At 63.4% G+C, this 57,049-nt stretch carries 56 protein-coding genes (1 of these 56 running past the window's edge); 17 read left to right on the top strand and 39 right to left on the bottom strand.

The window, feature by feature from the left end:
* Nucleotides 1-275: 275 nt before the first annotated feature.
* The 20 genes from IPF49_00990 to IPF49_00895 all read right to left on the bottom strand — a co-directional run bounded on the left by IPF49_00990 (nt 276) and on the right by IPF49_00895 (nt 19,088).
* Entirely contained in the window at nt 276-710 is a 435-nt protein-coding gene (locus IPF49_00990; protein MBK6286219.1) for a hypothetical protein, read from the bottom strand.
* Between the two features lie 184 nt (nt 711-894).
* A complete protein-coding gene (locus IPF49_00985; GenBank protein MBK6286218.1) occupies nt 895-3,201 on the bottom strand; it encodes a TonB-dependent receptor in 2,307 nt (768 codons plus the stop codon).
* A 413-nt stretch (nt 3,202-3,614) separates the two neighbouring features.
* Nucleotides 3,615-4,820: a hypothetical protein gene (locus IPF49_00980; protein MBK6286217.1), complete on the bottom strand. Its 1,206-nt coding sequence runs from the start codon at nt 4,818-4,820 to the stop codon at nt 3,615-3,617.
* Between the two features lie 102 nt (nt 4,821-4,922).
* Nucleotides 4,923-5,822: a 5'-nucleotidase gene (locus IPF49_00975; GenBank protein MBK6286216.1), complete on the bottom strand. Its 900-nt coding sequence runs from the start codon at nt 5,820-5,822 to the stop codon at nt 4,923-4,925.
* Between the two features lie 57 nt (nt 5,823-5,879).
* The gene (locus IPF49_00970; GenBank protein ID MBK6286215.1) at nt 5,880-6,926 is read right to left on the bottom strand and encodes a D-cysteine desulfhydrase family protein; all 1,047 of its coding nucleotides are present in this window, start codon (nt 6,924-6,926) and stop codon (nt 5,880-5,882) included.
* Between the two features lie 30 nt (nt 6,927-6,956).
* Entirely contained in the window at nt 6,957-7,325 is a 369-nt protein-coding gene (locus tag IPF49_00965; protein ID MBK6286214.1) for an EthD domain-containing protein, read from the bottom strand.
* A 25-nt stretch (nt 7,326-7,350) separates the two neighbouring features.
* Entirely contained in the window at nt 7,351-7,701 is a 351-nt protein-coding gene (yajC, locus tag IPF49_00960; protein ID MBK6286213.1) for a preprotein translocase subunit YajC, read from the bottom strand.
* A 107-nt stretch (nt 7,702-7,808) separates the two neighbouring features.
* A complete protein-coding gene (xth, locus tag IPF49_00955) occupies nt 7,809-8,582 on the bottom strand; it encodes an exodeoxyribonuclease III (protein ID MBK6286212.1) in 774 nt (257 codons plus the stop codon).
* Nucleotides 8,579-9,034, bottom strand: a complete 456-nt coding sequence (locus tag IPF49_00950; protein MBK6286211.1) for a PaaI family thioesterase — start codon at nt 9,032-9,034, stop codon at nt 8,579-8,581. The genes xth and IPF49_00950 overlap by 4 nt, the downstream gene beginning before the upstream one ends.
* A complete protein-coding gene (gene tdh, locus IPF49_00945; GenBank protein ID MBK6286210.1) occupies nt 9,034-10,065 on the bottom strand; it encodes an L-threonine 3-dehydrogenase in 1,032 nt (343 codons plus the stop codon). Before tdh ends, IPF49_00950 begins: the two co-directional genes overlap by 1 nt.
* A gap of 76 nt (nt 10,066-10,141) precedes the next feature.
* Nucleotides 10,142-11,011: a TIGR03619 family F420-dependent LLM class oxidoreductase gene (locus tag IPF49_00940; protein MBK6286209.1), complete on the bottom strand. Its 870-nt coding sequence runs from the start codon at nt 11,009-11,011 to the stop codon at nt 10,142-10,144.
* A gap of 56 nt (nt 11,012-11,067) precedes the next feature.
* Nucleotides 11,068-12,261, bottom strand: a complete 1,194-nt coding sequence (locus tag IPF49_00935) for a glycine C-acetyltransferase (protein MBK6286208.1) — start codon at nt 12,259-12,261, stop codon at nt 11,068-11,070.
* Entirely contained in the window at nt 12,258-13,517 is a 1,260-nt protein-coding gene (locus IPF49_00930; GenBank protein ID MBK6286207.1) for a valine--pyruvate transaminase, read from the bottom strand. Before IPF49_00930 ends, IPF49_00935 begins: the two co-directional genes overlap by 4 nt.
* Before the next feature lie 122 nt (nt 13,518-13,639).
* Complete coding sequence (locus IPF49_00925) at nt 13,640-14,536, bottom strand: alpha/beta hydrolase (GenBank protein MBK6286206.1); 897 nt, start codon at nt 14,534-14,536, stop codon at nt 13,640-13,642.
* On the bottom strand, nt 14,533-15,525 hold the full coding sequence (locus IPF49_00920; GenBank protein MBK6286205.1) for a TIGR03617 family F420-dependent LLM class oxidoreductase: 993 nt from the start codon (nt 15,523-15,525) through the stop codon (nt 14,533-14,535). Before IPF49_00920 ends, IPF49_00925 begins: the two co-directional genes overlap by 4 nt.
* A 38-nt stretch (nt 15,526-15,563) precedes the next feature.
* Entirely contained in the window at nt 15,564-17,105 is a 1,542-nt protein-coding gene (locus IPF49_00915) for an AMP-binding protein (protein MBK6286204.1), read from the bottom strand.
* A gap of 1 nt (nt 17,106) precedes the next feature.
* Complete coding sequence (locus tag IPF49_00910; GenBank protein ID MBK6286203.1) at nt 17,107-17,496, bottom strand: DUF1232 domain-containing protein; 390 nt, start codon at nt 17,494-17,496, stop codon at nt 17,107-17,109.
* Nucleotides 17,496-17,750: an SDR family oxidoreductase gene (locus IPF49_00905; GenBank protein MBK6286202.1), complete on the bottom strand. Its 255-nt coding sequence runs from the start codon at nt 17,748-17,750 to the stop codon at nt 17,496-17,498. The genes IPF49_00910 and IPF49_00905 overlap by 1 nt, the downstream gene beginning before the upstream one ends.
* Complete coding sequence (locus tag IPF49_00900) at nt 17,747-18,622, bottom strand: LLM class flavin-dependent oxidoreductase (GenBank protein ID MBK6286201.1); 876 nt, start codon at nt 18,620-18,622, stop codon at nt 17,747-17,749. The genes IPF49_00905 and IPF49_00900 overlap by 4 nt, the downstream gene beginning before the upstream one ends.
* Nucleotides 18,623-18,632: 10 nt before the next feature.
* Nucleotides 18,633-19,088, bottom strand: a complete 456-nt coding sequence (locus tag IPF49_00895) for a nuclear transport factor 2 family protein (protein ID MBK6286200.1) — start codon at nt 19,086-19,088, stop codon at nt 18,633-18,635.
* Nucleotides 19,089-19,244: 156 nt separating this feature from the next.
* Here IPF49_00895 and IPF49_00890 point away from each other — a divergent pair, with 156 nt between their 5' ends.
* On the top strand, nt 19,245-20,957 hold the full coding sequence (locus IPF49_00890; GenBank protein MBK6286199.1) for an acyl--CoA ligase: 1,713 nt from the start codon (nt 19,245-19,247) through the stop codon (nt 20,955-20,957).
* Between the two features lie 78 nt (nt 20,958-21,035).
* The gene (locus IPF49_00885; GenBank protein MBK6286198.1) at nt 21,036-22,490 is read left to right on the top strand and encodes an acetyl-CoA carboxylase carboxyltransferase subunit; all 1,455 of its coding nucleotides are present in this window, start codon (nt 21,036-21,038) and stop codon (nt 22,488-22,490) included.
* 25 nt (nt 22,491-22,515) lie between these two features.
* On the opposite strand, the gene IPF49_00880 is transcribed toward IPF49_00885, so the two are convergent.
* Nucleotides 22,516-23,037 (bottom strand): GNAT family N-acetyltransferase, encoded by a 522-nt coding sequence (locus IPF49_00880; GenBank protein MBK6286197.1) that lies wholly within the window; start codon nt 23,035-23,037, stop codon nt 22,516-22,518.
* 88 nt (nt 23,038-23,125) lie between these two features.
* On the opposite strand from IPF49_00880, the gene IPF49_00875 reads away from it, so the two are divergent.
* Nucleotides 23,126-23,533 (top strand): MAPEG family protein, encoded by a 408-nt coding sequence (locus IPF49_00875; protein ID MBK6286196.1) that lies wholly within the window; start codon nt 23,126-23,128, stop codon nt 23,531-23,533.
* A gap of 26 nt (nt 23,534-23,559) precedes the next feature.
* Here the strand turns inward: IPF49_00875 and IPF49_00870 are convergent, their stop codons facing one another.
* The 4 genes from IPF49_00870 to IPF49_00855 all read right to left on the bottom strand — a co-directional run bounded on the left by IPF49_00870 (nt 23,560) and on the right by IPF49_00855 (nt 26,991).
* On the bottom strand, nt 23,560-24,333 hold the full coding sequence (locus IPF49_00870; protein MBK6286195.1) for a hypothetical protein: 774 nt from the start codon (nt 24,331-24,333) through the stop codon (nt 23,560-23,562).
* A gap of 87 nt (nt 24,334-24,420) precedes the next feature.
* Nucleotides 24,421-25,275: an SDR family oxidoreductase gene (locus tag IPF49_00865; GenBank protein MBK6286194.1), complete on the bottom strand. Its 855-nt coding sequence runs from the start codon at nt 25,273-25,275 to the stop codon at nt 24,421-24,423.
* 35 nt (nt 25,276-25,310) lie between these two features.
* A complete protein-coding gene (locus tag IPF49_00860; GenBank protein ID MBK6286193.1) occupies nt 25,311-26,270 on the bottom strand; it encodes a DUF808 domain-containing protein in 960 nt (319 codons plus the stop codon).
* 82 nt (nt 26,271-26,352) lie between these two features.
* Nucleotides 26,353-26,991 carry a hypothetical protein gene (locus tag IPF49_00855; GenBank protein ID MBK6286192.1) on the bottom strand — a complete coding sequence of 213 codons (639 nt, stop codon included), beginning with the start codon at nt 26,989-26,991 and terminating at the stop codon, nt 26,353-26,355.
* Nucleotides 26,992-27,209: 218 nt separating this feature from the next.
* Between IPF49_00855 and IPF49_00850 the strand changes: the two genes are divergently transcribed.
* A complete protein-coding gene (locus IPF49_00850) occupies nt 27,210-30,269 on the top strand; it encodes an error-prone DNA polymerase (protein MBK6286191.1) in 3,060 nt (1,019 codons plus the stop codon).
* On the opposite strand, the gene IPF49_00845 is transcribed toward IPF49_00850, so the two are convergent.
* Complete coding sequence (locus IPF49_00845) at nt 30,263-30,985, bottom strand: glutathione S-transferase N-terminal domain-containing protein (GenBank protein ID MBK6286190.1); 723 nt, start codon at nt 30,983-30,985, stop codon at nt 30,263-30,265. The genes IPF49_00850 and IPF49_00845 overlap by 7 nt on opposite strands.
* Before the next feature lie 74 nt (nt 30,986-31,059).
* Complete coding sequence (locus IPF49_00840; protein MBK6286189.1) at nt 31,060-31,815, bottom strand: endonuclease/exonuclease/phosphatase family protein; 756 nt, start codon at nt 31,813-31,815, stop codon at nt 31,060-31,062.
* A gap of 333 nt (nt 31,816-32,148) precedes the next feature.
* Here IPF49_00840 and IPF49_00835 point away from each other — a divergent pair, with 333 nt between their 5' ends.
* Both IPF49_00835 and IPF49_00830 read left to right on the top strand, forming a co-directional pair.
* The gene (locus tag IPF49_00835) at nt 32,149-34,308 is read left to right on the top strand and encodes an adenosylcobalamin-dependent ribonucleoside-diphosphate reductase (protein ID MBK6286188.1); all 2,160 of its coding nucleotides are present in this window, start codon (nt 32,149-32,151) and stop codon (nt 34,306-34,308) included.
* A 12-nt stretch (nt 34,309-34,320) separates the two neighbouring features.
* Nucleotides 34,321-35,010: an NrdJb gene (locus IPF49_00830; protein MBK6286187.1), complete on the top strand. Its 690-nt coding sequence runs from the start codon at nt 34,321-34,323 to the stop codon at nt 35,008-35,010.
* A gap of 37 nt (nt 35,011-35,047) precedes the next feature.
* Here IPF49_00830 and IPF49_00825 read toward each other — a convergent pair whose 3' ends face one another.
* A complete protein-coding gene (locus IPF49_00825; GenBank protein ID MBK6286186.1) occupies nt 35,048-35,203 on the bottom strand; it encodes a hypothetical protein in 156 nt (51 codons plus the stop codon).
* A gap of 91 nt (nt 35,204-35,294) precedes the next feature.
* Here IPF49_00825 and IPF49_00820 point away from each other — a divergent pair, with 91 nt between their 5' ends.
* From IPF49_00820 to IPF49_00810, 3 genes are all read left to right on the top strand, one after another.
* Nucleotides 35,295-36,701 carry a succinylglutamate desuccinylase/aspartoacylase family protein gene (locus tag IPF49_00820; protein ID MBK6286185.1) on the top strand — a complete coding sequence of 469 codons (1,407 nt, stop codon included), beginning with the start codon at nt 35,295-35,297 and terminating at the stop codon, nt 36,699-36,701.
* Between the two features lie 17 nt (nt 36,702-36,718).
* A complete protein-coding gene (gene tal / locus IPF49_00815; protein ID MBK6286184.1) occupies nt 36,719-37,681 on the top strand; it encodes a transaldolase in 963 nt (320 codons plus the stop codon).
* A 233-nt stretch (nt 37,682-37,914) separates the two neighbouring features.
* Nucleotides 37,915-38,583, top strand: a complete 669-nt coding sequence (locus IPF49_00810) for a response regulator transcription factor (protein ID MBK6286183.1) — start codon at nt 37,915-37,917, stop codon at nt 38,581-38,583.
* On the opposite strand, the gene IPF49_00805 is transcribed toward IPF49_00810, so the two are convergent.
* From IPF49_00805 to IPF49_00765, 9 genes are all read right to left on the bottom strand, one after another.
* Nucleotides 38,565-39,725: a sulfotransferase gene (locus IPF49_00805; protein ID MBK6286182.1), complete on the bottom strand. Its 1,161-nt coding sequence runs from the start codon at nt 39,723-39,725 to the stop codon at nt 38,565-38,567. The two genes, IPF49_00810 and IPF49_00805, sit on opposite strands and share 19 nt — an antisense overlap.
* Nucleotides 39,726-39,855: 130 nt before the next feature.
* Entirely contained in the window at nt 39,856-40,161 is a 306-nt protein-coding gene (locus tag IPF49_00800; protein MBK6286181.1) for a hypothetical protein, read from the bottom strand.
* Nucleotides 40,162-40,184: 23 nt separating this feature from the next.
* Nucleotides 40,185-40,607 carry a type IV pilin protein gene (locus tag IPF49_00795; GenBank protein ID MBK6286180.1) on the bottom strand — a complete coding sequence of 141 codons (423 nt, stop codon included), beginning with the start codon at nt 40,605-40,607 and terminating at the stop codon, nt 40,185-40,187.
* Nucleotides 40,608-40,653: 46 nt separating this feature from the next.
* Entirely contained in the window at nt 40,654-41,667 is a 1,014-nt protein-coding gene (locus IPF49_00790) for a hypothetical protein (protein MBK6286179.1), read from the bottom strand.
* Nucleotides 41,586-44,159 carry a hypothetical protein gene (locus tag IPF49_00785; GenBank protein ID MBK6286178.1) on the bottom strand — a complete coding sequence of 858 codons (2,574 nt, stop codon included), beginning with the start codon at nt 44,157-44,159 and terminating at the stop codon, nt 41,586-41,588. The genes IPF49_00790 and IPF49_00785 overlap by 82 nt, the downstream gene beginning before the upstream one ends.
* Nucleotides 44,160-44,175: 16 nt before the next feature.
* The gene (locus tag IPF49_00780; protein MBK6286177.1) at nt 44,176-44,658 is read right to left on the bottom strand and encodes a hypothetical protein; all 483 of its coding nucleotides are present in this window, start codon (nt 44,656-44,658) and stop codon (nt 44,176-44,178) included.
* Nucleotides 44,655-45,656 (bottom strand): PilW family protein, encoded by a 1,002-nt coding sequence (locus tag IPF49_00775; protein ID MBK6286176.1) that lies wholly within the window; start codon nt 45,654-45,656, stop codon nt 44,655-44,657. The genes IPF49_00780 and IPF49_00775 overlap by 4 nt, the downstream gene beginning before the upstream one ends.
* A complete protein-coding gene (gene pilV, locus IPF49_00770) occupies nt 45,653-46,270 on the bottom strand; it encodes a type IV pilus modification protein PilV (GenBank protein MBK6286175.1) in 618 nt (205 codons plus the stop codon). The genes IPF49_00775 and pilV overlap by 4 nt, the downstream gene beginning before the upstream one ends.
* A gap of 13 nt (nt 46,271-46,283) precedes the next feature.
* Entirely contained in the window at nt 46,284-46,877 is a 594-nt protein-coding gene (locus tag IPF49_00765; protein ID MBK6286174.1) for a GspH/FimT family pseudopilin, read from the bottom strand.
* A 112-nt stretch (nt 46,878-46,989) separates the two neighbouring features.
* On the opposite strand from IPF49_00765, the gene IPF49_00760 reads away from it, so the two are divergent.
* Nucleotides 46,990-47,709: a retention module-containing protein gene (locus IPF49_00760; protein MBK6286173.1), complete on the top strand. Its 720-nt coding sequence runs from the start codon at nt 46,990-46,992 to the stop codon at nt 47,707-47,709.
* On the opposite strand, the gene IPF49_00755 is transcribed toward IPF49_00760, so the two are convergent.
* A complete protein-coding gene (locus IPF49_00755; protein MBK6286172.1) occupies nt 47,706-48,689 on the bottom strand; it encodes an NAD(P)H-quinone oxidoreductase in 984 nt (327 codons plus the stop codon). The genes IPF49_00760 and IPF49_00755 overlap by 4 nt on opposite strands.
* 8 nt (nt 48,690-48,697) lie before the next feature.
* The gene (locus IPF49_00750) at nt 48,698-49,525 is read right to left on the bottom strand and encodes an SDR family oxidoreductase (protein ID MBK6286171.1); all 828 of its coding nucleotides are present in this window, start codon (nt 49,523-49,525) and stop codon (nt 48,698-48,700) included.
* A gap of 104 nt (nt 49,526-49,629) precedes the next feature.
* On the opposite strand from IPF49_00750, the gene IPF49_00745 reads away from it, so the two are divergent.
* The 7 genes from IPF49_00745 to IPF49_00715 all read left to right on the top strand — a co-directional run.
* Nucleotides 49,630-50,766, top strand: a complete 1,137-nt coding sequence (locus tag IPF49_00745; GenBank protein MBK6286170.1) for an efflux RND transporter periplasmic adaptor subunit — start codon at nt 49,630-49,632, stop codon at nt 50,764-50,766.
* The gene (locus IPF49_00740; GenBank protein MBK6286169.1) at nt 50,759-51,454 is read left to right on the top strand and encodes an ABC transporter ATP-binding protein; all 696 of its coding nucleotides are present in this window, start codon (nt 50,759-50,761) and stop codon (nt 51,452-51,454) included. The genes IPF49_00745 and IPF49_00740 overlap by 8 nt, the downstream gene beginning before the upstream one ends.
* Entirely contained in the window at nt 51,423-52,649 is a 1,227-nt protein-coding gene (locus IPF49_00735) for an ABC transporter permease (GenBank protein ID MBK6286168.1), read from the top strand. Before IPF49_00740 ends, IPF49_00735 begins: the two co-directional genes overlap by 32 nt.
* A 6-nt stretch (nt 52,650-52,655) precedes the next feature.
* Nucleotides 52,656-53,852: an ABC transporter permease gene (locus tag IPF49_00730; protein ID MBK6286167.1), complete on the top strand. Its 1,197-nt coding sequence runs from the start codon at nt 52,656-52,658 to the stop codon at nt 53,850-53,852.
* Between the two features lie 74 nt (nt 53,853-53,926).
* On the top strand, nt 53,927-54,307 hold the full coding sequence (locus tag IPF49_00725; GenBank protein MBK6286166.1) for a hypothetical protein: 381 nt from the start codon (nt 53,927-53,929) through the stop codon (nt 54,305-54,307).
* Nucleotides 54,304-56,013, top strand: a complete 1,710-nt coding sequence (locus IPF49_00720) for an NAD-binding protein (GenBank protein MBK6286165.1) — start codon at nt 54,304-54,306, stop codon at nt 56,011-56,013. Before IPF49_00725 ends, IPF49_00720 begins: the two co-directional genes overlap by 4 nt.
* Nucleotides 56,014-56,076: 63 nt before the next feature.
* Nucleotides 56,077-57,049, top strand: partial view of a diguanylate cyclase gene (locus IPF49_00715; protein ID MBK6286164.1) — the 5' portion only. 758 nt of this gene lie beyond the right edge of the window; 973 of the gene's 1,731 nt are visible here — the first part of the coding sequence; the start codon lies at nt 56,077-56,079; its stop codon lies beyond the right edge, outside the window.

The following is a 57,049-nucleotide window of genomic DNA, read 5'->3' as shown; positions in this document are numbered from 1 at the left end:
TCCCGCACCTTGACATCGAGGGGGGCAACGCATCGTTGATGGCGCGGATGACAGTTGCCCGGCAGTTCCGTGACCTACCGCATCCCGGTCGGACCATAACAGGGCTACCCGGCCCCCTCCCATGATCAGCACTCCAGCGAACACGTAGCCACGCTGGCGGGCTGCCGGCTTGAGTCGAAAAAGCCCATCGGCGCGACAAGCGTGGACGGTTGTGGCCGCGCGCGAAACACCATGAAAGGAGCGGGGAGAGCGTCGAAAATGTACCCGGTTTCAGCTTACTGTTGCTGTGTCAGGGGGGTCAGCCGATGGATGCCATGGATGCTGCCGTCTGGATTCAGCGATAAGTATGTTTCACCCCGACGGTAGATCGGGGCGCAGATTTCTTTGCCCTGCCGTGAGGGCAAGCCAGACAATATGGTGGTGCAGCGCTCGTCGTTCGCGACACGCCAGCGACCCCCAACCTCTCCCGTGCCGGAAGTATTGGTCCAGCGATTGGTGAATCGGCCATCGGCATACCAGTAGTTCACTGCAGAAGTGCCTGCCGTATCCTGCACCTGCGCGTCATCACGCACGTCTGCAAAAGCGCGAACGATTGCATCGCTGCCAAGTCGCTCCGCCCCGGCAACGGATTCCTCCGCCAGGGCATGAAATTGAGATAGCAATGCGGTGAGCAATATGCCGGACATCGAGCGCGACGTGTGTTTTTTCATTACAGGGGACTCGCCCCCCATGCTCTTTACCAGGTATCGCCAGATCTCCTTTACATGGACAGTCAAACACATGGATTCACCACGCTGCGAGCGAGGGCAGTGAAGCTCTCTCCGCCCCCGGGACGGAGAGAGCAAGTGAAGCGATGGAATGAACGCAAGGGGCTCCAGCGAACCCCTTGCGCGCTCACCAACTGTAATCGACAGCCACGCCATAGGTACGCGGCGTAGGCCAGCTGGCATCGATGAAACCGCCGAAGTCGATCGCAGGCTGGCGGTCGTCGAAATCGGTGAGATTACGTCCGAAGATCGAGACCTGCGCCTCCCCGGCGCAACAACCCATAGGAATGCCGGACAGCAGCAATCGCGCGTTGAGCATGGGCGCATCGGGTATTTCAACGAGGTCGGCCAGGTACTGGCCGCCCGCATTGGGGGCGTCCAGCGACTTGTTGGCCGCGTAGAGGTAGTTGGAGGAGATGAACGTGTAATCCACTATCAGGCGCAGTTCACCGATCTCTGTCTGAGCCAGCCGACCGTCGAGGTTCAGGTTCAGCGTATGCTCGGGCGCGTAGGGCGCGACCCGGTTGCTGCCGGTGTCGATCAGCGCGGCCGAGGAGTTGGTGAAGTAATTACCGCTCACGGGGTCGAAGTCGATCGGGTTGTCCATGAATTCGCCAAACTCGGCGTCGAGGTAACCATAGCCGAACTGCACGGTCCATCCATCGCTGACCAGAAACGTGCCCTCCAGTTCGATGCCCTGGTAGGTCGCCTCACCCGCGTTGGTAACAAAGGAGGAGGAACCGGTACCTCCCGGTATCAGCTGAGTGGTTTGAAAATCGGTGATCTCGTTGCGGAACACCGCTGCGGAAACTTTGGCGCGGTTGTCGAACAGTGAAGCCTTGATGCCGGCCTCGTAGGTCCATGCCTCCTCGGGATCGAAGGGCATCAGCAAGCTTACCGGATCGGTCAGTTCCGAGCTGAAGCCACCACTCTTGAAGCCCTTGGCCGCGCGTGCATAAAGGCTCAGGTCATCGGTCAGCGCGTACCGCAGTGCGAATACCGGCGTGTCGCTATTCCACTGCGCCTTGTAACCCGAGACATTTATCACGAACGCACCCGTTCGCGGACCATTGAAGCCGTCTGTGTTGAAGCGGCGCGTGTAGCCGCTCTTCTCCTCCTCGGTCTGACGGAAACCCACGGTCGCGGTGAGCTTGTCCGTGAGCTCGTAATCGAACTGCATGAACCAGGCACTCGCCTTGGTATCCGCACCGTAATCGTCACGCGCCGTACTGCCGAAAAAGTCCTGCGGTCCCCACGTATCACCTTCGTCCTCGTAGTAGTAGTAGCCGAGCACATAATTCAGGCGGTCAATGTCGCCCACCCACTGGATCTCGTGCGATGTGGTCGAGATGTTCGTGTGGCGCTGGAAGTACAGGTTCGGGCCAAAGGGCACCGTGGTGAAGCTGATGGGCGCGCCGTCGATGTCATTGCCGTCGTCGAAGTCCACCTCGCGGTAGGCACCGATGTACTTGATCTGGTTGTGCTCATTGACGTCATAGGCGAGCGTCAGCGCATGCCCATCGATGTCACTTTTGTTGAACAACGGCCGGTCCGGGTTGGTCGCGATGGAGTTGGGGAAATCGGACTCGATGAATGACGCAAAACCCTGGTAGAACGGCGACGAACCCTGCCAGCCGACCAAGGACGCGGCCGTGATGGCCGGCGACGTGTTGTCCGCCTCGGAGTGGTCATAGGCGTAATTGGCCTGAAGTTTGTCGGTGATGTCCAGCTTCGCGGCGAAGCGGTAGGCCTCTTCGTCCAACTCGCCCAAGTCTTCGACACCGGGAGTATCGTTTTCGATGATTTCGTCACGGTCTACCTTGCGGTAACTGAAGCTGGTACTCAGCATGCCCATCTGCGGCAGATCGACGTTCCCGCGCGCAACGGTGTTGTTGAAGCGGCCGTACTCCAGACCCACCGAGCCGCTCAGTTCGCCCGAGGGCTTGCGGGTGATGAAGTTGATCGCGCCGCCCTCGGTATTGCGGCCAAACAGCGTGCCCTGCGGGCCGCGCAGCACCTCGATACGCTCCAGATCGACGATGCCGAACACGCTGCCCTGGGACTTGCTCAAATATACGCCATCGAGGTACATGCCTATCGGAGGGTCCATCCAGATCGCCGGTTGGCCGGCCGTGCTGCCGCGGATGCTGACGATGGAGATCAGGCTGCTGGAAGGGGACTCGCGGAAGGTGACGTTGGGAGCGATCCCGTTGATGGTTGCGATTCCGTCGATGCCTCGGGTCCGCAGTGCCTCTCCGCCTATGGCCGTCATGGAAATAGGCACGTCCTGGATATCCTGTTCGCGCTTCTGCGCCGTGACCACCATTTCCTCGAGGCCGGCTTTCTGGGCTACAGCGCCCTCTGCCATCATCAGCGCGGCCGCACCGGCAACGATCAAACTCAGAGTCTTGCGGTTCAATTCAAGTTGGCTCATTTTGATTATTCCTCCAGGGTTACGGTATTTCACTCAATCAAGCTTGGTGTCTCGACCGGTCATCCCTGTGCAATGAATGATCATTGCACAATACCTGCAGCTTCCACATACGCGAATTTGACGAGCACCAATACGCAGGATAAGTCACCCGCAATGACCGTAAACAGAGCATGACGGTCCAGATTCAGGGGTCTATGCGTTCGCGCGCAGAGGCGATTCGGCGTCAGCAGATCTCCCCCCGTCTGGCATGGCTACCAGCACGCTCGATGCATCCGGCTCGAGTCGTATCGCGGGGCCCGCACCGGCAACCAACACGACCTTGTCTTTCAAGAGCATCCTGTTATCCCGTCAGGTGCGAAAGAGCCACGTACCGCCAGATCAGCAAACCAATAATCGCCGTTTATTTCATTCAGCTACTTGCCGTAACGAACCTGAACATGCCGCCGACGCTCCCGCAGTGTTGACTGGCGGTCCTCGGCGCTCGCTTCACGATATCCCGGAATGGCTGTCCGCAGAGCTTCCCTTTTCAACAGGCGAGCCTCGGGCCACAGCGATTTATCGATGACTCCGTTGACCCCGTCATAGCGCAGAAGAAACACTCCCCGCTTTCCACCTTCCGCATCCAGCCAGTTCGGGTAGCCCGGGTCGGTTGCGGAAATGACGTAGTAGGTATTACCGTCAGCTGCCACGATACTCTGGGCGTCATTCAGACTGGTGATGCAGTCGGCGTACTCGAGCGAGGCGAACCACATGTCTGCCAGCTGTATCGCCTGGTAGCGCGCACTGGTCGGGGGCATTTTCAGCAGCAGCACCTCGTCTTCCTGCAGGTTGTGCACACCGTGGGCCATCCACCGCCCCTCGGCTCCGCCCACGGTCTCGGTATCGATAAGGCTGGACACCTGGTTCAGGGGCTGCTCGGCCACATAGCGCTGCTGCACAAACCCGGGCCAGACGAGCGTTGAAAGCCTCACCGCGTCTCCCGTGTTCCTGATACGCCGGGCGACATCCTCGGAGTTGGCCACGGGCTTGGGTTGGCTCGTATTCTCCAGACGGTCGATGTGGATACGCCCCGGTGCTGCATCCGTCCATTCCTTGTAGATCTGCCTGACGACCACTGTATCCGTGGCCGAATTCATGGCCAGCCAGTTCTTGCCGGTTCGCTCCGCTGACAACACCACCTCGAAGTTGCCTTCAGCATCAGTCACCAATTCCCGGGACGGCAGGTAGTCACCGGCTTGCCCTTTGCCAGCCCAAGGCTGTCCCTCGTAGAGCTGCAGCTCGACCGCATGGGCGCTGCCGACATTTCCCCAAACGCGGTAGCGCTCACCGCCCTTGAGGCGGGCAAACAGATATCGCTGATCGGGATTATCGCCGCCCTCGCGCACCCAGTCGTCAAGTACCCGAAAGAACGGGTAGTCGGGGTCCTGCAGGAACTGCTCTTCAAGCGATCGTCGCAACATGCGCATCAGGTGGGCGTAGGCGCCCGGCGCATCTTCCGCGTAGGCGGGAAATTGCCGCAGTTGGCGTTCGGCTTCCCTGATCTGACGGACCAGGTGCTCGGTCGCGCTCGAGAGTTCGTCGGCCTGAACCGAAAAAACGGACAACACGCTGAACAGCATCAGTGCGGCGCTAACAGGACCATGCTTCATGTTTCGATTCCTTCCTTCGGGTGTCGGGTGGAGCTCATCGTACGGCGATCAGGTGTTCGCCCGCCAGCGCATTCAGCGGTTCGCGATGCCATGCGGCACATGTCCGGTGGGCACGTGTTCACTGGCGGAATCACAATGCAGGCGCTGGTCGTCGAAAAACACATCGGCGCCATAGGCGCGCAGGAATTCCGACTTGTTGAGACCACCGAGAAACAGCGACTCGTCGATACGGATCCCCCAGGCGCGAAGCGTACGCACCACGCGCTCGTGCGCGGGAGCCGAACGCGCCGTGACCAGTGCGGTACGGATCGGGCACTGATCCTGCGGGAACTCGTGCTGCAGCTGCTGCAAAGCCGAGAGGAAGGCCTTGAACGGACCCCCGCTGAGCGGCTGCTTCGCGGCCTGCTGTTCACTGCGGGTGAACGCTTCCAGCCCCTGGCTCTTGTAGATCTGCTCGGCTTCATCGGAAAACAGCACTGCGTCGCCGTCGAAGGCGAAACGCAGCTGCTCTACCGATTCGCTGCTGGCGCGCGAGGGCAGAAAGGTCGCCGCGGCCACTCCCTGCTCGAGGGCCTGGCGTACGTCCTCGGCCTCGGTCGACAGGAACAGGTGGCAGCCGAAAGCACCGACATAGCGATAAGGGCTCTGGCCGGCGCAGAACGCCGCGCGCGTGATCGCCAGCCCGTAATGCTGGATGCTGTTGAACACGCGCAAACCGGTATCGGCACTGTTGCGTGACAGCAGGATCACCTCGACCCGCGCCTCACCCTTCAGACGTGCGTTCAGGCCGAGCAGTTTCTGCACCAGCAGAAATGCATCGCCCGGAGCGAGCACCTGGTCCTCGTGTTCAATCTGGTAGCGCTGGTAAGCCTCGAGGCCGTCGCGCTCGAATACCTCGTGACTCTGGTCGAGATCGAACAGGGCGCGCGAGGAGATGGCGATGACGAGCTTGTTTCCGAGTTCCGCTGGCATGCGCTGGTCCGTATGAGTCGAGGGCATTGTAACCATGTGCGCCGGGGAGCGCAGCGCTCAGCCAGCAGCCCCGGGCGCGATTTCGCGCATGGCCTCGGCGCGCTGGGCGAACAGGCCGAATATGCCGCCGGTATGCACGAACACGATATCCTCGGCCTCGCACAAACGCCCGGCGCGAATCTCCTCGAGCATGCCGTGAAAGGCCTTTCCGGTATAGACGGGGTCGAGCACCAATCCCTCCAGCCGGGCCGCCTGGGCGATGGTGGCAAACACCGCGGCGTCAGCCCGGGCGTATCCCGCGCCGATATAGTCATCGAGCACACGGATGCGCAGCCTGTCGAGTTCGATCGCCACCCGATATCGGCGCTTCCAGTCCGCGAGATCGCAATTCACCTTGTTGTGGAACCATGCCGCATCGTCGCAGACCGCAATACCAAGGACTTCACAGCGTTGCGCATAAAGATGCAGGCCTGCGCTCAGGCCCGCCTGGGTTCCGCCGGAACCGGTTGCGACCACCACATGACGCGGCTCGATTCCGGCACTCGCGAAATCCATCGCCAGCTCGGCGCTCGCCGCGACATAGCCCCAGACTCCGATTTCATCGCTGGCCCCGGTGGGAATCACGAACGGCCGCCGCCCTGCGGTGCGCAGGCGTGCGGCAAGTTCCCGCAACAGGCTGTCGCGTTCGCTCAGGTAGCGGGCCGCGGGATAACAATGGACCTGTGCCCCGGCCAGGTGGTCGAGGAACAGGTTACCATCGGGCGTGCCCTGCGCTTCGCCGCGCAATACCAGGTGCACCTGCAGCCCGAGCCGCGCTCCGAGCAGCGCCGTGGCACGACAGTGGTTCGATTGCAGTCCGCCGCAGCTGATCAGCGTGTCCGCGCCCTCTGCGAGCGCCTGCGCCAGCGTGAACTCGAGTTTGCGCACCTTGTTGCCGCTGACGGCGCAATCGCTGAGATCGTCCCGCTTGACCCAGATCCGCGGCCCGCCGCCCAGCGCGCGCAAACGATCGAGAGGCTGCAGCGGAGTGGGCAGCCGTGCCAGCGACAAACGCGGTGGATAGCGCAGCGAAACAGCTGGCTGTGGTGGTATTGCCGTCGGCATTTCGTGCATTGAACCTTTCCAGCCGCCCGCTCAGCCGAACACTTCGTGCTCCTCGGCGATGAAAGTGCGCGAACGCTCCAGATCGATAAAACGCTTCTCGTCGGCGAGTAGCGTCGCGGCGGCAGCCGCTCCCCGGGGTGATATCAGCGCAGCCTGCAGACTCTCGATGCTCTCGAACCAGAGTTCGGTAATTCCGTCATACCCGGCTTGCATCCCGCGCGATGTCGCGAGCACGGAGTTGATCTCGGAGTCGAGCGTATGGCTCTGTACATAGCGCACGGTACCCAGGGCTTCGGCGAGCGAGCGCACGAGCGGGCCGTGCTCATGCAGCCAGGTGTGCAGGAACAGTTCGCGACCAAGCGCTGCGTGGCGCGTCACACAATAGACCAGCTTGATCATGCCCCTGGCTCCCCGCAACAAACCGCTACTTTTTCTCGCCCGCCGCGCCAACGCCCTTCAGCGTGCCCTTTGGCAGCACGTTCTGCACGGCCCATTTCTGCAGCTTGAGCTCGACGTTATCGGCCACCTTGAGCACCACGAAATCCTGCTCGATAGACGTGATGCGTCCCAGGATGCCACTCGCGGTCGCGACTTCATCCTTGACCGCGAGACTCGTGACCATCTGCTGATGCTCCTTCTGACGCTTGCGCTGGGGACGGATCGCGATGAAGTAGAACAGCGCGAATATGCCGATCATGAAGGCAAAGGAAATCAGCGGGTCACTGCCGGGTGGTGAACCGGCGGCCTGGGCATGTGCCTGTGAAACAAAAAACATGAACACTCCTTAAATCAAAACGTTAACAGATATATCTAATGTAAATTCATCTTCAGGAACAGACCTCGAGGGCGCCGTGCGGCGACTCTAGCGGCTTTGATCCCCGCCTACAACTCCCACTCGAAATCCATGCTGAGCGGGGCATGATCGGAAAAACGTTGCTCGCGGTAGACCGACTCCCCCCTGATCCGCTCCCGCAGGCCCGGAGTCACCGCCATATAGTCGAGGCGCCATCCCACGTTGTTCTCGCGCGCGCGTCCCCGGTTGGACCACCAGGTGTACTGATCCGCATGCGGATTGACCACCCGGAACGCATCGACGTAGCCCACCGCTCCAAACAACTCGTCGAGCCAGGCACGCTCCTCGGGCAGAAAGCCCGAGTTCTTCTGGTTGCCGCGCCAGTTCTTCAGGTCGATCTCGCGATGGCAGATATTCCAGTCCGCGCACAAGATGAACTCGCGGCGTTTGCGACGCAAGGCCTTCAGATGCGGCATCAACTTGTCCATCAACTCGATCTTGCGCGCCTGGCGCTCTTCACCCGAACTGCCCGAGGGCATGTAGAGCGACACCACGCTGATACCGGCGAAATCGACTTGAAGCCAGCGCCCTTCGCTGTCGATCGGCTCCCAACCCAGGCCGCGAACGACCGTCTGCGGCTCGCGGCGCGTATAGACCGCGGTTCCGGCATAACCGGGGCGCTCGGCATCGAAGTAGTAGCAGTGATAGCCGTCCGGAAAGAAATGCCCGTCGTTCAACTGATCGATCCGCGCCCGCGTTTCCTGCACGCACACCACGTCGGCCTGCTGCGCCCCGAGCCAGACAAAAAAGCCCTTGCTGGCGGCCGAGCGGATGCCGTTGGCATTGAAGGTAATGACTCTCATGGGGCTCCCTGGTCCTGGTTGCCAACGCCCGGTGCGCCGCGCGGCATCAGGGTGAAGGTTCCGCTGGTGGTGTATTGCAATTCTCCGTCGACCCGAATATCCGCCTCGGCCACCACGATACGCTTGCCGAGGTACACGACACGCCCCAGCGCGCACAACACCCCCGCGCGCGCACCGCGCAGGTAGCGACAGCTCATCTCCACCGTGATTGCCATCTGCTGCGGCACCACGCGCACATGGATCGCGGCACTCAGCGCCACATCGCCGAGGCTGGCGTACACCCCGCCATGCACGATGCCCGCGCTGTTCAGCAGCTCGGCACGGATCGGCAGGCGCACTTCCAGTGCGTTATCCGCGGTGCGCAGGAACTGCATGCCGAGATAATCGTTGAACGGACTCTTTATCGGCACATCGATCATCAGGCGCGGTTCGCCGCTGTCCCGGAAGTCCATCAGGCGGCATCCCAGTCGAGGATGATCTTCCCCGATTGCCCGGAACTCATGATTTCGAAACCCTGCTGGAAGTCCGCCAGCGGCAACCGGTGGGTGATGACCGGCTCGAGATCCAGCCCGGATTGCACCAGGCCCGCCATGCGATACCAGGTTTCGAACATCTCGCGACCGTAGACGCCCTTGACCGTCAGCCCCTTGAAGATGATCTTGTTCCAGTCGAGGCTCATTTCCGCCGGTGGAATCCCCAGCACCGCGACCCGTCCGCCATGATTCATGGCATCGAGCAGCGCCGCAAACGCGCTCGGCGCACCGGACATCTCGAGGCCCACATCGAAGCCCTCCGTCATCCCCAGTTCCTGCATCACGCCCTCGAGCGCGCGCTCGCCGACATTGACCGCCAGCGTGGCTCCCATGCGCCGCGCCAGTTCGAGCCGGTACTCGTTCACATCGGTAATGACGATATGGCGCGCACCGCAGTGGCGCGCCACCGCAACCGCCATGATGCCGATCGGACCGGCGCCGGTGATCAGCACGTCTTCAGCCACCAGGTTGAACGACAGCGCGGTATGTACCGCGTTGCCGAAAGGATCGAATATCGCGGCGAGATCATCACTGATGCCCTCGCCAAGATGAAACGCGTTGAACGCCGGTATCACCAGGTACTCGGCAAAACACCCGGGCCGGTTGACCCCTACCCCGACCGTGTTGCGGCACAGGTGGCGCCGTCCGGCGCGGCAGTTGCGACAGTAGCCGCAGGTGATATGCCCCTCGCCGGTGACCCGGTCGCCGATGCGAAAGCCGCTGACCTCCTGGCCGATCTCGACGATTTCGCCCGCATACTCGTGGCCGATCACCAGCGGCACGCGGATGGTGTCCCGCGACCATTTGTCCCAGTGGAAAATATGCGTGTCGGTACCACAGATCGCAGTCTTGCGAATGCGGATCTTGACATCGTTGTGGCCTATCCCGGGTTCCGGCACATCGGTCAGCCAGATGCCGGGTTCCGGTTTGAGCTTGGCGAGTGCTTTCACCTGCTGCCTCCCTCGTCGGGTCGGCCGATGCCGCCTGTCGTGCCGGAAAAAACCGGTTTGCGTTGCCCGGGCGACATCAGATATTGCCGATCACATCGTCTGCGAAGCGCTTCATTGCATCGATCTTCTGGTGCAGCGATGCCTTGATGCCGGCACCGTAGAACACACCGGGCATGGTCGATGTCACGGTGACACCCATATCGCGCATCGCACGGAACCCGTCCGCGCCCCAGGCATCGCTGCAGCCGAAGGAGAGTATCTCGAACGGCTTTGCCGCGAGCCCGGCCTCGGCCCGGAAGTTGCGCACCCGGGCGATCAGCTGCTCGAGCTCGGCCAGTGAATGCAGGTCGGCAATCCAGCCGTCATGGCGCGCCGCGCGGCGCATTGCCGGCGCCGAAAAGCCGCCGACATAGATCGGGATGTGTCCGGGCGCGGGAGGGCGCATCTTCAGCGGCGCAAAATCGTAGAACTCGCCATGATGTTCCACCCACTCGCCGCTCCACAGCTTGCGCATCACCTCGATCATCTCGTCGGCGCGGCGCCCGCGCTGCGCAAACGCCTGCCCGCCCGCGGCGAATTCCTCCGGCATCCAGCCCATCCCGACACCAAGCGCCATGCGATTGTTGCTGAGCTGCGCGGCGCTCGAAAGCATCTTGGCAACGTGAAAGGGATTGCGTGCCGGCAGCACGTAAACGCTGGTATAAAACCACAGCGAACGGGTGGCGCCCGCCATTGCCATCGCAGTGAGCCATGGGTCCGGGAACGGATCGTCCTCGTCGAAACGTGGCACCCCGTCCTCGGTATACGGGTACGGAACAGACAAGGTCCGCGGGTAGACCAGGTGGTCGGGCAAGGTAACCGCCGCAAAGCCGTTGGCTTCGGCGGCTATCGCCAGCGGCACGTAATCGCTGGCTTCGGTGAACGCCAGGCTGACGCCGAATTGCATGGTTCCCTGCTCCTGTCCAGATGGTTGTTGCTGCGAAGAGCGCCCGGAATTCCCGGCTAGATCACGCCCAAAGACTTGCCGACACCGGCAAATGCAGCCACCGCACGTTCAATTTGCCCCGGGGTATGTGCCGCCGATAACTGGGCGCGGATCCGTGCCGCGCCTTCGGGTACCACCGGAAACGAAAACCCCACCACGTAGATGCCTTTGCCGAGCAGTTGCTCCGCCATTGTCGCCGCCAGCCGCGCATCGCCGATCATGACCGGGACGATCGGGTGACCGGCACCGCCAAGCCGGAAGCCCGCCGCCGCCATCGAACCGCGGAACAGCGTGCTGTTGGCCCGCAGCCGCTCACGCAATTCGCCACCCTGCTCCAGCATATCGAGCACCCGGATCGAGGCATTCACGATCGGCGGCGCCAGCGAGTTCGAGAACAGGTAGGGCCGGCTGCGCTGGCGCAGCAGCTCGATGATCTCCCGACGACCCGAAGTATACCCTCCGGAGGCACCACCCAGGGCCTTGCCCAGGGTGCCGGTGATGATGTCGACGCGCTCGATCACCCCGCAATGTTCATGCGTGCCGCGACCCCGCGCGCCGATCACGCCCACCGCATGCGAGTCATCGACCATCACCTGCGCCCGGTACCGGTCCGCCAGCGCACAGATCGCATCGAGGCGCGCGATGATGCCATCCATCGAGAATACGCCATCGGTGGCGATCAGCTTGAAGCGCGCGCCATCGGCATCGGCCTGGCGCAACTGCCGCTCGAGCTCGTCGAGATCGTTGCTCGCGTAGCGGTAGCGTCTTGCCTTGCACAGGCGGATCCCGTCGATGATGCTGGCATGGTTCAACGCATCCGAGATCACCGCATCCTGCTCGCCGAGCAGGGCCTCGAACAAACCGCCATTGGCATCGAAACAGGAGGAGTACAGGATCGTGTCCTCGGTACCGAGAAACGCGCTCAGCCGCTCCTCGAGTTCACGATGTCGGGTCTGGGTACCGCAGATGAAGCGCACCGAGGCCATGCCGAAGCCGAAGCGTTCGAGTCCTTCGCGCGCCGCATCGAGCAGCGCGGGATGGTTGGCCAGGCCAAGATAATTGTTGGCGCAGAAATTCAGCAGTTCGGGACCCGAACCCACGCGGATCGTTGCGTCCTGCGCGGTGGACAGCAGCCGCTCCTGCTTGCGCAGCCCGTCACGCTCGATGGCGGCGAGTTCCCCTGCCAGGTGCGCGAGAAACTCGCGGCTCATCGATCGGCACCATAGGTGCGACGTGCCTCGTCGGCGATGATCGCGATGCCGCGTGCCACCACGGCATCGTCCTGCGCATAGCTGACGCGCAGGCACTCGTCGCGGTGGGTCCATTCGCCCTCCAGCCCGGGAAAGAAATCCTGTCCTGGGACGACCAGTACGCCACGCTGCTTCAGGCGCTCGTACAGCGCCTGGCTGCCACCCGGCAAAGCCTCGAACCACAACCAGAGGAACATCGCGCCCTCGGGCTTGTGGATGCGACAGGGCAGATCACCGAGTGCCGCGCGGAATCCATCCAGCGTTCGCGCTGCCTTGTCGCGGTAGAAAGGACGAATCAGCTCGCGGCTCAGGCGCAGCATCTCGCCGTCGCGCAACAGATCCGTTGCCAGCGCCGGACCGGTGCTGCCACAGGCCAGGCTGAGTATGGTGTTGGCGCGGGTGAAGGCCTCGATGATTTCCTCGCGTGCCACGATGATCCCGGTGCGCAGGCCCGGTAAACCGAGCTTCGAAAGGCTGAGCACCACCACGGTATTGTCGTTCCAGTGCGGTGTGGCCTCACTGAAGATCATCTGCGGAAACGGCGCGCCATAGGCACCGTCGATGATCAGCGGGATGCCCTGGCGGCGTGCCAGCGCGTCGAGCTGGCGGACTTCCTCGTCACTCAGCACGTTGCCGGTCGGGTTGGTGGGACGCGATACGCAGATCGCGCCCGCGCTTGCATCGAGACTCAGGCGTACGAAATCCACCCGGTACTTGAACAATTTGTCGGGCAGCAGCTCGATTGCCGGGCGTTGCGCATGAAACAGGCCCTCACTCAGGCCGATCTCCCGGTAACCAATGTACTCGGGAACCAGCGGCAGCTGGATATGCTTGTGGCGTCCGTCGGCGAAGCGCCCCGCAAACAGGTTGAACAACACAAAAAATGCCGACTGGCTGCCGTTTGATACCGCGATGTTGCGCGGCCCGAGATCCCATCCGTACTCGGCGCGCAGGGTGTTGGCGAGTGCCTCCCGGAACGCCACATCGCCCTGCGGCATCTGGTAGATGCCGAGCACCTCGTGCGCCCGGCGCTCGTCCCCGAGGATGGCCTGCAGTCGCGACCGGTAGATGGCCTCGACTCCCGGCACGCGACCCGGGTTGCCGCCACCCATGAACACCATGTCGGGGCGCGACTGCAACGCCTCGCCGAGGTCCTGCATCAGCTCCACGATGCCCGACTTGCCGCAAAAGCGTTGTCCGAACGCGGACCATTCCATGCACACTTCCCCGTAATACACCTTGGGTACCGGCACTGAGGGGCGCCGCGCAGCAGTCTGAACGAAGCCAGCCGCGGGCGTCCATGCCAATGCCACAGATTACCGCACTCGGCAGCAGGCGCTCAGTCGTCGCGATCGGCGAAGGCGGCGATGCGCCGGGCCATCCAGCCGGGAATCTCCATCGGAATGAAATGCGAGTGATCGGGGAGTTGTTCGTCGCGCGCATTGCGAAACAAACCCGAGACGTGCTCCCAGGTCGGCGAGGCCGAAAAACTGAACCGGCTTTCGTCGGCCCGGCGGGCGCGGGCGCGGATGATTTCGACCGGCACCCCGATCGTGGCTATCGCCGCGTAGATATCCCCCATCCGCATGCTCACATAGATCTCGGCTTCGAGATCCGGCGGACAGGCGAGTTCGAAGCCCTGTCCGTCACCCGCCGGAACCAGCCCGAAATTGCAGTAGTCACGCAACACCACCGGATCCCAGCGCGCATAGGGCGCCTTGGCGCTGAACCACTGGAACATCTGCTCCGGGGAATCCCAGTGCCTGCGCCGCCGCGCCACCGGATGCTCCATCGCCGTCAGGTGCAGCCCACGGGCGAGTTCGGGTCCGGTGATCACCGGATCGACCAGCATCAGGGCGCGGAATCGTTGCGGCAGGCGTGCCACCGCCAGCACCAGCGCATATCCTCCCATCGAATGACCCACGCCGACCACCCGTCGCAGGTCCAGGGCCTCGGTCACGGCGGCCAGGTCGTCACCGAAATGGCTCCAGCTATATGGCGGTGGCTTGTTGTCGCTGGCACCATGGCTCGGCATATCAACCGCGAACACGTGCCGCCCGGGCAGGCGCTCGATCACCGCCCGCCAGCAGCGCGCATGAAAGCCGGTCGCGTGTACCAGCAGGATCGGATCGCCCTCGCCCGGCCACTCGTAGACCACCAGGTTCAGCCCGTTGATCGCGAGCGGATGACACAACGGTGGAGCGCCCGAGGCCGCGTTTCCCGGGCCGGGAGTCATCGTTCCTTGATCGCGCGCACCAGACGTTCGCGCAATTCCGTACCGCCAGAATAGACTACCGGGCTGACCCGGTCACACCAGCCGGCGCTGCGCTCGCGGATGCGCTCTCCAACCTCCTCCGGCATGCCGCTCACCACGATTTCCGCGAGCAATTCGTCGCTGAGCAGCTTGCTCATTTCCTGCCACTTGCCCTCTTTCGACAAGGCGTTCAGGCGCGGCTGCAGATCTCCCCAGCCGTGGCTGTCGAGCACCGGCCGGTAAGCCGGCGTCGAGGCGTAGAACGCGACCTGGCCGCGCGCCAGCGCCAGATTGGCGGCCAGTTCCTGCGCATCCAGTCCGCTCGCGACGATGTACTGGCACGACACGCTGAACGATTCGCGACTGCATGCGCTCTTGTGTCGGCCGCGCTCGAGCGCCGGCAACAATTCGCTGGCAACGAAGCGTGGAGTATTGAAGGGGTGTACCAGGAACCCGTCGCCGACTTCGCCCGCCACTTCCGTCATCTGCGGCCCGACGCCCGCGACGTAGATCGGCGCACGCCCGTGCGGATTGGGGCCAGGATTGAATATCGGCGTCATCAGGGTGTGGGTGTAGAACTCGCCGCGAAAATCGAGTGGTGTGCCTTGTTCCCAGCAATCCCAGATTGCCCTGATGGCCAGCACCATTTCACGCATCCGCGCTGCCGGATGCGACCACGTGGCACTGAAACGCTTCTCGATATGCGGGCGGATCTGCGAGCCGAGCCCCAGCATGAAGCGACCGCGCGACAGCAGCTGCAGATCGTAGCCAAGGTTCGCGAGCAACATCGGGTTGCGCGCAAAAGCGACCGCAATGCCGGTCTGCAGCATCAGGCGCTCCGTGGTGCCGGCAGCGACAGCCAGCGGCAGGAACGGATCATGGCGTCCCTCGAAGGTATAGGCGCCGTCATAACCGGCGTCCTCCAGTTGCCGCGCCAGCGGACCCGCCGCGGCGGGATTCTCGACCAGCATGGCGGCATCGACCGCGATGCCTGCTCTTGCGAACTGACTCATACGATACGTGACTCCTTTCCTATCCAGTAGCGTTCCCGCAACAGGCGTTTGTACAGCTTGCCAGTCGCCTGGCGCGGCAATTCGGCCTCGAAATCCACGCTCTTCGGACACTTGATATGGGCCAGGTGATCACGGCAGAACGCGATCAGTTCCTGCTCCAGCGCAGGTCCCGCAGCGTTCATGTCGAGCGGCTGCACCACCGCCTTGACCGCCTCTCCGAAATCCTCGTCGGGGACGCCGAACACCGCCACGTCCATTACCTTCGGATGGGTGATCAGCAGGTTCTCGGTCTCCTGCGGATAGATGTTCACGCCGCCCGAAATGATCATGTTTGCCTTGCGATCGGTGAGGTACAGGAACCCGGTATCGCTCAGATAACCGATATCGCCAAGCGTGGTCCAGCCCTTGTCGTTGCGACTCTCGCCGGTCCTGAGCGGATCATTGTGATAGACGAATTCCACGCCGTCGGAAAAAAAGATCAGTCCTTCCTGCCCCGGAGGCAACTCACGCCCCTCCTCGTCCAGGATATGCGGTACGCCGAATATCGGGCGCCCCACCGAGCCCTCGTTGGCCAGCCACTCGGTACTGTTGATGGCACAAAAACCGTTGCCCTCGCTGCCCGCGTAATACTCGTTGATGATCGGGCCCCACCAGTCGATCATCTGGCGCTTCACCTGGCGCGGACACGGCGCGGCAGCGTGGATTGCCACCCGGTGGCTGGAGAGATCATGGGCCGTGCGCTCGGCGAGATCCAGCTTCAGCATCCGCACGAACATCGTCGGTACCCATTGCGAATGGCTGACCCGGTATTGGTCGATCAGCGTCAGCGCCCATCGCGGATCGAATTTCTCCATCACAATGACGGTTCCACCCATGCGTTGCACGGTCATGCAGAAACGCAGCGGCGCCGCGTGGTACAGCGGCGCCGGCGAAAGATAGATCGAGCCGGCATCGAATCCGTAGAGTGCGGTGAGCAACGGGAGCAGTGCCGAGGGGGTCGTGATCGGCAGCCCGCTCAACGCAATCTTGATACCTTTCGGGCGCCCGGTGGTTCCCGATGAATAGAGCATGTCGGCCCCCGAGGTTTCATCGCCCAGTGCCTGCGCCGGGAAACGCTCGCGGGTGGATTCGTAATCGCGGTAGCCATTGATGCTGCCATCGACCGAGAACAATTCGAGATCGGCGCCGAGCGCGCGCTCGAGTTCATTGGCAATGCCCCGTTGCGAGACGGACAGGAACAGCACCCGCGCACCCGAATCGCGCACGATGTACTCGATCTCCGGAACGGTCAGTCGATTGGAGATGCAGGTGTAATAGAGGCCGCTGCGCTGCGCGGCCCAGCACAGCTCGAAATAGCGCGGATTGTTGTCCATGCAGATCGCGATCACGTCACCACTGCCCAGGCCCAGTCCGCGCAGCAACTGGGCGCAGCGCTGGCTGCGCTCCTCGAGCTGGCCATAGCTCACGACGGTGCCGCTTCCGGCCATGATGTAGGCGGGTTTGTCGGGGTTCGTGCGGGCGTGTTCGGAGGGGTGCATATCAGTTCCTCGCGGGTTTCTCGGGCCTGAGGCCCCCAAACCAGGTTTGCAGACGCAAGCGCGCCTGCTGCTTCACGTCTTCGTCGACATAGGCCGCAACCGTCAGCAACGCCGCCGAGAGCGCCCCCAGATCATCGGCATAGCCGATGGCGGGCAACAGGTCCGGTACCGCGTCGGTCGGCAGTACGAAATAGGCCAGCGCCGCGTAGATCGTGAGCTTGGCCCAGCGTGGCACATCGGGTCGTTGCGCGGCGTAATACAACCACAGCACCTTTTCGACGACCTCGCGCCCCGCATCGAGCGCGTGGCGCACGAGCTTGTCGCGCAAACGCTCCTCCGGGAACTCCGCCCGCCGGGTGCGCGCTGCTTTCAATACCGGCGCACGGCGCATCAGCTTGCCGCCTGCCCACCGTCCATGGCGAGCGCCTCGCCGGTCACGAAACGCGCCTCGTCACAGGCCAGGTAAGCAATCGCGGCGGCAATTTCCTCAGGCTCGACCTGCTCGGTCAGGGGCCACAGCCGGATGCCTTCGCGGGCAGGGCGCTGCGCGGTAGCGCGCCCGATACCGGAACCCGCGACGGTGACCATCACCACCTTGGCGTCAAATCGGCGCATACCCTCACTCCTGCTCACCGGGGCACTCATCGAAACTCCTTGATCACCTCGTCGGCGTAGCGCGCCAGGGCATCGATGCGCGCATCGAGACTGGTCTGCGTTCCCGCGATATCCGCCCACGGAATACAGATCAGATCGGTGACACCGGCATCGCGAAGTCGCCGGGCGCTGTCGCCGTGAGCGCTACGCGGCATGAACTTGATCTCGAATTCGCTGCCCGTGCGTCCGTAGTCCTCGCGATAGCCCTGCAGCCGGCGGATCATGCCCGTCACCTCGGCGAGCGAACAACGGGGATTTTCCCAACCGATATAGCCATCGGCGATGCGCGCCGCGCGCCGCAGCACCGGCTCCGCGAGGCCCCCGATATAGATCGGTACCGGGCGCTTCGGCACCGGTGCGATCTGCATCCGTGGCAGCTGGTAGAAGCGCCCCTGAAATTCGTACATCCCACCAGCGAGCAAGCCGCGGATGATCTCGATCTGCTCGGCCGAGCGCGGACCGCGCTGGGTCCAGTCCTGACGCAGCACCTCGAAATCCTCCGGCCAGGGACTCAGCCCCACGCCGAGCCCGACGCGCTCGCCCGCCAATACCGCGCAACTGCTGAGCTCCTTGGCGACGAGTAACGGTTCGCGCACCGCGAGCTTGAGCACCGAGGGATAGAAACGGATACGACTGGTCACCGCCGCCATCGTGGCAATCACCACGAAAGGTTCCAGGAATTCGGTCTCGGCTCCCCAGAAGCGCTTGCCGTCGGCGCTGTAAGGATAAGCTGTCGACGTCTTCTCGTAGTAGAACAGTTCGTCGGGGACCGCGATCGAATCCCAACCGGCCCGCTCCGCCGCCTGCGCCATCGGCACATACCAGGAATGGGGACAAAGCCCCAGCGACAACGTGAATTGCATGGCGATGGGGCTAGCTGCTGAAGGACTTGAACTTGGCAGGCACGTTGAAATCGTAACTGCGCTCCTCGACCCGTTCACGGATCCGCCAGCCCTCGCTCGTGCGCACCAGGCGGTCGGCATACCACAGGCCGTAGAACGCGACCTGGGTGCTGTCATCGGGCAGCGGGACGACCATCGGGTTGTGACACATCGTGCGGGCACGCGCCGTGTCGCCTTCGATCCACACGCGGCTGTTGGCAATCATGTGCTGGCTGGCCGGAAAATGCGGCATCACGCGGTTGAGATACGCCTTGATCTCGGCTCGGGTACCGCTCGGCCCGCCGAGCGCGGTGTAGTCGATGAATGCATCCTCGGTGAAAATGGCGTCGAAGGCGGCAAAGTCGCGCGCATCCACCGCGGTGCAATAGTCGATCAACAGGTTGTTGATCTCCATCCGGTCCGAAATTTCCTGTAGCGTCATGGTCATAGGCTGGTTCCTCCCTTGCTGCGGATGATGGCATGCGATCGCCCTCAGGGCTATAGTCAGGGGGAGCCGTTTCTTTACCAAAGCGTCATACCGGCGGATTGTAGTGTCGGCGCCAGTTCCTATAATGCAGCCTCCCGACCAGCACCGGAGACACCCGTGGACCCCATCAAGCAGCGCTTCGACGACGCCTATCAGCAACTCACCGGGGCAGGCGCGCCGTTCGAGCTCGAGGAGCAGGACATCGACGGCCAGCACTACCGGGTGTTTCGCAACGCACCGCGCAATCTGCGCGAGCTGTTCGCACCCGCCTACCATCACGGCGACAAGGAATTCGTGATCTTCGAGGGCGAGCGCTGGAGCTTCGCGCGGCTGATGGGGCTGGCGGATGCCATCGCGCACCAGTTGCACCACCGCCATGGCGTGCGCAAGGGCGATCGCATCGCGATTGCGATGCGCAATTACCCCGAGTGGATGGCCGCCTACATCGCGATAGCCAGCATCAACGCCGTGGTGGTGCCGCTGAACAGCTGGGGGCGAGCGCAGGAACTCGAATACGCGCTGAGCGACGCCGGCGCCCGCATGGTGTTCTGCGACCGCCAGCGTCTCGAATACATTGCCCCGCGGCTTGGCGCACTCGGTGTCGCGGCGGTTGTGGCGCGCCCCGGCAGCGAGCCGCTGCCCGAGCACGCATGCAGCATCGAGCAATTCATCGCGGGAGCGGAAAACGCCGCGCTGCCCGCGGTCGAGATCGCGCCGGATGATCTTGCGATGATGCTCTACACCTCGGGCACCACTGGCAATCCCAAAGGTGCGGTCTCCACTCACCGCGCGGTGTGCCAGGCCGTGGCATGTTTCGAGTGCGGCAGCATGGCCGGAGCCATGGCCAACCCGGAAACCATCGGCGCGATGATGCAGGCGGGATTCGAGCCCTGCGTGATGCTCGCGGTACCGCTGTTTCACGTGAGCGGCTGCTACTCGATCTTCCTGCTCGCGCTGCGTGCCGGCCGGCGCATCGTGATGCTCTACAAGTGGGATGTGCAAAAAGCCCTCGAACTGATCCAGGCCGAGCGCGTCACGGTGCTGACCGCGGCGCCCTCGATGGCGATGGAAATGCTCGAATCGCCGCTGTTCGAGCGCTACGACACCAGCAGTCTCAGCAGTATCGGCACGGGCGGCGCAGCGACGCCGGCAAAAATCGGCAAGCTCATGCTCGAGCGGGTCCGCAATGCCTTTCCCGGAACCGGCTGGGGCATGACCGAAACCAACGCGCTCGGCAGTTCCTTCGTCGGCAATGCCTTCCGCCAGCGTCCGGGCAGCGCGGGTTTTGTTCAGCCGCTCATCGATCTGCGCTTTTGTGACGAGGCCGGCAATCCGGTCCCCGCCGGCGCTCCCGGCGAGATCTGGGTTCGCAGTCCCACCCTGATAAAGGAATACTGGAATCGACCGGACGCCAACGCCAAGGACCTCCAGGACGGCTGGTTCCGCAGCGGCGATATCGGCTATCTCGATGCGGACGGCTACCTGTTCCTTTCGGACCGCGCCAAGGACATGGTGATCCGCGGCGGCGAGAACATCTATCCGCTGGAGATCGAATCGACCCTGATGGATCGACCCGAGGTGCTCGAGGCCGTCGCATTCGGCGTGCCCGACGAACAATGGGGCGAGGAAGTCGCGCTGCTGGTCCGGCTGCGCGAGGCGGGCAGCATGGATGCCGACGCGGTACGGGCATTCCTGGCGGAGCGCCTTGCCGCGTTCAAGGTGCCGCGTCATATCGTGTTTACCGATACGCCGTTGCCGCGCAATGCAACCCACAAGGTTCTCAAGCGAGATGTGCGTGCGGCGTTCCTGAGCGAAAGGGGCCTTGCCTGAATGGACCGCCCGGGCGTCCCGGATGACTGGGCGGAATTGCTGACCGAATTCGACGCTCGCATCGGGCGCGGGCGTGCGATGGGGGGCGAGACACGGCTCGCCAGGTTGCGTGACAGTGCGCGCCTGAACGCACGCGAGCAGATTGCCGCGCTGTGCGATGCGGACAGCTTCATGGAACTGGGCACGCTGGCCGGCGGGCTCGGGCATGGCGCGCAGGCGGCGGCACCGGCCGATGCGCTGGTTGGCGGGATCGCCCGTATCGATGGGCGCACGGTAGTGGTTGGTGCCGAGGATTTCACGGTCCAGGGCGGCTCGATCGGCTTTGCCACCGCGGCCAAACGCCTGCGTTTCGCGCGCCTCGCGCGCCAGGAACGCGCGCCGCTGGTGATGCTGCTCGATGGCGCCGGCGAACGCGCCAGCAACGCCTTGTCGCGCTATCCCTACGCACCGAACGATATGCAGGAACTGGCGCTGCTGTCCGGGCTGGTGCCGAGCATCGCCGTGGTGAGCGGATCATCGGCCGGGCACGGCGCGGTGACTGCATTGCTCAGTGATCTGGTGATCATGCTCGAAAAAGCCACCCTGTTCGCCGCCGGTCCGGCCCTGGTCGCGGCCGCCACCGGCGAAAATGTCACGAAGGAAGAACTTGGCGGAGCGCGCATGCATGCCGCAACCAGCGGTGTCGCGCACAACGTGGTGGCCGATGAACGGGAAGCCTTCGCACTGGTGCGGAAATACCTCTCGTTGCTACCCGCGAATGCCTGGGAATATGCACCGGCGCGACCGAATGCGGACGCGGGTCCGCGTGCACTCGATTCCCTACTCGATATCGTGCCGCGCGATGCCCAGAAACCCTACGATATGCGCAAGGTCCTCGAGCTGTTGTTCGACCGGGACGAGAGCCTCGAGATACAACCGTTGTTTGGCCGCTCATTGCTGACCGTGCTCGGACGCCTCGGCGGCGAGTCGGTCGCGGTGGTTGCCAATCAGCCCATGCTGCTGGCCGGCTCCGTGGACCGTGACGCCGCCGACAAGGCCGCGCGTTTCCTGCAGATCGCAGATGCATTCCATCTGCCGGTGGTCTTCCTGGCCGATAACCCCGGCGTACTGTCCGGTACCAAGGCCGAGCGTGCCGGCACGCTGCGCGCGGCAGCGCGCATGTACATGGCGCAGGCCCGACTGCGGGTTCCGAAACTGCATGTCACGCTGCGCAAGGCCTACGGCTTCGGCAGCTCGATCATGGCGATGAATCCCTTCGACGGACAGACCCTGACGCTCGCATTCCCGGGCATTTCGCTTGGCGGACTTCCTGCCGCCGGTGGTGCCCGTGCCGCCGGTCTGGACAGCACGGCGGAATCGCGCATGGCCGAGGCGCAGGCGGCCGGCGCCTGGAGCGCAGGCGACACGCTGGCCTACGACGAGATCATCGATCCGCGCGAGCTGCGCAACGCCCTGCTGCGCGGACTGCAGCTCGCCCGGGGGCGCCGCTGCGAACCCGCCGAACCAGTCCTGCGCGGCGGGGTCTGGCCCTGAGCGCGTCGCCGCTTCGCATCCGCGATCATCGCGATCGAAGACCGGGAGCGCGCAGCATGTCCACGTGCTCGATACCGTCCTCGAGATACCGGTCCGAACACGACACAAAGCCGAGCGATGCGTAAAAGGCCTCCAGGTAACTTTGCGCGCAAAGGCGCAGTGGCATCGGCCCGAAGCTTTCCTCGATGTGGGCGAGGCCGCGCAGCATCAGTTCGCGCCCCAGCGAATGCCCGCGAAACGCCGCGCTGACCAGCACCCGGCCAATGCAATGCTCGGGAAACTTGGCGCCCGGCGGCAACACCCGCAAATAGGCCGCGAGCGTAGCGTCGCGATGCCAGCCCATCAGGTGCCAGGCTTGCTCATCAAGCCCGTCGATATCCTGGTAGACACAGTTCTGCTCGACCACGAATACCGCGGCGCGCGCCGCCAGCACCGCATGGAGTCGCCGACAATCTAGTTGTGCGAAGGCTAACCATTCCCAGCGGATCACCGCCGCCTCCCCCGCGTTCAAGGCGCGCCTGGCGGCAAACGGTGTACGGCGTCTCATCGCACACCCCGCCGTGCGCTACTGCAGGCAGCCGGCAAGGTGCTAAGCTGGAGCCGCTTGCGCCATCCGACCGACAGGAGAATAAACAATGACAAGTACCTCATGCGCGATTATCGGCCTGGCAGGCTGGTTTGTCGCGGTCCTGCTGATGCTGGCGATGTTTCGCGTCTACACCAGCGCCAGCGCGAAAAAGCCTGCCAACAGTTTCGCCCCCGATGGCAGCGACGTCCCCGGTTTCGGGCAACGGCTGGTGCGGGTCCATGCCAACTGCTACGAGAACATCCCGCTGTACATCGGGGTATTGCTGTTCGCCATGGTCGCCGGCCAGAGCGCGATCACCGACCCCACCGCCTGCTGGCTGCTCTATGCGCGGATCGGCCAGAGCCTGGTGCACATGGCGTCGGTCAGCCTGGCCGCGGTGATGGTGCGCTTCTCGCTGTTCGCGGTGCAGGTGGGCCTGCTGGTCTGCTGGCTGTGGCAGTTCGCGCAAGCCTGAGCCCGATCACGGAGTAAAACCGCGCCTCACTGCGGCAGGAAATCGAGCGGCAACCCGATGTGCTCGGCAAACACGAAATCGCGGTGAGCCAGCAGCGCGGGCACCAGCGACGCTGCAACCACCGGGCCGATGTCGGCATAATTGGCGCGCAGCCAGTCCGGCATCGGGCAGTGTTCCGCCGGCAGCGGGTTGAGCATGACGGAAAAGCAGGCCCAGTAGATATCGACCGCACTCAGCGCATCACCGACGAAATAGCGGCTGCCGCGCTGGCTCTGGCGTGCCAGAGTGGCCGCCAGATGATCGAGGATTCGCGCGGCCTCGAACGGTGCGGTGTTCAGCAGCTGCTCGCGACAGCCGTAACGCTGCGCCAGGCGCCGTATCGATTCGGGCGGGTCCGCCTGCTGCATCAGGGGCGCCAGCATCATGATGCGCCGCGACCAGCCCAGGCCGCGGCGTCCGATGATTTCGCGCGCCAGACCGAACATCGTCACCCGCTGCTGCATGTCCTGGGGAATCAGCGCCGGCTCCGGCGCCAGGCGCTCGGCCAGGAACAGGATATCGATGGAATCGCCACGCGCCGGTTCATCCTGGTAGACCGCGACCGGAGCGCTGGCCTGTCCAGTCCACTCCTGTAATTGCGTGTTTTCACCGCCGCCTTCCTGCGCCACGGCCTGGTAGGCGAGGCCCTTGATCTTGAAGATGGCTTTTGCCGATTCCCCCCATGGACCCGGTACGCCCTGGGTCAATACCAACCGCAATCCGGGCGCCTTGCGCCCTTCCTCGACACTCAGGTAACGCATGCTTCGATCCTGTCCGTGTTGTTATGACGAGGCCGCAGGATAACCCGCTCGCGGCATGCTGAAAACCCGGGGCCTCCCCGATGCACCTCAACAGCCGGTGAGGTGCTCGCTCACAGCCCACAACCTGCCCGCCGCAGCAACATCCAGCGCCCAGGGCTTGGGAATGAGCGGTGCCGAATCGTAGAAATATTGGCCGCTGATGCCCTCGACTTCCGCCGAGGAGGCCAGATAGACCGCCGTTGCGGCGCCCTTCTCGGGGCTGCGGAAAAACGGTTTCAGCAGCAGCGGAGCCAAGCGTCCGGCGATGCCGTTGTTGGTGCCGATTCCGGTCGCCACAGCGCCGGGATGCATCGCGTTGGAACTCACCCCGGTACCGCGCAGACGACGCGACAGCTCGTTGGAAAACAGCATGTTCGCAAGCTTGGAATGACCGTATACCGGAAACGCCGAGAATCGCTTCCCGTGCGACAGGTCATCGAAATTGATACCCTTGCAAAACGCGTGCGCGTTCGATGCCACGTGCACGATGCGCGCCGGCGCACTGCGCTCGAGACACGGCAGCAACAAGCGGGTGAGCAGGAAATGCGCCAGGTAATTCACCGCGAACATCTCCTCGAAGCCATCAGCGCTCAGCTTGTGCTGGGTGTTCATGACGCCGGCATTGTTCAGCAACACGTGCAGCGGTCGATTCGCGGACAGAAAGACTTCGGCCACACGGCGCACCTCGGCAAGCGAGGAAAAATCCGCGCACCGAAAATCGAGCCGCTCATTGCCGCTCGCGCGGTGAATTTTCTCCAGCGCCTCGTTACCGCGTGCCTCGCTGCGACCGATCAGCACCAGAGCCGCCCCCGCGCGCGCCAGGGCAATCGCGCTCGCCAGCCCGATACCACCGGTGGCGCCGGTGATCATCACCGTCTTGCCCGTCATTGCACCATCGTTCAAGTTGCATTCTCCCTGCGGCCGGTTGTGCCGCTTGCTCAGTGTGGACAGATCCTCAGCGCTCGCCCAAGCGCCACAACACCACTCACCCCGGACAGCACCAGCGCACCCGCGGCGATCCCGACCAGCAGGTCGAGCAGTATCGGTGCGAACGCGGCCAGCACGCCGCCTGCCAGCGGCGCCGTCGCGAGCAGATCCCGGAATATATGCGGCCAGTCGTGCAGCACGGGGAAACCATGCACCAGGATGCTGCCTCCCACCAGGAACATCGCCGCAGTGCCCGCAATCGCGAGGAAACGCATCAGCTTCGGCGCCAGTCCGAGCAAGACCCATCCTGCGCCGCGCTTCACGCTCCCCCGGATACCCGCGGCGGTATCGCGCAGCAAATGCTGGCCGGCGTCATCCATCCTGACGATGCCTGCAACGAGGCCGTAGACGCCAACCGTCATCAGCAGCGCGATCCCGCTCACCACGGCGATACGGGTAGCCAGCGGCGCGCTTTGCACCGTTCCCAGCGCAATCACGATGATTTCCGCCGACAGGATGAAATCGGTACGGATCGCGCCACGGATCTTCTCTTTCTCGAAGGCGACCATGTCGGTCGCGGAATCGCCCAGCGCCCGGATGGCTTCACGGTGCTGCGTCTCGTCCTCGCTCGCCGCGTGCAGAAAACGATGCGCCAGTTTCTCGAAACCCTCGTAACACAGGTAGGCGCCGCCCAGCATCAACAGCGGCGTCACCGCGAACGGCGCAAACACGCTCAGCAGCAGTGCGACGGGCACCAGGATCAGCTTGTTGCGAAACGAACCGCGCGCAACCGCCCACACCACCGGCAGTTCGCGCTCGGCACGTACCCCGGCGACCTGCTGCGCATTCAATGCCAGGTCGTCACCGAGCACGCCGGCGGTTTTCCTGGCTGCGACCTTGGTCATCAATGCCACATCATCGAGCACGGTGGCGATGTCGTCGAGCAATGTCAGCAGGCTCGCTCCGGCCATCATCGGTTCCTTGTCAGGGCGCGCTGCCTCGAGGCATCCGCGGTGTCATTGCGCGTCGCCGCGTGCAGTTCCGGCTCTGCGTTCAGATTGCCAGAAGCCATAGCAGCAGCGTCAGCGCGGAGGCGATTCGCGCGCTGCGATAGAGCCCCGCCCGATCGATCCGGGCAAGCTCCAGGAGTGGATTTCCGCTGCGGCGTGTGCGCCGCAATACGGGCCATTCGATCAGTCCGGCGAACACCGCACTGCCGATCGCGGCACACACCAGCATCACGCGTCCGGCGGTATCCATCGGCACGGCGAGGTACAGCAGCAGTACCGCGAGCCAGCTTCCCGCCTGCCCCGCGTGGCTCATGCTGTAGAACTGCGCGAGACTGTTCCTGGCGAAGTCGAAATTGAACACGAACAGGCCGAGGGTGGCCGGCACGGTGTAGGCGGCTCCGGAAAATTTCGCGCCGAGGAAATGGCACCACTCGTGCACCAGGGTCGTGAACACCACCGCGGCGACGATGGCCATGCCTGTGGACAGCAGGCTGGACAGGGCCAGTCCGGTGACCGCCTGCGACACATCGGCCGCCGCCCATAGCGACAGCAGCGCAACCGCCAGCAGCAGGTGAGCGAAGCCCAGCTTCAGTTGCCGGTCGAATTCGGTCGCTGCAACGCTGATCGTGGAGGATGCGGCAGCATCGGGTCCGGCGTCTGCGGTTTGTTGCTCGCTATTCATCGCTGTTTCATCCTGGTTGAGACATGGCTGCTTGCCTTGTCAGGCATGGGCAATCTAGCGGTTGGGCCGCCTTGTCACAAGGCAGCATTGGGGGGATTCGCGCGCGTGCGCCCGATCATCGATCGAATAACCATGGCGAAACACTTGCGCAATGCTCGGCACAGCATCCATTTTTTATTATACTGTACATTCATACAGCATGACGAAGTCCGCAGGCGATGCCCTACGCCGAACTCCACTGCCTCAGCAATTTCACCTTCCTGCGCGGCGCCTCGCACCCCGAGGAACTGGTCGCACGTGCCGCGGAGCTTGGTTACCGCGCACTCGCGATCACCGACGAATGCTCGCTTTCGGGGGTGGTCAAGGCCCACGTGGCGGCACGCGAACATGGCCTGCAGCTCATCATTGGCAGCGAGTTCCGCCTCGATGACGGATTGACGCTGGTGCTGCTCGCACCACAGCGGCGCGCCTATGCGGAGCTCTCGGCGCTGATCACGCTGGCGCGCCGGCGCAGTCCCAAGGGTGAGTACGCCCTCAGCCTGCGTGATTTCGAATTCAACGCGCGCCACTGCCTGGTGATATGGTCGGCGACAGCGCCCGGAACGGAACAGCTGTTGCGCCAGGGGGAAGCACTGCGAAGGCTTTTCGCGCAACGCCTGTGGCTCGGCGTGGCAATGCTGTTGCATGGTGATGAACAGTTGCGCTACCTGCAACTCCACGGCATCGCCCGTCAGCTCGATATTCCGATGCTGGCCTGCGGCAATGTGCATATGCATGTCGCCAGCCGCAAACCGCTGGCCGATCTGCTGTGTGCGATCCGCCTCAACACGCCGGTACAACAGCTCGGCACCCGCCTCGCGCCCAATGCCGAACAACACCTGCGCCCCCTGGAGGCCCTGCGCCGCCTCTACCCGGAGGCGCTGCTGGAACAGGGCGTGGTGATCGCCGGGCGCTGTCATTTCTCGCTCGATGAACTGCGTTACGAGTATCCCGAGGAAGTCGTGCCCGCCGGCACCACGCCCGATGCCTGGCTGCGCGAGCTGAGCCTGGCCGGGGCCCGCAAACGCTGGCCGCAGGGCGTGCCACAGAGCGTGCAGTCGCTGCTCGAGAAGGAGCTGGCGCTGATCGGCGAGCTGGCTTATGCCTGCTATTTCCTCACCGTGCACGACATCGTGGAGTTCGCGCGCAACGCCGGCATTCTCTGCCAGGGGCGCGGCTCGGCCGCCAATTCCGCGGTGTGCTACTGCCTGTTCATCACCGAGGTCGATCCGGCGCGCAGCTCGCTGCTGTTCGAGCGTTTCATCTCGAAGGAGCGCAACGAGCCACCGGATATCGACGTGGATTTCGAGCACGAGCGGCGCGAGGAGGTGATCCAGTACATCTACCGCAAATACACCCGCGAACGCGCGGCGCTGGCCGCGACCCTGATCACCTACCGCGCCCGCAGTGCGGTGCGCGATGTGGGCAGGGCGCTCGGCTTCGATGCGCTGTTCGTGGAACAGCTCGCCAGATCGCTGTCGTGGTGGGACCGCCACAGCGACCTGTCGCGTCGTTTCGAGGAGGCAAAGCTGGCCGGCGCCAGCGATCTGGCGGCGCATTTCATGCGCCTGGTGAACGAGATCCTCGGCTTCCCGCGGCATCTCTCGCAGCATGTGGGCGGTTTCGTGATCGCGCGTGGAGCACTGTCGGCAATGGTTCCGATCGAGAATGCCGCGATGCCCGAGCGCACCGTGATCCAGTGGGACAAGAACGATATCGAGGCGCTCGGCCTGCTCAAGGTCGATATCCTCGCGCTGGGCATGCTGAGCGCGATACGGCGCTCCTTCGAACTGATCCGCCATGCGCACGCAACGGATATCGACATGAGCCGCATTCCCGCCGATGACCCCGACACCTACGCGATGCTCACGCGGGCCGACACGGTCGGCGTGTTCCAGGTCGAATCACGGGCCCAGATGGCGATGCTGCCACGCCTCAAGCCGCGCACCTTCTATGACCTGGTGATCGAGGTGGCGATCGTGCGTCCGGGACCGATCCAGGGCGATATGGTGCATCCCTACCTGAAACGCCGCCAGGGGCTGGAGCCGGTCAGCTACCCCGACGAGGCAGTCAGGTCGGTGCTGGAGCGCACGCTGGGCGTGCCGATCTTCCAGGAGCAGGTGATCAAGCTGGCGATGGTCGCCGCCGGCTTCACCGGCGGCGAGGCCGACCAGTTGCGGCGCGCGATGGCGGCCTGGAAACGCAACGGTTCGCTGCTGCACTTCGAGGACAAGGTCATCAACGGCATGCTGGCCCGCGGCCACAGCCGCGAGTTCGCCGAGCGGCTGTTCAACCAGATGAAGGGCTTTGGCGACTACGGCTTCCCGGAATCGCACTCGGCCAGCTTTGCGCTGCTCGCTTATGCCTCGGCCTGGCTGAAATGCCACTATCCCGCGGCGTTTTGCTGTGCGTTGCTGAACAGCCAGCCGATGGGTTTCTACTCGGCATCGCAACTGGTGCAGGATGTGCGCCGTCACGACGTGGCAGTGCTGCCGGTGGATGTGCAGAGCAGCGGGTGGGAGTCGAGCCTGGAGGGAAAGGGCCCCGCAATCCGTCTTGGCATGCACCGGATCAGTGGCTTCGGCCAGGCCGGCGCGGAACGCATCCTTGGCGCACGCGCCCTGCATCGGTTCGCCGACGTGCAGGACCTGGCGCGCCGCGCGCGGCTCGATCGCGGCGATCTCGACACCCTGGCCGGCGCCGGGGCGCTGGCAAGCCTTGCCGGACACCGCCACCAGGCACACTGGCGTACCCGCGCCGTGGAGGAGCAACGACCATTGTTCGGCAGCGACGAACTCGATGACGGGGTGCAATTGCCGGCGCCGCGCGAGGGCGCGGATATCCGCGAGGACTACCGCAGCATCGGGCTAACGCTGGGGCGGCACCCGATGGCGCTGCTGCGCCCGAGATTTGCCCGCTGCCGCAGCGCCCGGGAGCTGCAGGCGGTGAGCAGCGGAGCCACGGTGCGTGTCGCCGGGCTGGTCAGCGGACGTCAACGCCCGGGCACCGCGAGCGGCGTGCTGTTCCTGACGCTGGAGGATGAAACCGGCAACATCAATGTCGTGGTCTGGCGTGATCGCCAGGAGCGCTACCGGCAGGCACTGCTGAAAGGCCGGCTGCTGCTGGTCAGGGGTATCATCGAGAGCCGCGACAGCGTGATCCACGTGATCGCCGACGAAATACTCGATCACAGCCCCGTGCTGGGCGCATTGCCAACGCGCTCGCGCGATTTTCACTGAGGCACAGGGCGCGCGCGCTGGTTGTAGAGCATCGCCGTGAGCTTCTCGATTTCGGCGTCCGACAGCTTGCTGTAATCGACTGCCAGGTCCTTGCCCGCGTCCATGCCCCGCTGCACGCCGGGGCGCGCACCGAGTTCGTCGATCCAGCGCTGCACGTGCGGGAACTCGCCCATGTCCTGGCCGTGACTCTGGTAGGCGACACTCCACGGATAGCTGGCCATGTCCGCGATCGTGTAGTCATCGCCCGCGAGGTAGCGCCGCTCGTGGAGCCGGTTGTTCATCACACCGAACAGGCGGTTGGCCTCGTCATCGAAGCGACGCCGCGCATAGGACTGGTCGCCGCGGGTCTCCCCGATACGGTGAAAATGACCGCGCTCGCCGAATTTCGGCCCCTGGTTGGCCATCTGCCACACCACCCATTGCACCACCTCGTACCTGCCCGCGAGATCCTGCGGAAAGAACTGCCCGGCTTTTTCGCCGATGTACATCAGCATCGCGCCGGATTCGAATACCGAGATCGGCGCACCACCACCGGCCGGAGCATGGTCGACCAGTGCCGGCATCCGGTTGTTGGGGCTGATCCGCAGGAATTCCGGGCTGAACTGCTCGCCCTTGCCGATGGCGCAGGGCACGATGCGGTACTCGAGCCCGCATTCCTCGAGCAGGATCGTGACCTTCTTGCCGTTCGGTGTCGGCCAGTAATGAATATCGAGCATGAACCAAAGGTTCCTCTGGCAGGTTGATCGGAATCCCGACTATAGAACGCACACGCGCCGCATGGAACCGGGCTTCAGAGGCTGAATACCCCCATCAGTGCCGCATGATCCGAGAGCTCCCGCCAGGGCCCGTTGCCGAGACACTGGCACGACACCGGCTGCACCCCGCGATAATAGATCCGGTCCACCGCGAACAGCGGTTGCCAGATCGGGAAAGTGCGCGCGTGGCCACCCTCGAGTTCCATGAACAATTCGTCGACGCCGAGGCTGGCGTGCAGATGGCGCTCGGCGCGCCGGCGCCAGTCGTTGAAATCGCCGGCGATGATCAGCGGCTCGTCGCGCGGCACATGCGACTCGATGCGCTCGCTCAGCACCTGCAACTGCCCGCGTCGTTCCTGCTCGAACAGGCCCAGGTGCACGCACAGCGTATGCAGGCGAAACCCGCTCTCGGGGACTTCGATCACCCCATGCAGGATGCTGCGACTGGCCCGCGGGAACCGCGCCACGTTGATGTTTTCCCAGCGCACGAACGGGAACTTGCTGAGGATCGCGTTGCCATGATCGCCCTTGCGATAGATCGCGTTGCGCCCGTAGGCGTAGTGCGGCCAGGACTGGTCGGCAAGGAACTCGAAATGCGGCCGGTCCGGGTAGGACGCCTGCTTGTCGGCGCCCTCGTCACGGGACTTTCGTCCGTGAATTTCCTGCAGGAATACCACGTCGGCACCGGTTTCCGCGATCCGCGTACGCATCGATTCCAGCACGAAGCGACGGTTGCCGCTACGGTAGCCCTTGTGGATGTTGTAGGTGAGGACCCGGATCTTCGCGCTCACACCGCTGGCCGCCCTGTTCCGTGGTGAATGACCGTGGTCTCCTGTCGCTGCCTCGGGTGCGCGATGCTAGCCAAAAGTGCCGCGGGCGGGCAAGCCCGGGCTCCGCAAAGGGTTCCGAAGCGCCTAGCAAAGAGTCTGCCAGAGGCGCCCCGGAAAAAAGTTTGCCACTACATGTTGTGTTTTGGGATCACCCGATTACACTGTATCTTGAGTTTTGACACCCCAAGACCTACAAATCAAGGCCATCCGGCCAACGGGCGTCTTTTCTCCCTGAACAGCATCCGAAAAATGCCCTCCCGCACCATGCCGGGTCATAAATCCAGCGAGGCATCCATGTCCATCGAAGCACTGAAAATTCGCAAGCCCAGCAAGACAACCGACGTCAGCGCCGCACTGCAACCGGCTTCCGAGGATATCTGGGATCGCAAGTACCGGCTGAAAGACAAGGCCGGAAACCCGATCGACGAGACCATCGACGGCACCTACCGCCGGGTCGCGAAAGCGCTCGCGGAAATCGAGACCGAGGACAAGCGCGAACACTGGTACGAGCGTTTCCTGTGGGCCTTGCGCAACGGCGCGATTCCCGCCGGGCGCATCACCTCCAATGCCGGCGCGCTGGAACACAAGCCCGCCACATCGACCATCAACTGCACGGTGTCCGGAACCATCGAGGACTCCATGCTCGGTATTCTCGAGAAGAATCTCGAAGCTGGCCTCACCCTGAAAGCCGGTTGCGGCATCGGCTACGAATTCTCGACCCTGCGCCCGCGCGGCGCCTATGTCTCCGGGGCGGGAGCCTATACCAGCGGGCCGCTGTCGTTCATGGATATATTCGACAAGATGTGCTTCACGGTGTCCTCGGCCGGTGGCCGGCGCGGCGCCCAGATGGGCACCTTCGATATCAGCCATCCCGACGTGGTCGACTTCATCCGCGCCAAGCGCGAGAACGGCCGTCTGCGCCAGTTCAACCTTTCGCTGCTGGTGACCGAGGAGTTCATGCAGGCGGTGGCCAGGGACGAGGACTGGCCGTTGTCCTTCCCGATCTCCGCCAAGGAAGTCGAGGACGGGGAATACGACTTCGACAACGCCGAGGAGGTGCTGTGGCGCCACTTCCCCCATAGCCGGGGCTATGTGGCGAACGACGAGGGCCTGGTCGCGTGCCGTATCTACAAGACCGTGAAGGCACGCAAGCTGTGGAATGTCATCATGATCTCCACCTACGACTTCGCAGAGCCGGGTTTCATCCTGATCGACAAGGTCAACGAGTTGAACAACAACTGGTTCTGCGAGGATATTCGTGCCACCAATCCCTGTGGCGAACAGCCCTTGCCACCTTACGGCAGTTGCCTGCTCGGATCGATCAATCTCACCCGCTTCGTGCATGCGCCGTTTCGCGAGGAAGCGAGCTTTGACTGGCAGTCGTTTCGCGAGGTCGTTGCAATATTCACCCGCATGCTCGACAACGTCGTCGAGATGAGCGGGTTGCCGCTCGAGCAGCAACGCCACGAAATCGAGCACAAGCGCCGCCATGGCATGGGCTTTCTCGGACTGGGTTCGACCCTCACGATGCTGAAGATGAAGTACGGCAGCGCCGAGGGCGTGGAATTCACCGAACGTGTATCGCGCGAACTCGCGGTGACGGGCTGGAAGACAGGCCTCGAGCTGGCGCGGGAAAAAGGCGCTGCGCCGATCATGGACGAAGAATTCACCGTGACTGCGGAAATGCTCGCAAAACGCCCGGAAATGGCCCGCGACGGACACAGGATCGGCGACCGGCTCAAGGGCAGCGTGCTGCACGCCCGCTACAGCCGTTACATGCAGCGCGTCGCGGAGGTCGAGCCGGAACTGGTGGTGGCGCTGGCCAGGGAAGGTTGCCGCTTCACGCACCACTCATCGATCGCCCCCACCGGCACCATCTCGCTGTCGCTCGCCAATAACGCCTCCAATGGCATCGAGCCGAGCTTTGCGCACCAGTACGCGCGCAACGTGATTCGCGAGGGCAAGAAATCCAAGGAGAAAATCGATGTGTTCTCCTATGAACTGCTCGCCTACCGGGAACTGGTCAATCCGCGCGCCACGCCATATTCGAATGATCCGGACGAACAATTGCCCGAGTACTTCGTCACCAGCGAGGACATCGCACCGAAACAGCACGTCGATATCCAGGCCGCTTCACAGAAGTGGATCGACTCCTCGATATCGAAGACCATCAATGTGCCGACGGATATCCCGTTCGAGGACTTCAAGGACATCTATTTCTACGCCTACCAGAATGGGCTGAAAGGTTGCACCACGTTCCGCTTCAACCCCGAGGCGTTCCAGGGCGTGCTGGTCAAGGACAAGGATCTGGAAAAAACCATCTACCAGTTCAAGCTGGAGGACGGCACGACGGTCGAGCTGAAGGGCAACGAGGAGGTCGAGTACGACGGCGAATTGCACAGCGCCGCGAATCTCTACGATGCCATGAAAGAAGGTTATTACGGCAAATTCTGAGGAGTACGCGTCATGTCGGTCAAGATTGCAAAACGTATCGTGGGCTACAAGGTGATGGAAGCCGTACCCGAGAAGCCTCCGGTGGCCGAGGATCTCGAGCGCGCCATCGAGAAGATGAACGAGAATGTCTCGCGCCCGGAAACGCTTCCCGGTGCGACCTACAAGATCAAGACGCCGCTGTCGGAACACGCGCTCTACATCACGATCAACGATATCGTGCTGAACGAGGGCACCGCGCACGAGCAGCGCCGTCCCTACGAGATTTTCATCAACTCCAAGAACATGGACCATTTCCAGTGGGTCATCGCCCTGACCCGGGTGCTGTCGGCCGTCTTCCGCAAGGGCGGTGACTGCACCTTTCTGGTCGAGGAACTGAAAGCGGTATTCGACCCCAAGGGAGGCTATTTCAAGCGCGGCGGGCGCTTCATGCCCTCACTGGTCGCGGAAATCGGCGAGTGCATCGAGAAGCATCTGATCGACATCGGCATGCTGCAACCGCCGGAACTCAGCGAGCACCAGAAACGCCATATCGAGGAAAAACGCGTCCAGTTCGAAACCAGGGCAACACCGCCGCCCGCAACCGAGGAACGCAACCCCTACCCGGCCGGCGCGCAGCTGTGCAACAAGTGCATGACCAAGGCCATGATCATGATGGATGGCTGCATGACCTGCCTCAGCTGCGGCGATTCGAAGTGCGGCTGAGCCTGCCGGTCGATGCGGGAGGGAGCACGCAACGACGCTACTGCCATTGCAGCCTGCAGAGCAGCCAGTCGCCGTCGTCGAGGCACCACTCGCCGCTCGGCCGATAGCGCCTGCCCTCCTCGGGCAGTGCGCCAGGCGTGGGCAAAATTCCCCACCCCGCATCGACTCGTCCGCGCAGCCATGGCGCGCCCATGATACCCATTCGTCGGGCAGCAAATGTTGGCCCAATCGACACGCGCCACCTACAATACGCAGTTGTCCACACGCCAGTCGAAATTCCCTTGATGCCCGCATCCGCTCCCCGCCAGATCGTGACACGCTGCATCCGCCACATCCTTGCCGGTCTGGTACTGGCGCTGTACGCGATACTGTTTCCGTCCGTCTCGCACGCCGCCGATACGGCTCTCGCGGCAGAAGCGGAGCCGCCGCCCGCGAGTCCCGGAACAGCAGAGGTTCCGCGCCGCCGGGCACGCAATGTCGATCTCGACGAGCCCGTGAGCGATCTGTTGCTCGACGATTTCGACGAGGCATTCGATCGCCAGGTCGAGCACGAGTCGGATGAAGCCCGGAACGCAACGATCGAGACCCTCGACGATATCAATGTCGCGGTACTGGCCGAGCCATCCATACCGCCGTTCGTGATGCTCGGCACCGAGGTGCAGCCCGGTACCGCGGCGCGTCTTGCCTGGCAGCCCGACGAGTCTTTCGACGGCATCGCGGTGGCAACACCCGTGCTGGTGGTAAACGGTACCCGGAGCGGATCCGTACTGTGTCTCACGGCCGCTGTTCACGGCGATGAACTCAACGGCATCGAGATGGTCCGCCGCGTACTCTACGACCTCGATCCAAAACAGTTGAAGGGCACCGTGGTCGGGGTGCCGATCGTCAACCTGCTCGGCTTCAAGCGCGGCTCGCGCTATCTTCCCGACCGGCGCGACCTGAACCGCCATTTTCCGGGCAACCCGAGTGGCAGCTCCGCCTCGCGCATAGCCGATTCCTTCTTCCGTGAAATCCTCAGCAGTTGCACGCTGCTGGTGGATCTGCACACCGGTTCGTTCTATCGCGCCAACCTGCCGCAATTGCGTGCCGATCTGCGCAACCCCGAGGTTGTCACGCTCGCCGAAAGTTTTGTTTCCATCGCGATCGTGCACAGCCCGGGCGCCAACGGCAGTCTGCGTCGGGCCGCAACCGAAGCCGGGATTCCGAGCGTGACGCTGGAAGCCGGAGAACCGATGCGTCTGCAAACCGATGAAGTGGAGCACGGTGTGCGCGGGATCTTCGCCCTGATCGACCAGCTCGGCATGTACCGTAAACTGCGTGTCTGGGGGAACCCGGTTCCGGTGCATTACCAGTCGCGCTGGGTCCGCGCCGACGATGGCGGCATCCTGTTCGGCAAGGTGCAGCTTGGCGAGAGTGTCAAGAAAGGTGACCTGCTCGGCAGCGTCACCGATCCGATCACCAACCTGCGGGCCGACATTCTTTCTCCCTATAACGGTCGGCTCATCGGCATCGCGGTGAACCAGGTCGTGCTACCGGGTTTCGCCGCATTCCATATCGGAATCGAGACCCGCGCCGAGGATCTGTATGAGCCGGAGGCGACGGAAAAGCAGTCACCCGACTCGCAAGCGCCGCTACCAAGAGAGCAGATCGAATACGACCCCGATGCACGTGACAGTCTCGAGGATTCCTGAATGAAAGGGCAAGCACGATGAACCAGCTCGAACAATTACGCGGCATGACGACCGTGGTTGCGGACAGCGGCGATATCGAATCGATTGCCGTACAGCGTCCGACGGACGCCACCACCAACCCCTCGTTGTTGCTGCAGGCGGCGCAGATGCCGGCCTACCTGTCGCATGTCGACGAGGCACTGAATTACGCCGCACGCGCCGGCAGCGACGCGGCGATACGCGAGTCCATCGCGATGGACCGGCTGGCAGTGAATTTCGGATCGGCAATACTCGCGCTGATTCCGGGGCGCGTCTCGACCGAAGTCGACGCACGGCTTTCCTTCGACCAGGACGCGACCGTCAAACGCGCCGAGCGCTTGATCGGCCTCTATGAGGATGCCGGCATTCCCGCGTCCCGGGTGCTGATAAAGATCGCCGCCACCTGGGAGGGCATCCGGGCCGCGCAACGCCTGGAGCGCAACGGAATCCGCTGCAACCTGACGCTGCTGTTCGGTTTCGGCCAGGCCCTGGCCTGCGCCGACGCCGGCGTGACGCTGATTTCGCCGTTCGTGGGCCGTATTTTCGACTGGTACCGCAAGCACGAAGGCCGCGACAGTTATCCCGCGCACGAGGATCCCGGGGTTGTTTCCGTCACGCGGATATACAACTATTACAAGAAACACGGCTATCCCACCCAGGTAATGGGTGCGAGTTTTCGCAACGTCGAACAGATCCGCGCGCTGGCCGGAAGCGACCTCCTGACCATCGCGCCGGCGCTGATGGCGGAACTCGCCGCCATGGACGGGGAGTTGCCGCGGCGGCTGGATCCGGCCAACGCCGCCGCCACGGCACTGCCACGGCTGTCGCTCGACGAAAGCGCGTTTCGCTGGCAGCTCAACGAGGATGCCATGGCCACCGAAAAGCTTGCCGAAGGAATCCGCAAATTTGCCGATGACACGCTCGCGCTGCAAGCGTTTCTGCACGCACGCAGCAGCGCCTGATTATGCTGAGTTGCCCGGGCATCGTGCACGACACCTGACCGACGCATCGACCTGGCGCTCTCCTCGCTCATCATGTCGCGGGTGGGTTCGCACACGGGAATCCATGCTCGGTCACAAATTGCCGATCATTCCCGGCATGGCTGCCGCAGTGGACATCATGACCGGTCGCAAAAGCGTGCTAAGCTACTTGTCCAAATCCGTATTGCGCGCCCGCCAGAACGCCCTGACCGACGATGACCGATATTGTCCTGATTTCTCCCGATCCGGAAGTTCTGAAGCGATGGGCGCAGGCTTTTCCGGCTGCGCGCAGCTTTGGCCACATCGATTCGGCTAGCCCATCGATACCGCAGGCGACAAGCGTCTGGCTGCACCTTCCCCACGATAAAAGCGAGGCCCTGACGCTGGTCGGCGAACTGAGCGCCCGGCTGGATGCTGCCCGGCTGGTGGCATTGTCGGATACACCCTCGGCCGAACAGGCGCTTGCGCTGATGCAACACGGCGTGGTGGGATATTGTCATTCGCATGCCGGCCCGGCAATGCTGCAGCAGGTTGCCACGGTGATCGGCAACCAGGGTTTGTGGGTCGGTCCCAATCTTCTCAGCCGCATGATTCACGCCTCTCTGGCCGCCGCGCCGCCGCAAGCACCGGCCAATGCGGCTCAATTGAAAGAGCTTTCGGTGCGTGAGCACCAGGTGGCCAGGTCCGTGGCACGTGGTGCGAACAACAAGGAAATCGCCCGCGAAATGGACATCACCGAACGCACCGTGAAAGCACATCTGAGCGCGATTTTTGTCAAGCTCGGGGTTCGCGACCGCCTGCACCTGGCCTTGTGGATGCGCGGTGCGGCCAGCGTGCGGACGCGCGGCCATCCCGGCGGGCACGATCAGAAGAGCTCGCGGTAGCGCTCGCAGTATTCGGTCATATGCGGCTGCACCGCGGTCGCATCGAGACCGTAGCGCCTGGCATCGTAACGGCGTTGCCCAGACTCCGCATACTGCGGGTTGCTGCGCAGCCACGACTGCATGCGCATGCGCGCATGCATCCCCAGCTTGCGACCACTGGCGCGGTAGATGGAGGCAAGGGTGTCGAGCGGGTTTGCGATCAGTTCGCGAAAGCCAACATCGATAACCGCTGCTCCGTGCTGCTCACGCCACTGGCCGAAACGCCGTGCGTAGCGAGATGCCTCATCGGCAACATCGCGCCCGCAGACAAGCGGATCGACTTCGTCGCTGTGTATCCTGCGCCGCGACTCGCAGCGGCTGGCACCGGCGGCGAGCGATTCCAGCGGCTCGCGGTGCGTCTGCACCAGGATGGCATCGGGAAACACTTCCTGCAGCGCTTCCACACCCCATTGATGAAACGGCGATCTGAGCACCCAGCTGCCGAGCACATTGGTCTGCAACAGCTGTAACTCATCGCGATACCAGTGATAGCTTTCGTTCAGGGGCTGAGCCCAGAACCAGCGTGCATAATCCGGCACCGCGTAATGCGTCAGAACCTGCGTGCTCATCAGGCAGCGATTGAAGATGGCACTGCAATCGCCCGCCTCCTCTGCGTCGAGCAGACGCGTACGATGCGCGTGGGGCTGCGCCGTGCTCATTAGCTCCAGATCATGCTGCGCCCGACCAATACGCGGGTTGCTGGCATAGCTATCGGTATCCGGGGGAGGCATTGGGTAGGAGAGTTCCCACAAGCGCGGCGCACGGTTGTCCTCGTCCTGGCACATCAGCTGGTGCAACAAGCTCGAACCGCTGTGCGGCAGTCCCACGATGAACAGCGGGCGCCGGATCCCGCGCTTCAACGACGCCGGATGCCGGCTGCGCGCCGCCTGTATTTCGAGCCGTTGCCTGAGAGCATGCTTGAGCAGGTTCGCGGCGCGAAGCTGACCGGACGGGTGCAGCGCGGCATCCCGGTTCAGACTCTCCACCAGTTGCTCCAGCGACTCGCTGACATCCTCGAACACTTCCCTGCCGACACCGGCTTCGTGGCACGCTTCGCCGAGAATCCGGCTCGACGAGAGCGAATTCGCCTCGCTATGTTTCATGACCCGCGCCTTCCCGTGGAGCGTGGCTGCATGGGCACTCGGCACGCGAGACCGGAGCTCTCAGAGATTGGCAGATCCACAGATTTCATTACGCGACGCGCAATGCGCGCGCGCAGCTCGAATTCGACCTTCAAAAGGGCATCGAGTCCAGGAGTCGCTGTGCGTCAGGGTTTGCAAAACGCTCGCTGTTGCGGCGAATGCACTGCACCACCTTGATCACGGGACTCGGCGTACCCTTGACCCGCACCTTGGCATGGGAGGCCATCCGGGAAGCACTGTCCTTGCTATCCGTTTCGACCAGCACCACGGCCGCGCGTTCGCCCTCGCTCAATACGTGGCAGGCATAGTCCTCGGCGGCCACCACACCGCTACCCAGCAAACAGCAGAGTGCGGCGGCGGCCAGAACGGGTCCTCGTCTGCAATCAGGGTTGCGCATGATCAACACTCCGTCGGTTGGATTTACCAGCATTCATTTCCCATGGTCCCCGTGGCCGTCCTGGCGCCGGATGAAGCGAGCGAGAAAGTCGTGCACTTCGAATCACCTGCCTGCGACTTGCCCGCCACCGGAGTGGCTGTCAACGTGAAGCAGCGGGTAATGACGCCGCAGGCGCCAACAGCGGCATCGACCGTGTAGTAACCTTCCGTCGAAACCGTCGGGTCGGTGCCAAATCCGAGATCCGTCATGTCCAATGTATAGGTCGAGCGGTCGAGGATGAACTGTTCCTGGCGGTTGGCCACGTTCATCAGCGCGTTCTTGGCGTCAATACGCCGCGACTTGCGGATCTGATCCTGGTAGGTGGGGTATGCGATTGTCGCAAGGATCCCCACGATCACCACCACGATCATCAATTCACCCAGGGTAAAGCCGCGCTCGCGTTTCATGCGCAATGCCTCCCTTCCGCCCTCGGCGCGCCGATCGGATCGCATCTCAGAACTCCTGGTTGTACCAATAGGAACCATAGGGATGTCCCAGTGCTGCCCCGGTATCGAGCGGGTTGGCCAGTCCTTTCACGCCACCGCCCGAAGGGAACAGCAGCCGGATCTTCTTGTCGCTGCCGAAGTGCGGTGCCGGGGTGTCCGGGATCAGCGAGCCCAGGGTGACCAGGCGATCGGCAGCTCCCAGCACATTGTCACCGGTGAAATCGGTCACCGCAGTGGCGTTGATCACGCTCAGCACATACAGCCTTCCGGTTCCGGGCGCCGGTTCGCAGATATTGTTAGCGCTGAGATCCGGCGAAAATGTCGTGAAGTAGGACTTGCCGGCGATGGTCAGCGAGCGCGCCAGCGCCTTCTCGCCGTCACCTGCGTTCAGGTCGATATACCAGCCGTGAGCGCCGCTCAGCGCGAGCATTGCGGCCGCCTTCTGCGGATCCGTGCCATCCTGCAAGTGGTTCAGCGTTGCGTCATAAAGCGCCGCATCCGTCAGCGGCAACACGCAGCGATAGTCGTCGCTGCCGCCACTGCAATCCGAGGCACTCGGGGCCGCGGTCGAATAGACCTCGATGCCGTTGTCGCGCAGCATGTACAGGCGGTCGTCGTTGTCGATCGAGTTCGGGTTGGTGCGGTCACCGCTACCGATCATCACCGCATCGAACGCACCGCTGCCATCGCTGGTGCGTACCACGTCGACCGCGCTGAAGAAACGCCGGTCGCCCGCATGCCCGTCTACGGACGCGGTATTCAACGTCGCCATCTTGGTGACCATCCACTTCGTCTGGCTTGCCGTCGGCCGCGAATTCCCCGGCATATCGATACGCCAGACATTGCCACCGGTGTCGGGTACGTAGATCCGGTCGGTCATTTCATCGCCGTTGCTGTCCAGCACCGCGACACCGGCCGGCATCGAATGCTGCATGCCGGTCACCTGCATGTTGGTGGCATCATTGGCTGCAGGCGTGACGCTCCAGATTTTTGCCCCGGTGACGGCATCGACGATGAACACGCCGCGTCCCTCGCTGTCGGCACCGGCGATGGTGTTCTTGTCGTCCTTGGTGGCATCGTAGCCAGCGGCAAAACCAGTACCGGCTTGCGCACACCACCACTTGCATAGCCCGGTATATAGGTCACAACCGGCACCGACCACGACTGCCCAAGCTCACCGAAACCCGAGGAACTCTTGTCGATCTGCCACAGGAATACCGGGTTGTCGGGATTCGAGATGTCGAGCGCATAGTAGGCCTTGCCGCCGCGGCGCAGACCGAAGTAGACGTACAACTTGTCACCCGCGGTGGAATCGATGGTGCCATCGTTGTTCAGATCCTTGCTGTAGAAAATCGGTGGCGAGTCGATGCCATAGACGTTCGGGGCGCCACCCTGGTTGTCACGCCGCTTCTCGAGCACCGCTGCCAGTTCCTTGGGGAAGAATGCCCAGTCCTCCTGGCCGTCGCTGTTGCCGAACATGTGCAGGAAGCCGGCGTTGGTGCCCACCACGATCCGCAGATCCGGATTGGAAGTGGTATAGGAGCCACGTGCACCATAATTCAGCACCAACGGACGGCCGTGCAGCATGTCACCGAGTATCCAGCCGCGGGTTTCGGTCTTGGTGCTGTCGGTATAACCACGCGCCCAGTCCAGTACATTCGTCAGCGCGGCCTGGTCGGGCACACCGAAGGCATTGAACAGCGCTGCGTCATCGGCCAGCCCCAGCGCACTGTGGGTGATGTTTGCCGGCACGAAATCCTGCAGCGCGCCACCGCTCCCGGTGTTGGTCTTGATCACGCGGGTCGCCGGGTCCTTCGCCGCCAGCAGTGCACCGACCCCGCCCTCGTCCACTGTCGCGCCGTCGGTGCCGGAACTCCAGTAGGTCCTGGCAGTATCCGCAATGCCACCGGTTGTGCCGTTTATCGCCGCCGCTCCGTCGGCGTCGACCAGCGTCGCCGTGCCACCGGAAATACTGATACCCAGCTTCTTGATATTACCGGGCCAATCGGTACCGTCGCGGGGCTGGAACATCGCGAAGAAGACTTCGTTGCGACTCTCGGTACGGGTAAAGGTATTCACCGCCACCGACGGCGAGGTGAACGAACTCGAGGTCGACAGGATCGAGGTGACCGCGCCATGGAACGCATCCGCCAGTTCGGTCGCGGAGTTGGCGGTGTAATAGAGCCCGCCGCCCTTGGCCGCGGCATCACTCAGCAGGGTCTGGTTGACCTGGAAGCCGATTGTATAGGTGATCGCCTTCTGGTCGCCGTTGTTCGCATCGCCATCGAGGTCGGTGGTGTACATATACTCGGCGATTTCAGGCAGGCAGTTCTTGGTGTTGCCATCACCATCGGTCGCGTACGATTTGCAGGTCTTTCCCGTAAGGCTTTCGATTGCCGAGTTGGCGTTGGTATCGCGGGTCGGCAGACCGTCCGTCATCAGGATCACATAGGTGTATTCGCACTCGCCCGCCGGCGAGATATAGGTGCCCGAGCTTTCGGCCTGGGAGTCCTTGGCCGGTGTGCGAGCGCCACCGTTGTTGCCATATTTAACCGTTTTTCCTGCCAGATAGCGGTATGCCTCGTAAGTGCTCTCACACAACGGCGTCCAGGTTTCCGGATCCAGGTCATTGACCAGTGTGACCAGGCTGCTTCGCTCGGCAGTCGACATATTCTCCTTGATACGGCGCACGATGCGCCCGCCATCGTCGGAATTGTTGGTGTTGTTGTAATTGAACACCGCGAGCCCGAAGTCGATTCCGGGGTTGCCGCTGATCAGCGTGGTCACCACATCCTGCGCCACCTCGATACGCGTGCGGGTGACCAGCGTGGTGCTGTAGTACCAGTTCATGTAGTTCGCGGTGTAGAAGCGATAGGTATTCCAGTCATCGTCCACCGATGTCTGGCGGTTACCGTAGGGACGCGGGTTGCTGGAGCGCGGATAGCCGTTGCCCGGAGCGCCGGTGCCGGAACCATTGCCATCTTCTTTGTCGCTCACGTCGGTTCGACAGTCCATATGCAAAGGCACCGGGGTGCCAGTCGACAGATTGCTCCAGGAAGTGGAACTCGATTTTTGCCACATGGCCGCCCGGTCGATGAAGTAACCGCCCGAATTCAACGGGTCATAGGAGGAGGCGCAGCGGTTCTTCTGTTCGTCGATGTATTGGCCGGTATTGGTTGGCGGCGGATTGCCACTGTTGCCGGATTGCCAGTACAGCCGCCCGCTCTGGATACCGCCCACCGCCGGATATACTTCCGCCGAATTGTATGCGGGTTTCTCCTCGGCAATCGTATCCATACTGCCCGAGTTGTCGAAGATGATCAGGACCTTGGGCTTGCCCGTATCGTTTTCGTAATTCGACCGGAAAATTTCCGTATCGTCGGCATGGATCGACGCGTTGCCGGCAAGCGCCGTGACCAGGCCAAGCGCAATCGCCCGTGCGAATGCACGGCCCCGGCTCCGCCCCACGGGCAGTGCCGAGTCTCTGTTGCCAATATGGAATGCTTTCAACACGGCCAACCTCCAGGCTTCACAGGGAAGCGTTGCCGATAACGGGTTTGACTATTCCTTCGTCCAGCTTCGTGCGCGCATCCGCGCTGGTATGCAGCGATTCGATCCGGTAGTGGTCGCAGTCGATCAGGCCCACGCTGTAGCCTTCCTCGAGTCGCGGACAGGTTGCTCCCTTGAGCTGCATCACGATGTTGACGTTCACGCTGCCCGCGCCGTCGTTCAACTGGTCGAGCGGAATCGAGCCGGCACCATTGAACGGGTCCGGTTCATCGTCGCCGGCAAACGGATCGGGGCCCGAGCGCACCAGGCTGAGGACCGCGGCAATACCCGCCTCCGCTGACTGGAAGGAATCGAAGGACTCCTGCATGTTCCCGACCATGCGCAACTGCAGCGCACCGGTGCTGGCCGCATAGACCCCGAGCACCGTGAGTATCGTAAGCAGGATCAGCGATATCATCAGCGCCACGCCCTGCTGGCGCGCCCTGCTGGCAAAGCGTCTCATTTGGTTCCCCGCACGAGCAGTTTGGAATTGCGCAGCGATACGTCGCTCTGGACCACGATGCGATGAAAGTTGTCGTTCGGCGCCGCCAGCGTCGTATTGCCGAGAGTGTAGGTGCGCTGATCGGTATAGCCGACATCGCGATCCGCACTGCGCACCAGCAGAAATACCTTCATGGAGGTCACCCGCGACCAGTCGATCGAGGTATCGGTGGAATCGAGGTAACGATCCGTCTCTCCGTCGCGGTCGCGGTCCTCTCCGATCATCACCCGCAGATTCTCGACACCTTCAACCACGTCTTCCGTGGTGATCGCCATGCCCGCACCATCCCAGCTCAGCACCTTGCGACTCAGTTGGGGTACATCGCCGGCCCGGATGTAGTAGGCCTGGAAGCGGTATTCCCATGCATTGCCGCGCGGAACCGCACCGCCCTCGCCAATGGATGGCACGGTACCCGCGCCGTCGAATATCCTGCCCGTGATGGGGTTGGCCATCACGTAGGTTTTCTGGCCATCGAGGACTCCCGGCATATCGATGGTGCCGTCATCATCGCCGGGATCGTCGCGCACTCCATCGCTCAGCGGGAATGGCCGTACCGACTTGATGATCACGACATCGGTGTTCGGCACGGCATCGACGATGCAACCGATTGCATTGCCCCCGATATTGGTGCGCGCCACGAACAGGTAATTGTTGTAGCCGTATGCCGCGCCGCGTCCGGTGCAATCGCCGGTGACCGCGGCCAGGCCGGTGCGACCCTTGAGATCCGCCGCGGGCACTTCGCCGAAAAAGCCTCCGAGCCGCAGGTCGGCGCTGAGCGTCTGCAGTGCAAAGCGAGCGTTCTCGCCCATGCGTGCAGTCCGCTCCGCTTCGCTGTAGGTGCGCTTGGAGACCACGAACAGCGAGATCGCGCCGGCAATCAGAAACATCCCGATGGCCATCGCGATCATCAGTTCGATGATCGACATCCCGCCGCTCTTGCGTCTGCTTGCAGAAATCATGGGAGGTCGCCTTCATCGATCACGTAGGTGTTCACCACGACCTGGCGCCGTGAAGCCAGCGTTCCGGCCGCGCCCGGGCCACAGATCTGTCCCGAGACGGCCACCGCGTCCGAGGTGTCCGTCAGGCCGCGCCAGCTCACGATCACCCGCAGCTTTCCGGTGTTCGGCAGCGATCCGCCGGCCGACTCGAACACGATGCAGCCGTGCGGTTCGATCAGTCCGCCGACGCTGTTCACACCGGCATCGCGAATTGCCGCCCCGTCCAGGCGCCGCTCCCATTCCCACAGATCCCACGCCGCCATCTGCGCCGTGGAACAGCTCTGGGCACTGCAATCCGTCGGCAGGGTGACTATGGTGCCGCCGCCGAGCGCGTTGGTACCGATGCCGGTGTGATAGGCCGCCGCGCTACCCGGATTGACGCGAATACGTTCAACCATGCCATCGGCCAGGCTGAGCGCCAGCGAGCGCTGCCAGGCCTGGTGCTCGGAGCGCTTGGTCACGCTCAGCAAACTTGCGATTCCCAGCAGGCCGATCGACAACACGAGCACTGCCACCATGACTTCTATCATGGTGAAACCGCGCTGCCGACGTTGCTGGAGTGTATTGCCGCACATAGGTTGCATCCCGTCAGGGGCAGTCGATATTGGTGCCGGCGGCGTCATCCACGATGCCGTCGGGACTGGAGTCCGTGTCGGTTGCCACGCTGACTCGCCCCGTCGCGGAGATGTTCAGCGCCCGGCCGTAGGTGTCGCCGCGCTCGTCGCAAAAGCGCATCGTGCCGCTCGATCCCGCGACCGCAAAACCCTGGCTGTTGAACCTGACGGTGGTCGCGCCGACAAAGGCGACATTGATCGTGTCCGGCACGCTGTTCACGCGCTTGAGCACGACGTCCCCGTCCCCGGTATTGACCGCTGCATTTCCGTTGACATCGAGAAATGAAATCCAGCCCGCCGACCATTGTCCATCGCAGGCGGTGCCGTTGCTGCTGCCGCATACCGTGACAACCGCGCGCTGGGTAATCGCTTCGGAACGCGCACTGGCCATAAGGCCCGACAAGGCATTGGCCTGGGCAACGAGGCGATTGTTCTTGATGATCTGGTTGAAACTCGGAACACCGGCGGTCAGGAGAATCAGCGCCAGCGCCAGCACGACCATCGTCTCGACCAGCGTAAATCCACGCTGTGGCCCCGAATCCGGTATTTTCGACTGTATTGACAACATCGTTTCAGAAAATCCGTTGTGCCTCGAAACCGATCACGTCCAAGCTCGATATCAGGATAGCAGCTCCCGTCGAATGCGCCGGCAATATCCGACGAACGGCGGATGGAATGGAATGAACGGTCCTGGATCGCGCGACATTTGCTCACGGCACAACCCCGGCGATACCTTTATCATGGCCAGCGCCCTGTCGCGGCAGCCCGGAACAGCACCGCATTGTTCCAAAGTACAGTATGCGAAACCGGAATCACGGCCTAGAATTTTATCCAGATTGGATAATAACGCCGAATTCCTGTTCGTCGAGGAGCGAGTTCCCATGCCCGCAGGCGTAATTGTCGGCACCCTGAAGTCCGTGACGGGCAAGGCATTCGCACGCGACGAAAGCGGCAACATCCGCCCGCTGCGCAGCGGCGACAGCGTTCACGAGGGCGAGACACTCGTTACCGGGCAGGGCGCGCGGGCCGAGCTCGTATTCGTGGACGCGAGCTCGCTGGCGATCGGTGAAGGCCGCACGATTTCCATCAGCCCGGAACTCTTGCTCGAAGGCGCCCCCGATGCCGCCGAGAGCTCCCTGAGTGCGAGCACGGTGGACGAGGTGCTCCGGGCACTGCCCAACGGCCAGAACCTGAGTGAAGAGATGGACGTTACGGCCGCCGGGCTGGGCGGCGCCACCGATGCACAGGGTTTTGTTCGTGTCCTGCGCATTGCCGATGGCACCGAACCATTGGCTTTTCGGTTCGATGGCACCAGCCGCGAGGCGAGTGAAGTTCCGCCAGAGGATGGATTGGGATTCGGCCCGACATCTCCTGCGTCGCCGCCTCCGCGGTGCCACTAGCGGGCAATCTCCAGAACGATCTTGCCGATATGCATGCTCGACTCCATCAAGGCATGCGCCGCGGCGGCTTCGGCCAGCGGAAAGACCCGATGAACGACCGGCCTGAGCCGCGCCGATTCCACCAGCGGCCACACGTTCTGCTCGACCGCGCTGGCCAGCGCGCTTTTGAAAGCCACGGAGCGTGCGCGCAGCGTGGAGCCGGTCAGCACCAGTCGCTTCAGCATCAACGGCATCAGCTCGAGTTCGATGCGCGAGCCCTGCAGGAACGCGATCTGGACGATGCGCCCGCCCACGGCCGCCGCCGTGATATTGCGCTGCATGTAGCCGGCGCCGACCATGTCGAGTATCACGTCCGCACCGTGCCCGTCACCAAAACCGCGCACCGCGGCCACGAAATCCTGCTCCCGGTAATTGACGGCCAGCTCCGCGCCCAGCTGCTCGCAGGCCCGGCATTTCCCGGCGCTCCCTGCGGTGACGATCACCCGCGCACCGCGCGCCCGCGCGATCTGTATCGCCATGGTGCCGATACCGCTGCTGCCACCGTGCACCAGCAGGGTCTCGCCGCGCGCGAGCGCACCTCGTTCGATGACATTGCTCCACACCGTGAACGCGGTCTCCGGGAGTGCCGCTGCCTCGGTCATCGACAAGCCGCGCGGCAGTGGCAGGCATTGTCCCGCGGGGACCACGACATATTCGGCGTAGCCTCCGCCCGCCACCAGCGCACATATTTCATCGCCCACGCGCCAGCGCTGTACCGCAGGGCCGATGGCAACGATCTCACCGGCGACCTCGAGGCCAGGAACTTCGGAAACGCCGGGCGGCGGCGCATAGAACCCCAGACGCTGCACCACGTCGGGGCGATTGACGCCGGCGGCTGCCACCCGCACCAGAACCTCTCCCGCGGCAATCTGCGGCAATTCGCCCCGTACCACGCGCAGCACTTCCGGGCCACCGAATTCACTGATCGAAATCTGCCGCATCTGCGTGCTCATTGCCCCCTGCTCCGTCGTGCCCTGATCAGGGTCCTGGCGCGTTGCCCGCGACGCTGCAGCATCGGCTGCATCCAGCGCGCCAGGCGCGGCAACAGACAGGCGATATCCGCCAGCACTCCGGACAGCACCGGCAGGCAGCGCTCGGCCTTGCCGTCGCGCACGCAGGCCACGATCCGGTCCGCGACCTCGGCGGCGCTCGACATCGGTTGCGAAAGCACGATATCCGGCACGCCCTCGATATCGTCCATGATGAACGCGGTATCGATCGGCCCCGGCGAAACCACACAGGCGCTGATGTCGCTGTCCTCGAGTTCCTGTGCCAATGACAGGCTGAAGCCGCGCAAACCGAATTTCGTTGCCGCGTAAACCGCCTCGTGACGCAGCGGAACATGACCGGCCAGCGAGGCTACGTTGATGATCGCACCCGCACCCGCGCGCCGCAGATACGGAAGTGCGGCGTGCGAGAGCAGCAGCGGTGCACGGAAATTGGTGTCGATCACTTCCAGCACCTGCGCACCGGAAAGGCTCTCCAGTGCGCCGCGATGATTGCATCCCGCGTTGTTCACCAGCACATGCAGCTTGCCGAAGCGCGCTTCGACCGCCGCGAACATCTCGTCCGCGCGCTGCACCTCGACCGCATCCCACACCAGCGTCATCACGCGCGCCGCAGACCCGAGCGTCCGTGCCGCCTCGGCCAGCGTCGCGGGATTGCGCCCGCTGATCGCGATATTGGCACCGAGCTGCAGAAAGCGCTGTGCCGTTGCCAGTCCCACGCCGGCCGAACCGCCGGTTATCAGCACCGTCTTCCCCGCGATATCCTGCATCTCGACCTCCTGTTGGCACACTGCATTGTGCCATAATCGTGGCGCGCCAACGTGCCCTCCTGTTTCACGGCCCGTATCAAAGAATGATCGTCCAAGGCCTCCCGATGAAGAAAATCCTGATCACCCTGTTCCTGATCGCCGCGCTGGGTGCGATCGTCTGGAATGCACGTCGCGAAACGCCGCTCGAGGTCACGCTGCATACCATCGATCGCGGCATGGTGGAGCTGACGGTCTCCAATACGCGCGCCGGCACGGTGAAGGCGTGCCGGCGCTCCGCATTGTCGATGCCGATCGGAGGGCGCGTCGAACGACTGCACGTCAAGGAAGGCGAGTCCGTGGAGGCGCAGCAATTGCTGCTCGAATTGTGGAACGAGGACCGCAGGGCAATGACCATGCAGGCGCAGTCGCAGCTCGCCGCCGCCAGCCACCGGCGCGAGCAGCTGTGCGTGGAGTCGCAGAATGCGGCACGTGAAGCGAAGAGACTCGCCACGCTGCGCAAACGCAACCTTGCCTCCCAGGAAGCGACGGAACTCGCCGAGACGCGTGCGCGCTCGGGCGCGTTCGCGTGCCAGGCAGCCCATGACGAACAGCAAATGGCCGCGGCAAACCTGCAGCTGAACCAGGTGCTGCTGGCGGAAACGCAATTGCGCGCTCCATTCCCCGGCATCATCGCGGAAATCAACGGTGAGATCGGCGAGTACGTCACACCCTCCCCACCCGGCATCCCGACTCCGCCGGCGATCGATCTGATCGACTATTCCTGCCTGTACGTGACCGCGCCCATCGATGAAGTCGATGCGGGACGACTGCGCAGGGGCCTCGCCGCGCGCATCAGTCTCGACGCTTTCCGCGGTGAGCATTTCGCTGGCACGCTGGATCGCATCGCGCCCTATGTGCTCGAGATCGAGAAGCAGGCACGTACTGTCGAGGTTGACGTGCTGTTCGCCGATCCCGCCGATCGCGAGCGGCTGCTGGTCGGCTACAGCGCGGATATCGACCTGATTCTCGAGACCCACCCGGACAGTGTGCGCATTCCGGCGCAAGCCGTGATGGACAATGACACCGCGTACCGTTTCGACCCGGACACCGGGCGCATCAGCCTGGTCACGTTCAAGGCAGGCATCCGCAACTGGGATTTCATCGAGGTGCTCGACGGGCTTGCGCCTGGCGATCAGGTGGTGAGCTCCCTGGATCAGCCGGAACTCGCCGACGGGCGCGCGGCAGTGGTTGCCGATGATTGAGATCCGTGGCCTCAACCGGACCTTTTTACTCGGCGACAGCGAGGTGCACGCGCTGCGCTCCATCGATCTCGATATCGCGCAGGGCGAATACCTTTCCGTGATGGGCCCTTCGGGCTCCGGGAAGTCGACGTTGCTGAACATGCTGGGGCTGCTCGATCGCCCCGACAGTGGCGAATATCTGCTGAACGGCACCGCTACCCGGCTGCTCGGCGAGGAGCAGCGTGCGCGCCTGAGACGCGAACAGATCGGTTTCGTGTTCCAGTCCTACCACCTGGTGCCGCGCCTGAGCGCGCGCGAGAACATCGAGCTGCCGATGATGCTGGGAGGGTTTTCCCCCCGCGCGCGCAAACCCGTGGTCGATGCGGTGCTCGAACGACTCGAACTGGGTGACCGCGCACATCATCTCCCGAGCCAGCTTTCCGGCGGCCAGCGCCAGCGCGTGGCGATCGGACGCAGCATCGTGATGAAACCCAGCCTCCTGCTCGCCGATGAGCCGACCGGCAATCTCGACAGCCGCTCGGGTGCCGAGGTTACCGCGCTGCTCGAGGAACTGAACAGCGAAGGGATTACCCTGCTGGTGGTGACCCATGACAACGCCCTCGGCGAACGGGCGAATCGGCATTTGCGAATGCTGGATGGCGCAATCAGCGCCGACGATGGGCAAGGAGCCACACGTGCGGGTGGATGATCTGTTGCGCTTCACCCTGCTGGTGCTGACCCGCCAGCGCTTTCGCAGTGCAATGCTGCTGTTCTCGGTCGCGATTGGCGTTGCCTCGGTGGTGATACTGGTCGCGCTCGGCGAAGGAGCGCGCCAGTATGTCCTCGGCGAATTCTCGTTCATCGGCAAGGATTCGCTGGTGATTTTTCCCGGCCGCAAGACCACCACCGGAGCGATGCCGCCAATCTCGGGAGCCAGCGCGCGCGACATCACCCTGCAGGAGGTGATGCTGCTCGAGCGCAATGTGACCGGCATCGAGTCCATCGCCCCCCTGGTACTCGGCAGCGTCCCGGTCTCGCACCGCAACCGCGAGCGCGACAGCATGGTGCTTGGCACCAATGCGGCGTTCTTTGCCGCCCGCCAGCTCGCCATTGCGCAGGGAGAGGGCCTGCCGCAATCCGCACTCGACGAAGGCACGCCGGTCGCGGTAATCGGCCAGAAGCTCAAACAGGAGCTGTTTGCCAACCGCCGCGCGATCGGCGAATGGGTGCGCTTGCGCGATTACCGCTTCCGGGTGATCGGGGTGCTGGAGGGACGCGGCGACTCCTTCGGCATGGATCTGAGCGAAGCGATCTTCGTGCCGGTCGCCGCGGCGCAATCGTTGTTCGACGTGCACGGGATGTTCCGGGTCATACTGAAGGTACGCGGCGGGGTCGATGTGGAGCAGGTCAAGCAGGAACTGCGCGCGCGCATGAAGGATTATCACGGTGGCATCGAGGATGTCACCGTGGTCTCCCCGGACGCGATGATCCAGACGTTCGACGGGGTGCTTCAGGTGTTGACGCTCGGCGTCAGCGGCATCGCCGCAATCAGCCTGCTGGTGGCAGGAATCCTGGTGATGAACCTGACCCTGATGTCGGTGCGGCAACGCACAGCGGAAATCGGGCTGCTCAAAGCCCTCGGAGCAACCGCTGGACAGGTGCGCGCGATCTTCCTGGCCGAAGCCGGCACGCTCGCCTGTGGCGGGGCACTGGCCGGGCTGATCATCGGCCAACTGGTGATCGCGGTGCTGAGGCGGCTGTTTCCCGCGATCCCGTTCCAGGCCCCGACCTGGGCCCTGGCCGCGGCAAGCGCACTGGCGATCCTGAGTGCCCTGGTATTTGCGTGGCTTCCCGCCAGCCAGGCGGCCCGACTCGAACCCGTGCTGGCGTTGGGCAGGCGCTGAACCCTCATGAGCGTTATCGACTGGGCGCGCTGGGTGCTGCGCGCAATCGGCTCCAGCTGGCTGCGCAGCCTGCTGACCATGATCGGCATCGCGATCGGCATATGCGCAGTCACCCTGCTCACCTCCATCGGCGAGGGTATCCGCGTCTACCTGCTCGACAGCTTTTCGCAATTCGGCACGCGCATTGTCGCGGTGACCCCCGGACGAACCACCACGCAGGGCGTTGCGGGCATGTTGTCGACGGTACGGCCGCTGGCGCTCGGCGACGCCCATGCGCTCTCGCGACTGGCGCATGTCGACGCCGTGGTACCACTGGTGCAGGGCACCGCGAAGGTCGAGGCCGGCCGCTACACGCGCGACACCGACGTCTACGGGGTAGGCCCCGATATGGCGCGCGCATGGCGCTTCGAACTGGCACTCGGGCGCTTTCTGCCCGACGAAGGCCTGGAAAACTCGCGCTATTTCGTGGTGCTGGGCGCGCGGGTCAGGCAGGAACTCTTCCAGGGGCGCAACCCGCTCGGTGAATTCGTGCGCATCGGCGGCAGCCGCTTCCAGGTGATCGGGACCATGCGGAAAAAGGGACAGCTGCTCGGCTTTGATCTCGATGATGCGGTCTACATACCGGCGGATCTGGGACTGGCGATGTTCAATCGCGAAAGCCTGATGGAGGTAGATGTGGTGTTCCGCGCATCCACCAGCACCACGCGTATCGCCAGGCGCATCCGCGAACTCCTGGTGGAGCGCCACGGAGACGAGGATTTCACGCTGTTTACCCAGGAAGACATGCTCGCGAGCCTGAACAAGATACTCACCATGCTCAAATTCGCCATCGGCGCGATCGGCAGCGTGGCACTGATCGTCGGTGGCGTCGGCGTGCTGACCATCATGACAACAGCCTTGCGCGAGCGCATCGAGGAAATCGGCCTGCTACGGGCGCTGGGCTGCACCCAGCGGCAGATACTGGCACTGTTTCTCGGCGAAGCCATCCTGCTCTCCGTGCTGGGCGGCATGCTTGGCCTCGGGGTCGTCGTGCTGGTAGTCATGGCACTTGGCGCGGCAATGCCGGGCTTGCCGATCGCACTCGACCCCGCATTCCTGCTCCTGTCGCTGTTACTCAGTCGAGGGATCGGCTTGCTGGCCGGTATCGTACCCGCGCTCAATGCCGCCGCGCTGGATCCGATCGAGGCCCTGCACAGCGAGTGAGGCGGCACGCGATTGCCGTTAGCGGCGTTTCTCGGGTAGCCTTTGAACTGCAGTGATCCAGTGGAACCACACCGATGAGCTTTGAAAAGATCCTGTTTGCCTTCGTTATCGTGCTGGCGCTGACGCTCAACGTCGGTTTCGTGGTCGGAGATCCGACGATCATCGAGCACCACAATGTGCGCGAATTGTTCGTGGCCCTGATCGTGAGCCTCATCGCCACCGTGCTCAAGTTCGGCGAACGCTCGCTGCTCGGCTCGACTATGCTCGCGACCAGCCTGGTTGCCGATGTGCAGTTGATGGCGGCATCGATCGTGTGGGTGGCGGTGGGCTTCGACGCTGGTGTCGTGTCACCCCGGGATTCGGTAACGGTGGTTTCGCTGGCCATGGGAGCGATGGTCGCCAACGTCGTTTCCGTGACTCTGCTGGTCATCGAAACCGCCAGCCTGCGCCGATGAGCAGACTGGCACGCCGCCCGCAGCCGGGAATATTCCTGCTGTTACGGCGTTTGCGGCTGCCGCTGATTGTCCTGATCTCGGTCTACGCGGTGGCGATTTTCGGTTTCACGCTGCTGCCGGGTGTCGATCCCGAGGGCAACGACTGGAAGATGAGCTTCTTCCATGCGTTCTATTTCGTGAGTTTTGTCGGCCCCACCATCGGTCTCGGCGAGATACCCTATCCGTTCTCGGATGCCCAGCGCTTGTGGGCCGCAATCTCGATGTACTGCACTGTGGTGGCATGGCTCTACGCAATCGGCGCGCTGCTCTCCACGATCCAGGATCCGTTGTTCCGGCGCATCATGCACGAGAACCGGGTGGGACGTGCCGTACGACGGCTACGCGAGCCCTTCGTGCTCATCTGCGGCTACGGCGATGCGGGCACCCTGATCGCGCGCGAGCTGACAGAGGAAGGGATTGCGGTCGTGGTGATCGATCGCAAGTTCGAACGCGTCGAATCGGTGGAAATCGACGAGCTCAGCATGGAGGTGCCGGCACTGCACGCCGATGCGGTGCATCCCGGCTCCCTGCTGCTCGCCGGGATCGACCACCCGCAATGCCTGTGCACCCTTGCACTCACCGAGGACGATGCCGTCAATCTCACCGTTGCGCTCAACGCAAAGCTGCTCGCACCCGAGCATGAAGTGATCTGCGAGGTGCACCATCACGAACACCACGCCGCCATGGCCCGCATTGGTGTCGAGCACATCATCAATCCCTACGACACCTTCGCCGAAAGGCTCGCCCTGACCATGCGCATTCCGAGCCTGCACGTGATCTACGAGGCACTCACTACCCAGGCCGGCAACGCGATGGCTCCTGCGCTGATCATTCCGAAAGGACGCTGGGTGGTCTGCGGTTATGGACGTTTCGGTCGCTCCATTTGCCGTCACCTGAGCAATATCGGCGTCGAGGTCATGGTGATCGACGACAATCCCGCGCCGGATGCGGGAGCGCACGTGATCCGCGGCAATGCCATGGACGCCGAGGTCATGCGCAAAGCCGGTATCGAGCAGGCCGACGGCGTGGTCGTCGCGTCCGCGAACGACACCCTCTGCCTTGCGATCGCCAGCCTTGCGCACGAACTCAACCCGGGGATTTTCACCGTGGTGCGCCAGAACGAGCGGCGCAATACGCCGATGTTCCGGGCCTTTGATGCCGATATCAGCACCCTTGCCGGCTACGTGGTGGCCGCGGAGGTGCTGCGTATCATTCGCGCGCCGCAGCTGTCGTATTTCCTGCGCCTGGCACGGCTCGAGGACGAGCAATGGGCGCACGCCCTGCTCGAACGCATGCGCACCTGCAACGGCAAGGAAACCGTGGAAGCCTGGTCGCTCAGCATCGATGCCCGCAATTCGCCGTCGTTGGTGGGTGCCCTGCGCTCGGGGCGGCGCGTGACGGTAGGCGATCTGCTGCGCGCGCCGGATAACCGCGATCTGCCCGTGAAAGCGGTGCCGCTGCTGTTGCAGCACGCGGAGGGCAAGCAACTGCTGCCCGACCCGAGCCAGGAGCTCCGTGAGGGCGAGCAGCTGCTGTTTTGCGGACGCATGGTTGCACGCGGGCGCCTGTACCGCACCGTGCACGACGACCAGGTTCTGGCCTATGTACTGGATGGCATCGAAACGCGTCGCCGCGTACCATGGCTGGCGCTGCCGCGCAGCGGTTAACTCCACACGTGTACGCGCCAATCATAATCGGACAACCGGAAATATTTTGGGGAAAGAACAACGATGGCCGAGAGCATCGAGCAGTGGAAGCAGCGATATCTGAGCGCCCAGGCGCAAGCCGAGCGCGAAGCGTGCGAGCACCGCGACATGAGCCAGCAACTGGTACGCGCCGTGGTGCGCGTAACCCTCGCCTGCGATGGCATGGACCCGGCACTGGATGCGGAATTCGACGGTCTGCGCAAGCTGCTGCGCCTCGGAAAGTCGGTTTCCGCCAGCGTGCTGGCCAGCAAGATCGACGTGATCGAGGATTGTCTGCGCGAGGTCGACAAAAAAGTGCCCGCGGCGGCGAATGGCGTGGCTGACGAGCTCGACGAGCTGGCCGGGCATTTGCGCTCCACCAATCCCCCCCGCGATCTGGCGCGGCGCATCGACGCGTTCCGCCGCCAGGTGCGGGAACGGGCGCAGGAACCGGCAGCGCTTGCGCAGCTGCTGCAAGCCTACCTGTGCCTGCAGGCGGATGCGGTGCTGGCCATCCGCCAGGCGGAAACCCCGCAACGCGGCCTGTTGTCACGACTGTTCAACTCAGCCGCCGTTACGGAGCAGAATCCGGCACCTGCCGCGCCCGCGCCGCAGCCGGCACCCGCCGCAACCGCATGTGCCGCCACCCAAGCCGAATCGCCGCCGTCCGAAGCGCCGGTCGGGGACGATTTCGCGCCGCTGCGCAACCCGGTGGGCAAGGCGCTCGATGCCCTGATCGAAATCGTCAGGGTTCCGGAAAACGACGCCTACCGCGCGGTCTACGATGGTGCGAAGATGCGGGTAGCACGCGGCGTGCACTCGCGCGACCTGGTGCGCTCGATAGACGATATCCGCGTCCTCACCGGTGCGGCGCTGGCCCGCAACCAGGACGAATTCGAACAGTTCCTGCAGCAACTCAACGAGCGGCTCGAGGATACCGGAACCGCGATCGACGGTACCCACGCGCTGATCGCCCGTGACCAGCAAAACAAGAGCACGCTCGACAAGACCCTGCGCG

The sequence above is a fragment of the Gammaproteobacteria bacterium genome, assembly GCA_016705365.1.
Classification (GTDB): domain Bacteria; phylum Pseudomonadota; class Gammaproteobacteria; order Pseudomonadales; family UBA5518; genus UBA5518.
Note: the sequence above shows the minus strand (reverse complement) of the source record. Positions and strands in the feature narration are given on the sequence as shown.

Bases quoted from the DNA above. Each gene is read 5' to 3' on its own strand.
- IPF49_00940 (MBK6286209.1), bottom strand. From the start codon at position 11,011: ATGCAATTCGGCGTCAGCCTGGCGTTCACCGAAGCCAGCGATTACGTG.
- IPF49_00780 (MBK6286177.1), bottom strand. From the start codon at position 44,658: ATGAGACGCTTTGCCAGCAGGGCGCGCCAGCAGGGCGTGGCGCTGATG.
- IPF49_00930 (MBK6286207.1), bottom strand. From the start codon at position 13,517: ATGGAATGGTCCGCGTTCGGACAACGCTTTTGCGGCAAGTCGGGCATC.
- IPF49_00735 (MBK6286168.1), top strand. From the start codon at position 51,423: ATGGGCAAGGAGCCACACGTGCGGGTGGATGATCTGTTGCGCTTCACC.
- IPF49_00810 (MBK6286183.1), top strand. From the start codon at position 37,915: ATGACCGATATTGTCCTGATTTCTCCCGATCCGGAAGTTCTGAAGCGA.
- IPF49_00915 (MBK6286204.1), bottom strand. From the start codon at position 17,105: ATGCACCCCTCCGAACACGCCCGCACGAACCCCGACAAACCCGCCTAC.
- IPF49_00910 (MBK6286203.1), bottom strand. From the start codon at position 17,496: ATGCGCCGTGCGCCGGTATTGAAAGCAGCGCGCACCCGGCGGGCGGAG.
- IPF49_00975 (MBK6286216.1), bottom strand. From the start codon at position 5,822: ATGCCAGCGGAACTCGGAAACAAGCTCGTCATCGCCATCTCCTCGCGC.
- IPF49_00760 (MBK6286173.1), top strand. From the start codon at position 46,990: ATGAACGGTCCTGGATCGCGCGACATTTGCTCACGGCACAACCCCGGC.
- IPF49_00980 (MBK6286217.1), bottom strand. From the start codon at position 4,820: ATGCTGTTCAGCGTGTTGTCCGTTTTTTCGGTTCAGGCCGACGAACTC.
- IPF49_00965 (MBK6286214.1), bottom strand. From the start codon at position 7,325: ATGATCAAGCTGGTCTATTGTGTGACGCGCCACGCAGCGCTTGGTCGC.
- IPF49_00925 (MBK6286206.1), bottom strand. From the start codon at position 14,536: ATGACTCCCGGCCCGGGAAACGCGGCCTCGGGCGCTCCACCGTTGTGT.
- IPF49_00745 (MBK6286170.1), top strand. From the start codon at position 49,630: ATGAAGAAAATCCTGATCACCCTGTTCCTGATCGCCGCGCTGGGTGCG.
- IPF49_00895 (MBK6286200.1), bottom strand. From the start codon at position 19,088: ATGACCATGACGCTACAGGAAATTTCGGACCGGATGGAGATCAACAAC.
- IPF49_00720 (MBK6286165.1), top strand. From the start codon at position 54,304: ATGAGCAGACTGGCACGCCGCCCGCAGCCGGGAATATTCCTGCTGTTA.
- IPF49_00755 (MBK6286172.1), bottom strand. From the start codon at position 48,689: ATGCGGCAGATTTCGATCAGTGAATTCGGTGGCCCGGAAGTGCTGCGC.
- IPF49_00835 (MBK6286188.1), top strand. From the start codon at position 32,149: ATGTCCATCGAAGCACTGAAAATTCGCAAGCCCAGCAAGACAACCGAC.
- IPF49_00935 (MBK6286208.1), bottom strand. From the start codon at position 12,261: ATGAGCCGCGAGTTTCTCGCGCACCTGGCAGGGGAACTCGCCGCCATC.
- yajC (MBK6286213.1), bottom strand. From the start codon at position 7,701: ATGTTTTTTGTTTCACAGGCACATGCCCAGGCCGCCGGTTCACCACCC.
- IPF49_00750 (MBK6286171.1), bottom strand. From the start codon at position 49,525: ATGCAGGATATCGCGGGGAAGACGGTGCTGATAACCGGCGGTTCGGCC.
- IPF49_00990 (MBK6286219.1), bottom strand. From the start codon at position 710: ATGAAAAAACACACGTCGCGCTCGATGTCCGGCATATTGCTCACCGCA.
- IPF49_00860 (MBK6286193.1), bottom strand. From the start codon at position 26,270: ATGGCCGGAGCGAGCCTGCTGACATTGCTCGACGACATCGCCACCGTG.
- IPF49_00795 (MBK6286180.1), bottom strand. From the start codon at position 40,607: ATGAAACGCGAGCGCGGCTTTACCCTGGGTGAATTGATGATCGTGGTG.
- tal (MBK6286184.1), top strand. From the start codon at position 36,719: ATGAACCAGCTCGAACAATTACGCGGCATGACGACCGTGGTTGCGGAC.
- xth (MBK6286212.1), bottom strand. From the start codon at position 8,582: ATGAGAGTCATTACCTTCAATGCCAACGGCATCCGCTCGGCCGCCAGC.
- IPF49_00800 (MBK6286181.1), bottom strand. From the start codon at position 40,161: ATGCGCAACCCTGATTGCAGACGAGGACCCGTTCTGGCCGCCGCCGCA.
- IPF49_00765 (MBK6286174.1), bottom strand. From the start codon at position 46,877: ATGTTGTCAATACAGTCGAAAATACCGGATTCGGGGCCACAGCGTGGA.
- IPF49_00875 (MBK6286196.1), top strand. From the start codon at position 23,126: ATGACAAGTACCTCATGCGCGATTATCGGCCTGGCAGGCTGGTTTGTC.
- IPF49_00985 (MBK6286218.1), bottom strand. From the start codon at position 3,201: ATGAGCCAACTTGAATTGAACCGCAAGACTCTGAGTTTGATCGTTGCC.
- IPF49_00855 (MBK6286192.1), bottom strand. From the start codon at position 26,991: ATGAATAGCGAGCAACAAACCGCAGACGCCGGACCCGATGCTGCCGCA.
- IPF49_00905 (MBK6286202.1), bottom strand. From the start codon at position 17,750: ATGAGTGCCCCGGTGAGCAGGAGTGAGGGTATGCGCCGATTTGACGCC.
- pilV (MBK6286175.1), bottom strand. From the start codon at position 46,270: ATGTGCGGCAATACACTCCAGCAACGTCGGCAGCGCGGTTTCACCATG.
- IPF49_00775 (MBK6286176.1), bottom strand. From the start codon at position 45,656: ATGATTTCTGCAAGCAGACGCAAGAGCGGCGGGATGTCGATCATCGAA.
- IPF49_00805 (MBK6286182.1), bottom strand. From the start codon at position 39,725: ATGAAACATAGCGAGGCGAATTCGCTCTCGTCGAGCCGGATTCTCGGC.
- IPF49_00725 (MBK6286166.1), top strand. From the start codon at position 53,927: ATGAGCTTTGAAAAGATCCTGTTTGCCTTCGTTATCGTGCTGGCGCTG.
- IPF49_00830 (MBK6286187.1), top strand. From the start codon at position 34,321: ATGTCGGTCAAGATTGCAAAACGTATCGTGGGCTACAAGGTGATGGAA.
- IPF49_00885 (MBK6286198.1), top strand. From the start codon at position 21,036: ATGGGGGGCGAGACACGGCTCGCCAGGTTGCGTGACAGTGCGCGCCTG.
- IPF49_00820 (MBK6286185.1), top strand. From the start codon at position 35,295: ATGCCCGCATCCGCTCCCCGCCAGATCGTGACACGCTGCATCCGCCAC.
- IPF49_00730 (MBK6286167.1), top strand. From the start codon at position 52,656: ATGAGCGTTATCGACTGGGCGCGCTGGGTGCTGCGCGCAATCGGCTCC.
- IPF49_00880 (MBK6286197.1), bottom strand. From the start codon at position 23,037: ATGAGACGCCGTACACCGTTTGCCGCCAGGCGCGCCTTGAACGCGGGG.
- IPF49_00850 (MBK6286191.1), top strand. From the start codon at position 27,210: ATGCCCTACGCCGAACTCCACTGCCTCAGCAATTTCACCTTCCTGCGC.
- IPF49_00845 (MBK6286190.1), bottom strand. From the start codon at position 30,985: ATGCTCGATATTCATTACTGGCCGACACCGAACGGCAAGAAGGTCACG.
- IPF49_00900 (MBK6286201.1), bottom strand. From the start codon at position 18,622: ATGCAATTCACGTTGTCGCTGGGGCTTTGTCCCCATTCCTGGTATGTG.
- IPF49_00950 (MBK6286211.1), bottom strand. From the start codon at position 9,034: ATGGACTTCCGGGACAGCGGCGAACCGCGCCTGATGATCGATGTGCCG.
- IPF49_00920 (MBK6286205.1), bottom strand. From the start codon at position 15,525: ATGCTGGTCGAGAATCCCGCCGCGGCGGGTCCGCTGGCGCGGCAACTG.
- IPF49_00825 (MBK6286186.1), bottom strand. From the start codon at position 35,203: ATGGGCGCGCCATGGCTGCGCGGACGAGTCGATGCGGGGTGGGGAATT.
- IPF49_00740 (MBK6286169.1), top strand. From the start codon at position 50,759: ATGATTGAGATCCGTGGCCTCAACCGGACCTTTTTACTCGGCGACAGC.
- IPF49_00870 (MBK6286195.1), bottom strand. From the start codon at position 24,333: ATGCGTTACCTGAGTGTCGAGGAAGGGCGCAAGGCGCCCGGATTGCGG.
- IPF49_00970 (MBK6286215.1), bottom strand. From the start codon at position 6,926: ATGCCGACGGCAATACCACCACAGCCAGCTGTTTCGCTGCGCTATCCA.